The 52,595-nt window shown below is 73.0% G+C and carries 61 protein-coding genes and 2 pseudogenes (1 of these 63 cut by a window edge); 23 read left to right on the plus strand and 40 right to left on the minus strand.

Features of this window, described 5'->3' with window-relative positions; translation table 11 throughout:
* The 7 genes from ACZ6CZ_RS17550 to ACZ6CZ_RS17580 form a co-directional block, all read right to left on the minus strand.
* Positions 1-682 carry the start of a DoxX family membrane protein gene (locus tag ACZ6CZ_RS17550; protein WP_469021377.1) on the minus strand. It extends 1,061 nt beyond the left edge of the window, so the window shows 682 of its 1,743 coding nt (coding positions 1-682); the start codon lies at positions 680-682; its stop codon lies beyond the left edge, outside the window.
* Between the two features lie 117 nt (positions 683-799).
* Positions 800-1,741 (minus strand): 23S rRNA (guanosine(2251)-2'-O)-methyltransferase RlmB, encoded by a 942-nt coding sequence (gene rlmB / locus ACZ6CZ_RS17555; protein ID WP_469021379.1) that lies wholly within the window; start codon positions 1,739-1,741, stop codon positions 800-802.
* An 87-nt stretch (positions 1,742-1,828) separates the two neighbouring features.
* Positions 1,829-3,244 carry a cysteine--tRNA ligase gene (cysS, locus tag ACZ6CZ_RS17560; protein WP_469021382.1) on the minus strand — a complete coding sequence of 472 codons (1,416 nt, stop codon included), beginning with the start codon at positions 3,242-3,244 and terminating at the stop codon, positions 1,829-1,831.
* Positions 3,245-3,415: 171 nt separating this feature from the next.
* Positions 3,416-3,718: a hypothetical protein gene (locus ACZ6CZ_RS17565; protein WP_469021384.1), complete on the minus strand. Its 303-nt coding sequence runs from the start codon at positions 3,716-3,718 to the stop codon at positions 3,416-3,418.
* A gap of 47 nt (positions 3,719-3,765) precedes the next feature.
* A complete protein-coding gene (ispF, locus tag ACZ6CZ_RS17570; protein WP_469021387.1) occupies positions 3,766-4,278 on the minus strand; it encodes a 2-C-methyl-D-erythritol 2,4-cyclodiphosphate synthase in 513 nt (170 codons plus the stop codon).
* Entirely contained in the window at positions 4,268-5,032 is a 765-nt protein-coding gene (ispD, locus tag ACZ6CZ_RS17575; protein ID WP_469021389.1) for a 2-C-methyl-D-erythritol 4-phosphate cytidylyltransferase, read from the minus strand. Before ispD ends, ispF begins: the two co-directional genes overlap by 11 nt.
* Positions 5,033-5,422: 390 nt before the next feature.
* On the minus strand, positions 5,423-5,905 hold the full coding sequence (locus tag ACZ6CZ_RS17580) for a CarD family transcriptional regulator (RefSeq protein WP_003953493.1): 483 nt from the start codon (positions 5,903-5,905) through the stop codon (positions 5,423-5,425).
* Positions 5,906-6,530: 625 nt separating this feature from the next.
* On the opposite strand from ACZ6CZ_RS17580, the gene ACZ6CZ_RS17585 reads away from it, so the two are divergent.
* Entirely contained in the window at positions 6,531-7,199 is a 669-nt protein-coding gene (locus ACZ6CZ_RS17585; RefSeq protein ID WP_469021392.1) for a copper chaperone PCu(A)C domain-containing protein, read from the plus strand.
* A 171-nt stretch (positions 7,200-7,370) separates the two neighbouring features.
* Here ACZ6CZ_RS17585 and phoP read toward each other — a convergent pair whose 3' ends face one another.
* Both phoP and phoR read right to left on the minus strand, forming a co-directional pair.
* Positions 7,371-8,042, minus strand: a complete 672-nt coding sequence (gene phoP, locus ACZ6CZ_RS17590) for a two-component system response regulator PhoP (protein ID WP_466134857.1) — start codon at positions 8,040-8,042, stop codon at positions 7,371-7,373.
* A gap of 5 nt (positions 8,043-8,047) precedes the next feature.
* The gene (gene phoR / locus ACZ6CZ_RS17595) at positions 8,048-9,409 is read right to left on the minus strand and encodes a two-component system sensor histidine kinase PhoR (protein WP_469021394.1); all 1,362 of its coding nucleotides are present in this window, start codon (positions 9,407-9,409) and stop codon (positions 8,048-8,050) included.
* Between the two features lie 224 nt (positions 9,410-9,633).
* Here phoR and phoU point away from each other — a divergent pair, with 224 nt between their 5' ends.
* The 3 genes from phoU (at position 9,634) to ACZ6CZ_RS17610 (ending at position 11,113) form a co-directional block, all read left to right on the plus strand.
* Positions 9,634-10,323, plus strand: a complete 690-nt coding sequence (gene phoU, locus ACZ6CZ_RS17600) for a phosphate signaling complex protein PhoU (RefSeq protein WP_469021397.1) — start codon at positions 9,634-9,636, stop codon at positions 10,321-10,323.
* A 222-nt stretch (positions 10,324-10,545) separates the two neighbouring features.
* Entirely contained in the window at positions 10,546-10,701 is a 156-nt protein-coding gene (locus tag ACZ6CZ_RS17605; protein WP_469021400.1) for a hypothetical protein, read from the plus strand.
* Between the two features lie 163 nt (positions 10,702-10,864).
* Positions 10,865-11,113 (plus strand): SCO4226 family nickel-binding protein, encoded by a 249-nt coding sequence (locus ACZ6CZ_RS17610; protein ID WP_469021402.1) that lies wholly within the window; start codon positions 10,865-10,867, stop codon positions 11,111-11,113.
* A 319-nt stretch (positions 11,114-11,432) separates the two neighbouring features.
* On the opposite strand, the gene ACZ6CZ_RS17615 is transcribed toward ACZ6CZ_RS17610, so the two are convergent.
* Positions 11,433-11,690 (minus strand): mycoredoxin, encoded by a 258-nt coding sequence (locus tag ACZ6CZ_RS17615; RefSeq protein ID WP_469021666.1) that lies wholly within the window; start codon positions 11,688-11,690, stop codon positions 11,433-11,435.
* Between the two features lie 131 nt (positions 11,691-11,821).
* Here ACZ6CZ_RS17615 and ACZ6CZ_RS17620 point away from each other — a divergent pair, with 131 nt between their 5' ends.
* From ACZ6CZ_RS17620 to ACZ6CZ_RS17640, 5 genes and pseudogenes are all read left to right on the plus strand, one after another.
* A complete protein-coding gene (locus ACZ6CZ_RS17620; protein WP_469021405.1) occupies positions 11,822-12,301 on the plus strand; it encodes an HAD family hydrolase in 480 nt (159 codons plus the stop codon).
* A 139-nt stretch (positions 12,302-12,440) separates the two neighbouring features.
* Positions 12,441-12,923, plus strand: coding sequence for a hypothetical protein (locus tag ACZ6CZ_RS17625; RefSeq protein WP_469021408.1), 483 nt, complete (start codon positions 12,441-12,443; stop codon positions 12,921-12,923).
* 367 nt (positions 12,924-13,290) lie between these two features.
* A complete protein-coding gene (locus tag ACZ6CZ_RS17630; protein WP_469021410.1) occupies positions 13,291-13,824 on the plus strand; it encodes a hypothetical protein in 534 nt (177 codons plus the stop codon).
* A gap of 179 nt (positions 13,825-14,003) precedes the next feature.
* A pseudogene (locus tag ACZ6CZ_RS17635) lies at positions 14,004-14,213 on the plus strand (tyrosine-type recombinase/integrase); the annotation flags it as partial.
* Positions 14,214-14,227: 14 nt separating this feature from the next.
* On the plus strand, positions 14,228-14,521 hold the full coding sequence (locus tag ACZ6CZ_RS17640; protein WP_469021413.1) for a ribosomal protein L7/L12: 294 nt from the start codon (positions 14,228-14,230) through the stop codon (positions 14,519-14,521).
* 79 nt (positions 14,522-14,600) lie between these two features.
* Here the strand turns inward: ACZ6CZ_RS17640 and ACZ6CZ_RS17645 are convergent, their stop codons facing one another.
* Complete coding sequence (locus ACZ6CZ_RS17645) at positions 14,601-15,362, minus strand: phosphoglyceromutase (protein WP_469021414.1); 762 nt, start codon at positions 15,360-15,362, stop codon at positions 14,601-14,603.
* Between the two features lie 156 nt (positions 15,363-15,518).
* Here ACZ6CZ_RS17645 and ACZ6CZ_RS17650 point away from each other — a divergent pair, with 156 nt between their 5' ends.
* Positions 15,519-16,892, plus strand: coding sequence for an MDR family MFS transporter (locus tag ACZ6CZ_RS17650; protein WP_469021416.1), 1,374 nt, complete (start codon positions 15,519-15,521; stop codon positions 16,890-16,892).
* On the opposite strand, the pseudogene ACZ6CZ_RS17655 reads toward ACZ6CZ_RS17650, so the two are convergent.
* Positions 16,853-18,115 (minus strand): annotated as a pseudogene (locus tag ACZ6CZ_RS17655) (MFS transporter); the annotation flags it as partial. The gene ACZ6CZ_RS17650 and the pseudogene ACZ6CZ_RS17655 sit on opposite strands and share 40 nt — an antisense overlap.
* Positions 18,116-18,236: 121 nt before the next feature.
* Between ACZ6CZ_RS17655 and ACZ6CZ_RS17660 the strand changes: the two are divergent.
* Positions 18,237-19,205, plus strand: a complete 969-nt coding sequence (locus ACZ6CZ_RS17660; RefSeq protein ID WP_469021419.1) for a LysR family transcriptional regulator — start codon at positions 18,237-18,239, stop codon at positions 19,203-19,205.
* Between the two features lie 12 nt (positions 19,206-19,217).
* Here ACZ6CZ_RS17660 and ACZ6CZ_RS17665 read toward each other — a convergent pair whose 3' ends face one another.
* Entirely contained in the window at positions 19,218-19,748 is a 531-nt protein-coding gene (locus ACZ6CZ_RS17665) for a DUF2000 family protein (RefSeq protein WP_469021422.1), read from the minus strand.
* Positions 19,749-19,797: 49 nt separating this feature from the next.
* Between ACZ6CZ_RS17665 and ACZ6CZ_RS17670 the strand changes: the two genes are divergently transcribed.
* Positions 19,798-20,595: a helix-turn-helix transcriptional regulator gene (locus ACZ6CZ_RS17670; RefSeq protein WP_469021425.1), complete on the plus strand. Its 798-nt coding sequence runs from the start codon at positions 19,798-19,800 to the stop codon at positions 20,593-20,595.
* Positions 20,596-20,627: 32 nt separating this feature from the next.
* Here ACZ6CZ_RS17670 and ACZ6CZ_RS17675 read toward each other — a convergent pair whose 3' ends face one another.
* The gene (locus ACZ6CZ_RS17675; protein ID WP_469021428.1) at positions 20,628-21,131 is read right to left on the minus strand and encodes a type III secretion system chaperone family protein; all 504 of its coding nucleotides are present in this window, start codon (positions 21,129-21,131) and stop codon (positions 20,628-20,630) included.
* Positions 21,124-22,461, minus strand: coding sequence for a D-inositol-3-phosphate glycosyltransferase (gene mshA, locus ACZ6CZ_RS17680; RefSeq protein ID WP_469021432.1), 1,338 nt, complete (start codon positions 22,459-22,461; stop codon positions 21,124-21,126). The genes ACZ6CZ_RS17675 and mshA overlap by 8 nt, the downstream gene beginning before the upstream one ends.
* Before the next feature lie 232 nt (positions 22,462-22,693).
* Between mshA and ACZ6CZ_RS17685 the strand changes: the two genes are divergently transcribed.
* The 3 genes from ACZ6CZ_RS17685 to ACZ6CZ_RS17695 all read left to right on the plus strand — a co-directional run bounded on the left by ACZ6CZ_RS17685 (position 22,694) and on the right by ACZ6CZ_RS17695 (position 26,462).
* A complete protein-coding gene (locus ACZ6CZ_RS17685) occupies positions 22,694-23,503 on the plus strand; it encodes a class I SAM-dependent methyltransferase (RefSeq protein ID WP_469021434.1) in 810 nt (269 codons plus the stop codon).
* A gap of 251 nt (positions 23,504-23,754) precedes the next feature.
* Positions 23,755-24,870 (plus strand): C40 family peptidase, encoded by a 1,116-nt coding sequence (locus ACZ6CZ_RS17690; RefSeq protein ID WP_469021437.1) that lies wholly within the window; start codon positions 23,755-23,757, stop codon positions 24,868-24,870.
* 251 nt (positions 24,871-25,121) lie between these two features.
* Positions 25,122-26,462, plus strand: coding sequence for a PP2C family protein-serine/threonine phosphatase (locus ACZ6CZ_RS17695; protein WP_469021439.1), 1,341 nt, complete (start codon positions 25,122-25,124; stop codon positions 26,460-26,462).
* Positions 26,463-26,523: 61 nt separating this feature from the next.
* Here ACZ6CZ_RS17695 and ACZ6CZ_RS17700 read toward each other — a convergent pair whose 3' ends face one another.
* The 9 genes from ACZ6CZ_RS17700 to ACZ6CZ_RS17740 all read right to left on the minus strand — a co-directional run bounded on the left by ACZ6CZ_RS17700 (position 26,524) and on the right by ACZ6CZ_RS17740 (position 35,834).
* Positions 26,524-26,868, minus strand: a complete 345-nt coding sequence (locus tag ACZ6CZ_RS17700; RefSeq protein WP_469021441.1) for a DUF2516 family protein — start codon at positions 26,866-26,868, stop codon at positions 26,524-26,526.
* Positions 26,869-26,979: 111 nt separating this feature from the next.
* A complete protein-coding gene (locus ACZ6CZ_RS17705; protein ID WP_469021444.1) occupies positions 26,980-27,588 on the minus strand; it encodes a hypothetical protein in 609 nt (202 codons plus the stop codon).
* A 78-nt stretch (positions 27,589-27,666) separates the two neighbouring features.
* Complete coding sequence (locus ACZ6CZ_RS17710; protein WP_469021446.1) at positions 27,667-28,206, minus strand: helix-turn-helix domain-containing protein; 540 nt, start codon at positions 28,204-28,206, stop codon at positions 27,667-27,669.
* Between the two features lie 84 nt (positions 28,207-28,290).
* Positions 28,291-30,546, minus strand: a complete 2,256-nt coding sequence (locus ACZ6CZ_RS17715; protein ID WP_469021448.1) for a phosphotransferase family protein — start codon at positions 30,544-30,546, stop codon at positions 28,291-28,293.
* A gap of 335 nt (positions 30,547-30,881) precedes the next feature.
* Positions 30,882-31,577 carry an HAD family hydrolase gene (locus tag ACZ6CZ_RS17720; protein ID WP_469021451.1) on the minus strand — a complete coding sequence of 232 codons (696 nt, stop codon included), beginning with the start codon at positions 31,575-31,577 and terminating at the stop codon, positions 30,882-30,884.
* Positions 31,577-32,455: a winged helix-turn-helix domain-containing protein gene (locus tag ACZ6CZ_RS17725; RefSeq protein WP_469021453.1), complete on the minus strand. Its 879-nt coding sequence runs from the start codon at positions 32,453-32,455 to the stop codon at positions 31,577-31,579. The genes ACZ6CZ_RS17720 and ACZ6CZ_RS17725 overlap by 1 nt, the downstream gene beginning before the upstream one ends.
* A gap of 153 nt (positions 32,456-32,608) precedes the next feature.
* Complete coding sequence (locus ACZ6CZ_RS17730; protein WP_469021455.1) at positions 32,609-33,517, minus strand: GntR family transcriptional regulator; 909 nt, start codon at positions 33,515-33,517, stop codon at positions 32,609-32,611.
* 339 nt (positions 33,518-33,856) lie between these two features.
* Positions 33,857-35,095: a GNAT family N-acetyltransferase gene (locus ACZ6CZ_RS17735; RefSeq protein WP_469021457.1), complete on the minus strand. Its 1,239-nt coding sequence runs from the start codon at positions 35,093-35,095 to the stop codon at positions 33,857-33,859.
* Positions 35,096-35,183: 88 nt separating this feature from the next.
* Positions 35,184-35,834 carry an RsiG family protein gene (locus ACZ6CZ_RS17740; protein ID WP_469021460.1) on the minus strand — a complete coding sequence of 217 codons (651 nt, stop codon included), beginning with the start codon at positions 35,832-35,834 and terminating at the stop codon, positions 35,184-35,186.
* A gap of 156 nt (positions 35,835-35,990) precedes the next feature.
* Here ACZ6CZ_RS17740 and dtd point away from each other — a divergent pair, with 156 nt between their 5' ends.
* A complete protein-coding gene (gene dtd / locus ACZ6CZ_RS17745) occupies positions 35,991-36,416 on the plus strand; it encodes a D-aminoacyl-tRNA deacylase (RefSeq protein ID WP_469021669.1) in 426 nt (141 codons plus the stop codon).
* Positions 36,417-36,464: 48 nt separating this feature from the next.
* Here dtd and ygfZ read toward each other — a convergent pair whose 3' ends face one another.
* The 6 genes from ygfZ to ACZ6CZ_RS17775 form a co-directional block, all read right to left on the minus strand.
* Entirely contained in the window at positions 36,465-37,430 is a 966-nt protein-coding gene (gene ygfZ, locus ACZ6CZ_RS17750; RefSeq protein WP_469021464.1) for a CAF17-like 4Fe-4S cluster assembly/insertion protein YgfZ, read from the minus strand.
* 10 nt (positions 37,431-37,440) lie between these two features.
* Positions 37,441-37,878: a Fur family transcriptional regulator gene (locus ACZ6CZ_RS17755; RefSeq protein WP_469021467.1), complete on the minus strand. Its 438-nt coding sequence runs from the start codon at positions 37,876-37,878 to the stop codon at positions 37,441-37,443.
* A 126-nt stretch (positions 37,879-38,004) separates the two neighbouring features.
* Positions 38,005-38,580, minus strand: coding sequence for a heme-binding beta-barrel domain-containing protein (locus ACZ6CZ_RS17760; RefSeq protein WP_469021469.1), 576 nt, complete (start codon positions 38,578-38,580; stop codon positions 38,005-38,007).
* 228 nt (positions 38,581-38,808) lie between these two features.
* On the minus strand, positions 38,809-39,645 hold the full coding sequence (locus ACZ6CZ_RS17765) for a hypothetical protein (protein WP_469021471.1): 837 nt from the start codon (positions 39,643-39,645) through the stop codon (positions 38,809-38,811).
* A complete protein-coding gene (locus ACZ6CZ_RS17770) occupies positions 39,642-40,403 on the minus strand; it encodes a hypothetical protein (RefSeq protein WP_469021473.1) in 762 nt (253 codons plus the stop codon). The genes ACZ6CZ_RS17765 and ACZ6CZ_RS17770 overlap by 4 nt, the downstream gene beginning before the upstream one ends.
* Complete coding sequence (locus ACZ6CZ_RS17775) at positions 40,400-41,173, minus strand: hypothetical protein (protein ID WP_469021476.1); 774 nt, start codon at positions 41,171-41,173, stop codon at positions 40,400-40,402. The genes ACZ6CZ_RS17770 and ACZ6CZ_RS17775 overlap by 4 nt, the downstream gene beginning before the upstream one ends.
* A gap of 175 nt (positions 41,174-41,348) precedes the next feature.
* Here ACZ6CZ_RS17775 and ACZ6CZ_RS17780 point away from each other — a divergent pair, with 175 nt between their 5' ends.
* Positions 41,349-41,711, plus strand: a complete 363-nt coding sequence (locus ACZ6CZ_RS17780) for a DsrE family protein (protein WP_469021478.1) — start codon at positions 41,349-41,351, stop codon at positions 41,709-41,711.
* Between the two features lie 27 nt (positions 41,712-41,738).
* Here ACZ6CZ_RS17780 and ACZ6CZ_RS17785 read toward each other — a convergent pair whose 3' ends face one another.
* The 7 genes from ACZ6CZ_RS17785 to ACZ6CZ_RS17815 all read right to left on the minus strand — a co-directional run bounded on the left by ACZ6CZ_RS17785 (position 41,739) and on the right by ACZ6CZ_RS17815 (position 45,281).
* A complete protein-coding gene (locus tag ACZ6CZ_RS17785) occupies positions 41,739-41,996 on the minus strand; it encodes a DUF3099 domain-containing protein (RefSeq protein ID WP_469021481.1) in 258 nt (85 codons plus the stop codon).
* Between the two features lie 123 nt (positions 41,997-42,119).
* Positions 42,120-42,407 (minus strand): DUF1416 domain-containing protein, encoded by a 288-nt coding sequence (locus ACZ6CZ_RS17790; protein WP_469021483.1) that lies wholly within the window; start codon positions 42,405-42,407, stop codon positions 42,120-42,122.
* Positions 42,408-42,450: 43 nt separating this feature from the next.
* Positions 42,451-43,296, minus strand: coding sequence for a sulfurtransferase (locus ACZ6CZ_RS17795; RefSeq protein ID WP_469021486.1), 846 nt, complete (start codon positions 43,294-43,296; stop codon positions 42,451-42,453).
* A 119-nt stretch (positions 43,297-43,415) separates the two neighbouring features.
* The gene (locus ACZ6CZ_RS17800) at positions 43,416-43,496 is read right to left on the minus strand and encodes a putative leader peptide (protein ID WP_350310325.1); all 81 of its coding nucleotides are present in this window, start codon (positions 43,494-43,496) and stop codon (positions 43,416-43,418) included.
* Between the two features lie 243 nt (positions 43,497-43,739).
* The gene (locus ACZ6CZ_RS17805) at positions 43,740-44,477 is read right to left on the minus strand and encodes an LmeA family phospholipid-binding protein (protein WP_469021491.1); all 738 of its coding nucleotides are present in this window, start codon (positions 44,475-44,477) and stop codon (positions 43,740-43,742) included.
* Positions 44,478-44,604: 127 nt separating this feature from the next.
* On the minus strand, positions 44,605-44,892 hold the full coding sequence (locus ACZ6CZ_RS17810) for a hypothetical protein (RefSeq protein WP_469021495.1): 288 nt from the start codon (positions 44,890-44,892) through the stop codon (positions 44,605-44,607).
* Positions 44,889-45,281, minus strand: coding sequence for a hypothetical protein (locus ACZ6CZ_RS17815; protein ID WP_469021498.1), 393 nt, complete (start codon positions 45,279-45,281; stop codon positions 44,889-44,891). Before ACZ6CZ_RS17815 ends, ACZ6CZ_RS17810 begins: the two co-directional genes overlap by 4 nt.
* A 170-nt stretch (positions 45,282-45,451) precedes the next feature.
* Between ACZ6CZ_RS17815 and ACZ6CZ_RS17820 the strand changes: the two genes are divergently transcribed.
* Positions 45,452-46,294 (plus strand): helix-turn-helix domain-containing protein, encoded by an 843-nt coding sequence (locus tag ACZ6CZ_RS17820; RefSeq protein WP_469021501.1) that lies wholly within the window; start codon positions 45,452-45,454, stop codon positions 46,292-46,294.
* Positions 46,276-46,560 carry a DUF397 domain-containing protein gene (locus ACZ6CZ_RS17825; protein WP_469021504.1) on the plus strand — a complete coding sequence of 95 codons (285 nt, stop codon included), beginning with the start codon at positions 46,276-46,278 and terminating at the stop codon, positions 46,558-46,560. Before ACZ6CZ_RS17820 ends, ACZ6CZ_RS17825 begins: the two co-directional genes overlap by 19 nt.
* On the opposite strand, the gene ACZ6CZ_RS17830 is transcribed toward ACZ6CZ_RS17825, so the two are convergent.
* Genes ACZ6CZ_RS17830 through ACZ6CZ_RS17840 form a run of 3 tightly spaced genes read right to left on the minus strand, consistent with a single transcriptional unit; the run spans position 46,557 to position 48,895 of the window.
* Positions 46,557-47,759, minus strand: coding sequence for a hypothetical protein (locus ACZ6CZ_RS17830; RefSeq protein ID WP_469021507.1), 1,203 nt, complete (start codon positions 47,757-47,759; stop codon positions 46,557-46,559). The two genes, ACZ6CZ_RS17825 and ACZ6CZ_RS17830, sit on opposite strands and share 4 nt — an antisense overlap.
* Before the next feature lie 3 nt (positions 47,760-47,762).
* Positions 47,763-48,017: a MoaD/ThiS family protein gene (locus tag ACZ6CZ_RS17835; protein WP_469021511.1), complete on the minus strand. Its 255-nt coding sequence runs from the start codon at positions 48,015-48,017 to the stop codon at positions 47,763-47,765.
* 38 nt (positions 48,018-48,055) lie between these two features.
* Complete coding sequence (locus tag ACZ6CZ_RS17840; protein ID WP_469021514.1) at positions 48,056-48,895, minus strand: alpha/beta hydrolase; 840 nt, start codon at positions 48,893-48,895, stop codon at positions 48,056-48,058.
* A 170-nt stretch (positions 48,896-49,065) separates the two neighbouring features.
* On the opposite strand from ACZ6CZ_RS17840, the gene ACZ6CZ_RS17845 reads away from it, so the two are divergent.
* From ACZ6CZ_RS17845 to ACZ6CZ_RS17860, 4 genes are all read left to right on the plus strand, one after another.
* Positions 49,066-49,848 (plus strand): winged helix-turn-helix transcriptional regulator, encoded by a 783-nt coding sequence (locus ACZ6CZ_RS17845; RefSeq protein ID WP_469021517.1) that lies wholly within the window; start codon positions 49,066-49,068, stop codon positions 49,846-49,848.
* Between the two features lie 120 nt (positions 49,849-49,968).
* Entirely contained in the window at positions 49,969-50,991 is a 1,023-nt protein-coding gene (locus tag ACZ6CZ_RS17850) for a LacI family DNA-binding transcriptional regulator (protein WP_469021520.1), read from the plus strand.
* 302 nt (positions 50,992-51,293) lie between these two features.
* Positions 51,294-52,313, plus strand: a complete 1,020-nt coding sequence (locus ACZ6CZ_RS17855; protein ID WP_469021523.1) for a S1C family serine protease — start codon at positions 51,294-51,296, stop codon at positions 52,311-52,313.
* 42 nt (positions 52,314-52,355) lie between these two features.
* Positions 52,356-52,577, plus strand: coding sequence for a hypothetical protein (locus tag ACZ6CZ_RS17860; protein ID WP_469021525.1), 222 nt, complete (start codon positions 52,356-52,358; stop codon positions 52,575-52,577).
* The last annotated feature ends 18 nt before the right edge of the window (positions 52,578-52,595 follow it).

A 52,595-nucleotide genomic window follows, 5' to 3' on the forward strand; every position in this document is an offset into this window, starting at 1 on the left:
CGGTGCCGGTGTCGTCGGCCTCGTCGAAGTCCTCGTAGCCGTCGGCGTCGTGGGTGCCGTCGTACGCGTCGTCGTACGCGTCGTACGTCCCCGGGGCCTCGCCGTGTCCGGGGCCGCCGTAGCCGGGTTGCGCGTAGCCGGGTTCGTCGTAGGCGCTCCCGACGGTGCGCATGTGGGGCAGCAGCCGGGTCTCGCCGGCGCCGGGGCTGCGCTGGTGGCCGACGACGGGGGTCTCGACGGTCTGGCCGAGGCCGTCGTACACGGAGTCGTAGTCGGCGTCGTAGCCGCGGCCGGAGCCGCCGCCGACGCGCGGGATGACCTGGGTGGCCCCGGCCGGGGCGGCGCGCTCGTCGGTGTGGCCGACGCTGCCGCCCCGCACCGCCTGGAGCAGCCGGTGGGCGCCGGTGTCGTCCGGGGCGGACCGGCCGCTCCACACGACGGGGCGGCGGCGGCCGGCGGCCGGGACCCGGGCGGTGTCCTCGCCGACGGCCAGGTGCCGTGCCACGCGCGGGGATTGGGTGCGTCGTGTCGAGGCGCCCAGCTGCACGCGGAAACTCGCGTGATTGACGATGACCTGGGCCGGATCGCTCGGCACCTTCACCATGCTCAGCGCGGGAGCGTCGTCGAAACCCGACGAGCGGTCCCCCGTGGGTGTGCGGGGTGTTCTGGTGTCCACACTCATCTAACCGAGTGACGTGGAGTTAGGACACTGCCTTGACCGCCCGGATGTGTCCGGACCGCGTCAAACCCGCACCGAACGCCGGAATCGACCCGTGCGGGGGAGGTTCCGGACAGGTGTTCAGACCCTGCGCCGCGCCGCCTCGTACAGCACGATGCCCGCCGCCACACCGGCGTTGAGCGACTCCGCGCCACCCGGCATCGGAATCCGCGCCCGGATGTCGCAGGTCTCGCCGACCAGCCGGGACAAACCCTTGCCCTCGCTGCCGACGACGATGACGACCGGACCCGACAGGGCCTGCACGTCGCCGAGTTCGGCCTCCCCGTCGGCGGCCAGACCGACGACGGTCAGGCCCGCCTTCTTGTACGCCTCCAGCGCGCGCGTCAGGTTGGTGGCGCGGGCGACGGGCGTCCGGGCGGCCGTACCGGCGGAGGTCTTCCAGGCGCCGGCGGTCATGCCGGCCGCGCGCCGCTCGGGCACCAGCACGCCGTGGCCGCCGAAGGCGGAGACGGAGCGGACGACGGCGCCGAGGTTGCGCGGGTCGGTCACCCCGTCGAGGGCGACGATCAGCGGGTCCTCGCCGTCGTCGTAGGCGGCACTCGTCAGGTCCTCGGCGTGCGCGTACTCGTACGGCGGGACCTGGAGGACCAGACCCTGGTGGTTGAGGTTGTTGGTCATGCGGTCCAGCTCGGGGCGCGGCGCCTCCATGAGGTTGATGCCGCCGCGCTCGGCCGCGAGCTGGAGCGCCTCGCGGACCCGCTCGTCGTTGTCGATGAACTGCTGCACGTACAGCGTCGAGGCGGGCACGCCCCCGCGCAGCGCCTCGACGACCGGGTTGCGGCCGACGACCAGCTCCGAGGCGGACCTGCCGCCGCGGCCCCGGGCGACGGGGCGGCGCGCGGCCTGCTTCGCGCGGGCGCCGGCGATGCGGTTCTTCTTGTGTCCCTTGCGCATCTCCGCGGGCGGGGTCGGACCCTTGCCCTCGAGACCCTTGCGCCGCTGGCCGCCACTGCCGACCTGCGCGCCCTTCTTGCCGGACATGCGGCGGTTGTGAGCGGCCATGACCTACCTGTCTGTGTGAAGCGTGCGGATGTACGTCTATGCAGTGTGCCGCCCGGACGGCCGGGCGGCACAATCGATCAAGGAGGGTCAGCGCGGACCGAGGGTCCAGCGCGGGCCCTGCGGGCTGTCCTCGATGACCAGACCGGACTGGTTGAGCTGGTCGCGGATGGCGTCGGCGGTGGCCCAGTCCTTGCGCCCGCGGGCCGACTCCCGCTGCTCGAGCACGAGCCGTACCAGGCTGTCGACGACGCCGTGCACGCTCTTGTTGAGCACCATCTCACCGCGGTCGGCGGCCTCGGCGGCCCACTTCGCGTCGAGCGGATCGAGGCCGAGGACGCCGAGCATGGCGCGCACCTCGGCGAGGCGGGCCACGGCGGCTTCCTTGTCGTCGGCGGCCAGCGCGGAGTTGCCCTGCCGGACGGTGGTGTGCACGACGGCGAGGGCCTGCGGCACGCCCAGGTCGTCGTCCATCGCCTCGGCGAAGGCGGGCGGCACCTCGGCGGACGGCTCCACCGGGCCGGTCTTCTCCACCACGCGCTGCACGAAGCCCTCGATGCGCGCGAACGCCGACTCCGCCTCGCGCAGGGACTCCTCGCTGTACTCGATCATCGAGCGGTAGTGCGGGGTGCCGAGGTAGTAGCGCAGCACGATGGGGCGCCACTGCTTGACCATCTCGGAGACGAGGACGCTGTTGCCCAGCGACTTCGACATCTTCTCGCCGGCCATGGTGACCCAGGCGTTGTGCACCCAGTACTGGGCGAAGTCGTCGCCGAAGGCCTTGGCCTGGGCGATCTCGTTCTCGTGGTGCGGGAAGATGAGGTCGATGCCGCCGCCGTGGATGTCGAAGGCGGTGCCCAGGTACTTGTGCGCCATGGCGCTGCACTCCAGGTGCCACCCCGGACGGCCGCGTCCCCACGGCGTCTCCCAGCTCGGCTCGCCGGGCCTGGCCGCCTTCCACATGGCGAAGTCCCGGGGGTCGCGCTTGCCGGTCTCGCCGTCGCCGGAGGGCTGGCGCAGGTCGTCGAGGTCCTGCTTGGACAGGGAGAGGTAGCCGGGCAGCGAGCGCACGTCGAAGTAGACGTCGCCCTCCGCCTCGTAGGCGTGCCCGCGCTCGATGAGCCCGCGCATCATCTCGATCATCTCGGGCACGTGCCCGGTGGCCCGGGGCTCGTACGACGGCGGCAGGCAGCCGAGCGCGTCGTACGCGGCGTTGAACGCCCGCTCGTTGTCGTAGCCGATGGACCACCAGGGGCGGTCCTGCTCGGCGGACTTCCGGATGATCTTGTCGTCGATGTCGGTGACGTTCCGTACGAACGTCACCGTGTAGCCCCGGTACTCCAGCCAGCGGCGCATGATGTCGAAGTTGAGGCCCGAGCGGATGTGACCGATGTGGGGCGGGGCCTGCACGGTGGCGCCACAGAGGTAGATCGAGACACAACCCGGCGTGAGCGGGGCGAAGTCACGGATCTGCCGGGCGCTGGTGTCGTACAGGCGAATGGTCACCACTCCAGGGTAGTGGGCCGGGGGCAGTGCCTCGCACCGGTCCGGCAACAACGCGCGGACGGCGCGAATACGCCCCCGCGTGGCCGATGGACGGGCCTCGCGCGGGCGGCCGGAACGGGTGCGCGGGTGCGGCCGGCGTGTCCGGTCGGGCGGCGCCGCCAGCCGGTGCCGTCAGGCGGTGCCGTCGGCGGGTGCGATCAGGCGGTGCCGTCGGCGGGTGCCGCCAGGCGGGGCGATCGGCGGGTGCCGCCAGGCGGGGCCGTCGCCGGGTGGCGTCGGCGGGTGCCGCCAGGCGGTGCCGCCAACCGGTGCGATCAGCCGGTGCGGTCGGCGGGTGCCGCCAGGCGGTGCCGTCGGCGGGTGCCGCCAGGCGGTGCCGCCAACCGGTGCGATCAGCCGGTGCGGTCGGCCGACGCGGTCGGCGGGTGCCGCCAGCCGGTGCCGCCAGCCGCCGCGGTCAGGGGGTGCCGCCATACGGCGCCGCCGCGGGTGCGATCAGCCGGTGCGGTCGGCGGGTGCCGTCAGGCGGTGTGGGCCACCAGGGCGGTGGCCACCGCCATCAGTCCCTCGCCGCGGCCGGGGAAGCCGAGGCCGTCGGTGGTGGCGCCGGAGACCGACACCGGGGCGCCGGCCGCCTCGGACAGTGTCTTCTCGGCCTCGTCGCGGCGCTTGCCGACCTTCGGCCGGTCGCCGACGACCTGCACGGCGACGTTGCCGATGACGAACCCGGCCGCGCGCACGATCCGCGCCGCCTCCGTCAGCAGCGTGACCCCGGAGGCGCCGGACCACTCGGGGCGGCCGGTGCCGAAGTGCTGCCCGAGGTCACCGAGGCCCGCGGCGGAGAACAGCGCGTTGCAGGCGGCGTGCGCGACGACGTCGGCGTCGGAGTGGCCGGCCAGGCCCGGGCCCTGGCCCTCCCACTTCAGGCCGGCGCACCACAGGTCGCGGCCCTCCTCGAAGGCGTGGATGTCGGTGCCGATGCCGACGCGCGGCAGCAGCGGGGGCTGCGCGGGCCGCTGCGGTTCAGAAGCCATCGTTGAGCCTCCGGCGGGCCAAGACCGCCTCCGCCAGCACCAGGTCCAGCGGGCGGGTCACCTTGAAGGCCTCCTCGTGTCCGGGCACCACCACGACCCGCGGGCCCAGCCGCTCGACCATGCTCGCGTCGTCGGTGACCTCGCCGTTCACCGTCTCGTGGGCGCGCACCAGCGTGGCCCGGTCGAAGCCCTGCGGTGTCTGCACGGCACGCAGCCGCGACCGGTCCGGGGTGGCCACCACCGGCTCCGGGCCGCCCTCGGCACCGGCCGGCTCGACCTCCTTGACGGTGTCGGCCAGGGGCAGCGCGGGCACCACGGCCGGGGCGCCCTCCCGTACGGCCTCGATCACCGCGTCGACCGTGTCGACCGGCACCAGCGGCCGGGCGGCGTCGTGCACGAGCACGATGTCGTGGCCGGGCGGCAGCGCGTCGAGTCCGAGGCGCACCGACTCCTGGCGGGAGTCGCCGCCCGGGACGACGAGGAAGTCGGTGCGCTCGGGCAGCGCGTACGCGTCGAGCAGCGACTTGACCTCGGCGGCGCCGTCCGGCGGGGCCACGACGACGACCAGGGCGACCGCGCGGGAGGCGGCCATCGCCCGCACCGCGTGGATGAGCATGGGAGTGCCGCCCAGCGCCCGGAGCGCCTTGGGGGCGCCCGGACCGAGGCGTACGCCCCGGCCGGCGGCCGGAATCACGGCGGCGACCCGGGTCTCGGCGCGGGCCTGCGCGGACGAAGGGCGCGAATCCTCAGACATCGGTTCCTGTCAGGTGGTGTGGTCGGGGCCTGCCGGACGCCGCCCGGCGGACGCCGGTTTGACGTCGGGGGCCAGGTGGGTATGGCCTGGGAAGTGCCGGGCGCGACGCCCTTGACCGGACCCTTCCGTGACCCTGGTCGGGGTGGCAGCCCGGGCCCGGCACGCCAAGTATCGCCACGTGGGGGCGAGTGGACGAGCGGTACGGGGCATCTCGGGGGAATTTCCGGGGACGAACATGCCGCAGCGCCCGGCGACACATCCGTGTCATCGGGCACCGCGGCATTTCACTGTGCATGACCCCGCACCGCGCACAGTGCCGACCGTGCACCGTGCCGGGCACACACCGTGCCGAGCGTGCTGAGAGCAGGGGGCGTTACCTGCTGCCGAGCGTCAGGACGCGAGGACCTCGTCAAGCAGGGCCTCGGCCTTGTCCTCGTTCGTGTTCTCCGCGAGGGCCAGCTCGCTCACCAGGATCTGGCGAGCCTTGGCGAGCATGCGCTTCTCACCGGCGGACAGTCCGCGCTCGCGCTCACGACGCCACAGGTCACGCACGACTTCCGCGACCTTGATGACATCGCCGGAGGCGAGCTTCTCCAGGTTTGCCTTGTAGCGACGCGACCAGTTCGTGGGCTCCTCGGCGTACGGCGCGCGCAGCACCTCGAAGACCCGGTCCAGCCCGTCCTGACCGACCACATCACGCACGCCGACGAACTCCGCATTGTCCGCTGGCACACGTACCGTCAGGTCACCCTGGGCGACCTTCAGCACCAAGTAGGTCTTGTCCACGCCTTTGATCTGGCGAGTTTCGATGGCCTCGATCAGCGCGGCCCCGTGATGGGGATAGACCACGGTGTCGCCAACCTTGAACGTCATGTGACAGGTACCCCTTCCGTGGCTATCCAGGGTAACACGGATACGGCGTCTTCTGAATGGCGTTTTCGCAGGTCAGGGCATATCTCGGGGCTTGACAACAGCGACACGAACGTGCTTCGCGGGCCTCCCGGAAGCAGGTATTCGCAGGTCGGAGCGGCTCTCCGGGCGGAGTGAAACGCGGCCGTCACACCCGGGCGGAGTCGCCCACGAGTGGCCGAACGTCCCGATATGTCTGGTCCCAAGCGTACGACTTCCGCTACTCCGTTCGGTGACCGGAGCGGACTGCGACACGTTTCCTTAATTGATCACCGGTGGGCAGGCGGGCGGCCCGTGATCGATATTCGAGGCCGCCGCGCATTCTCGTGCGGAAAATGTGCGGACCGCCGCGGGCGGTGTTCACCGGGGCTTGGGGGTGCCTTATGTGAATGGCGGACGAAGGCCGGGCCGAAGTGGTCCGGGAGGCTCTTGTCGGCATCCGGGTGCCCCCTGCATGAGGGAAGCCCGGCGCTCGGGGGAGGGTCGGGTGCGGTGCCGCGGGAACGGCTCGGTAACCTGAGGCCGCTGACAGACACTTAGGGCGGCTTTATAAGGAGGTCGCCCGCGCGTTCAAGGAGTTGCCGCCGCCGTGAGCAGCAGCCTTCGACGCGGCGCCCTCGCCGCCTCGGTTATCGCCTTCTCGATCGCCTCGCTCGCCGCGTGCGGCGCCGGAAACCACGCCCAGACCCTCCAGGTCAAGCCGGACAACGCCGCCGCCAGCGTCGGTGACATCAAGGTCCAGAACGCGATCGTGGTGACCCAGCCCGACCTCCAGTCCACGGGTCCGGCGGTGATCTCCGCGACCATCTTCAACGGCGGCACCACCGACCAGACGCTGCGGTCGATCAGCGTCGCCGGCACCGGCAAGACCGCCAAGCTGCACCCGGTCAAGGGCCAGTCCATGACCGTCCCGGCCGGCGGCTCGCTGATCCTCGGCGGCAAGGACAACGCCTCCGCCGTGCTGGAGAGCAGCCGCGAGGCGGTCCAGGACGGCAACGCCCAGAAGATCACCTTCAGCTTCAGCAAGACCGGTGACGTGAGCCTGCGCGCCTTCGTCGTCCCGGCCGAGAGCTACTTCGCCAGCTGGGGCCCCAGCGACGTCCCGTCCGCCTCGGCCTCCGCCTCCACGGGCGCTGCGCCGGGTGCCACCGCGTCGGCCGGTGCCAAGCCGTCCCGCAGCGGCGGCGCGTCGGCGACCTCCAGCCCCGCCGGCTCGACGCCGAGCGACTCCGCCTCGCAGTCGGCGGCCGATCACTGACCGGCGGCCACTGAGCAGCGGCCGCTGAACGGCGGCCGCTAGCGGCGGTCGCTGAGCTGCCGTACCCCATGCGCGTACGCCGGAGGGCGGCACCCCGCACGGGGTGCCGCCCTCCGGCGTGACCCGCCGGCCCGTCGGGCGGACTCGCCCGGCCCCGGCCCGCCGGCCGGCCTACGGCTCGAACTTGTAGCCGAGCCCGCGGACCGTCACCAGGTAGCGCGGAGCGCCCGGGTCCGGCTCGATCTTGGCGCGCAGCCGCTTGACGTGCACGTCCAGGGTCTTGGTGTCCCCGACGTAGTCGGCGCCCCACACCCGGTCGATCAGCTGCATCCGGGTCAGCACCCGGCCGGCGTTGCGCAGCAGCATCTCCAGCAGGTCGAACTCCTTCAGGGGGAGGTCGACCTTCGCGCCGGACACCGTCACCACGTGGCGGTCGACGTCCATGCGGACCGGGCCCGCCTCCAGGGCGGCCGGGGTGACCTCCTCGGGCTCCCCGCGGCGGCGCAGGACGGCCCGGATGCGGGCCACCAGCTCGCGCGAGGAGAACGGCTTGGTGACGTAGTCGTCGGCACCTATCTCCAGACCGACGACCTTGTCGATCTCGCTGTCCTTCGCGGTCACCATGATCACGGGGACGTTGGAGCGGCCGCGCAGCTGACGGCACACCTCCGTACCGGGCAGACCCGGCAGCATCAGGTCGAGGAGGACGAGGTCGGCGCCGTTGCGCTCGAACTCGTCGAGTCCGTCGGGGCCGGTCGCCGCCACGGCGACCTCGAAGCCCTCCTTGCGGAGCATGTACGACAGGGCGTCGGAGAAGGACTCCTCGTCCTCGACGACGAGCACTCGGGTCACGGAAGGACCTCCGGGGCGGGAAGCGGTTCGTACGGGGATGACTCGGTGGAGCGCCCGGCCTCGTCATCGAGGTCGGGATGCTGCTGAGCGCGGTCGCGGGCCGCCCCCGCCTCCGGCAGCCGGACGGTGAACGTGGAGCCCTGGCCTTCGGCGCTCCACACCGTGACCTCCCCGCCGTGCGAGGCGATCACGTGCTTGACGATGGCGAGCCCCAGACCGGTGCCGCCGGTGGCCCGGGAGCGGGCCGGGTCGACGCGGTAGAAGCGCTCGAAGATGCGCTCCTTGTCCTTGTCGGAGATGCCGATGCCCTGGTCGGTGACGGCCAGCTCGATCATCTCACCGCCGGGCGCGCCCACCCGGCGGGCCGCTATGCCGACGCGGGTGCGGGCCGGGGAGTAGTTCACCGCGTTCTCGACCAGGTTGCCGATGGCGGCGGCCAGCTGGCCGCGGTTGCCCCAGACGTGCAGGTCGGCCAGGTCGGCCCGGTGGCCGCCGACGCCCTCCGACGCCAGTTCCTCGGCGGACGGGTCGCCGGCGGACAGTCCGTCGAAGGACAGCTGGGCGGACCGTCCCCCGGGGTCCTGGATCGAGGCGGCCATGGTGATCTGCTTGGTGCCGGCCTGGTGGCGGCAGCGGTCGATGGCCTCCGCGACGAGTTCGTCCACCCGGACCGGTTCGGCGTCCTCCAGGGGGTCGTCGTTCTGCACCCGGGAGAGGTCGATGAGCTCCTGCACCAGGTTGGTCAGGCGGGTGGCCTCGATCTGCATCCGGCCGGCGAAGCGCTGGACCGCCTCCGGGTCGTCGGAGGCGTCCATGACGGCCTCGGACAGCAGGGAGAGGGCACCGACCGGGGTCTTCAGCTCATGGCTGACGTTCGCGACGAAGTCGCGGCGCACCGCCTCGATCCGGCGGGCCTCGGTGAGGTCCTCCACCAGCAGCAGCACCAGCCGCGAGCCGAGCGGCGCGACCCGCGCGGAGACGGCGAGCGCCTCCCCGCGTCCGGTGCCGCGCCGGGGCAGGTCCAGCTCGACCTGGCGTATCTCCCCGTCCCGCCGGGTGTCCCGGGCCATCTGGAGCATCGGCTCCACGGCGAGCCTGCCGCCGCGCACCAGCCCGAGGGCGTAGGCGGCGGAGCTGGCCTTGACGACCGCGTCGGCCTCGTCCAGGACGACGGCCGACGACCGGAGCACGGAGAGCACGATGTCCACCCCGGGCGGCAGCACGGTGTCGAGGTGCAGGGAGCTGCGCGTCGGGCGTTTCTGCTCCCGCTCGCTCCAGCGGAACGCCAGGACGGCGATCACGCCGGTGAGCACCCCGGCGACCGCCGCCGCTGCGGCGACCGCCGCGTTCACATCCATGCCTCCAGGTTAGGCATGGGCCAGGAGCTGACCACAGCCACCGGAGTGCGACCTCGAACACTCGTCGCCCAGAGTTCACCTGGGAGCCAGTGACGGTTCATTTGCGGTGGCAGAAACGGACGCGTGCGGGGCCGAACGTGGGAGCGTGGGGTGCACGCCGCTGGTCTCGCCACGGGCCCCGGCCCCCCGGAAGCCCCCGAGCACACGTACGAGAGGGAACCCTGATGCGGGACGCGTACCACGAGGAACTGGACTCGATCGGCGACGGTCTGGTGGAGATGGCCCGGCTGGTCGGCTCGGCCATCGGACGCGCCACGACGGCCATCCTCGACACCGACCTGAAGCTGGCCGAGAGCGTGATCGAGGCGGACAAGAAGGTCGACCAGCTCCAGCACGACCTCGAGGCCCGGGCGATCGCCCTGCTGGCCCGCCAGCAGCCGGTCGCCACGGACCTGCGCATCGTCGTCACCTCGCTGCGCATGTCGGCCGACCTGGAGCGCTCCGGCGACCTCGCCCAGCACGTGGCCAAGCTCGCCCGGCTGCGCTTCCCCGAGCGCGCGGTGCCGTACGACCTGCACGCCACCATCCTGGAGATGGGCCAGCTCGCGCAGCGCCTGATGGCGAAGGCCGCGGAGGTCATCGTCACCAAGGACGTCGACCTGGCGCTCCAGCTGGAGCAGGACGACGACGAGATGGACCTGCTGCACCGCACCCTCTTCCAGCACCTGATCGACGACCGCTGGAAGCACGGCATCGAGACCGCCGTCGACGTCACCCTGCTCGGCCGCTACTACGAGCGCTACGCCGACCACGCCGTCGCCGTCGCCAAGCGCGTCGTCTACCTGGTCACCGGGGAGCACGCGGACGTCCTCCAGGCGGACATCCAGCCGGTGACGGGGGGCGAGGGCGCGTAGCCCTGCCGGGGGGGGTGCGGGGGCGGCGGCCGCCCACGGCGTCCCGGGGTGGCGTGGGCGGTAGTGGCCCGCGGTGCCGGTGTGCCGTGGGCGGTGGTGGCGTGCGGCGGGCGGCAGCGCACTCGCCCCTGTGCGCCGCCGATGCGCCGTTGCCGCGCCCGGTGGAGCGGGCATGGAATAGGCACGCAAAGGGCACAGGCCCTACGCCTCGAGGAGGGACCCATGGCCGAATCCCCCGCCGACACGCCCGACCCCACCCAGCACCGCGACTCCGAGCAGCCCACCGAGATCAGGCACCTGCCGCTCGTCGCCGCCTGCGGCTGCGGCTCCGGCTGCGGCTGCGGGTGCCAGTCGGGCGCTCCTTGCCAGTGCGGCTGACCACCCGACGTACCGACCGCGAAGGGCCCCGGCCCACACCGGGGCCCTTCGCCTCGTCCGGCGCCGGTGCGGGTGCCCGTACAGGCACCGGTTGGTGGCCGTCGTCCGGGGGGCGCAGCATGGAAGGGACGGACGGACGGACCAGCCGAGGAGATGCGTGGCCATGGCCAAGTTCATGGATGTCCACCACGGGATGAAGGGCATCACCGCCGACCAGCTGATGCAGGCGCACCAGGCCGACCTCGCCATCGAGGGCGAGGAGAACGTCCACTTCGAGCAGGCCTGGGCGGACCCGGAGTCCGGCACGGTCTACTGCCTGTCGGAGGCACCCTCCGCCGACGCGGTCCAGCGCATCCACGAGCGCGCCGGGCACCGCGCGGACGAGGTGCATCCGGTACCCCTGAAGGCGTGACGGCCACCGCCGCACCGCACGACACCGACACCCGCACCCGGCGTACGCGTCGGGTGTGCGTGGCGTACTCCTGACGGAGACCTCCGTCCGCTGCGCAGCAACCCCGGGACGTTCCCGTTGGTCCGGGATACGCCATCGGCGCCCCGAAGCCGCGTCCAGGACCGACTGCCACCGTTCGACACGGCAGGTGCGGCGGAAGCGGGCCCCGTGGCGCTCCCAACGACCCGGGACACCGCAGGGTGCTCCCCCGAGTTCGGCGGCACCATGGCGGACTGACCCACCCGCCCCGGTCACGCCCCGCCCCGACCAGGCCTCCTGCTCAGTCCGGCTTGCTCAACAGGTGCGGGGCGTGGGCGCGTACCGCCTCCAGCACCTGCCTGCGCGAGGGGTTCACCATCGCGCGGCCGGCGACGGTCACGGTGGGCACGGTCTCGTTCCCGTCGGCGACCGACCGGACGAACGCCGCGGCGTCCGGGTCCCGCCAGATGTTCACCTTGGTGTACTCCAGCCCCGTGAGGCGGAGTTGGGTGAGCAGCTTCACGCAGTAGGGGCACAGGGGCCGCCAGTACACGACCATCCCCCCGGCGTCCCCCGCCGTCTCCGTCCCCTCGGTCACCGCTGCCCCCTCGCCCACGCCGCCGTACCCGCCAGGGGCAGGCTAGACGTAGCCGGGCCGAGCGCGGGTACCTGGTACGGATGATTCGCGCTGTGATCCTCGACGTGGGCGAGTGCCTCGCGGACGACACCCCCGGGCACGGCACGGAGCCCGGCCTCTACCCGGACGTCCGCGACGCGCTGGCCGCCCTGCGCGCGGACGGACTCTGGCTCGGCATCACGGGCACCCGGACCGCCCGCGCCCGACGCGCGTTGCGCGAAACCCTGACGAACGACGTCGACCTCATCGACACCACCGACGACGGCACCCCCGCGAAGCCCGACCCCGCGTTCTTCCACCGCATCGCGTCCGTGGTCCCCGCCGAGACCACCGAGATGCTCTACGTCGGCCCCCGCATCGACGACGACATCCACCCGGCCGCGGCAGCAGGCATGCACACAGCCCTGATCCGCCGCCCCCCAACTCCCCTCCCCCACCCCGACCCGCCCCACGTCACCAACCCCCCGACCCTGCACGCCGAAAGCCTGCTGGAACTGTCGGGCCTGATAGCCCAGCTGAACGGGTCGGTCTGACAACGGTTCGGGGTTTCTCCAGGTCTCGCCTGAACGGCCGTGAACGTAGCTGAATGAGACGGAAACTGAGACGGGCCCGAGGGGGCTGGCTGATGTCTCTGGGTGCTCATGCGGAAGGGCAGCTATGGAGAGCGCAACCATGTCGGCTGTGATCGCGGCTGTCGCAGCGGTGGTCGGGGGCCTCTTGACCGCGTTCGCTACACGGTCCGTGGAGCGGCTACGGCTGCGGGCAAGTCTGCTGGAGAAAGCTCAGGAGCGGCGTCTGGCCGGCGTCGAGGGCTTCATGTTGGCCACGAGCCTGTGGATGGACTGGCTCACGTACATCCAGGAGACAGGCTGGACAGACAAGCAGGAGGAACTGAACCGCCGCGTTCGGGCCCGCGACGAAGCGTATCGGCGGTTGTTGCTGTTGGCTTCGGATGAGCTGTATCGGTGGTTGAAGGACGTCTACCTGCCCGCGGAGCACCTGGTGCGGCAGACCTACGTGAGTCAACTGCGCAGTGGCATGGAGATCGACGAGCAGGCGCTGACCGCTCGACGGGCGTTCAACGCCATGCTGAGAGATGACCTCGTAGATAAGGTGCGCCCGGAGATCCACAAGCTGCGTGAGCCTCTTGTGTGAGCCTTAGGCCTAGCTCAACGGGCCTTGGCTCTGAGCTTTGGGAAAGTTGGGTTCTACGGGGCCAATGGGCTTGCTGGCCTGCTGCGGAGCGGACTCATGACCTGAGGGCGTGCTGGATGGCTGACCGCCTCTCCCTGTGGTTCCCCGCACTTCTGGCACGGGCTTGGCACCAGGGCATGTTCGGGGGGTGAGTCAGCAGTGCCGCAGATCCGACCGCCGGAGCCGAGGCCGGTGGAGGTGGTCAGCGAGTGGGTCTAGGGGTTCCTGGACGGCTTGGGCACTGGCCCGGCTGTGCCCACTGGCCGACCGCAGCGAGCTGGGTTGAGCCGCTACTCAAGCCACCGCATCGTCGCCCAGACTGGCTTCTATGACGTCGTTGCTGGCCTTATTAGCGGCTCCGGTCGGGGCCGTGCTGACCACTCTGATCGGCGTTCTCGTTGGGAGCCTCGTCAGCAGAAGAGCGCAAGATCGCCATTGGATCAGGGAACAGCAGGCGGCAGCGTGCGTCCGCGTACTGCGGGAATCATCCTCAGTGCTTGTAGACCTCAGCGACATGGACCGCAATCGGCCTGACGACATCCCGCAAGGCGTGTTGGCCCCGACGACAGTCGACTGGCGCCCCTGGGGCGAGGCCCTCGGCAGCGTCAATCTCGTTACCAAGAGGGACATTGCAGCAGCCGCGCACGCCATTGACGAGCAGATCTGGCGGTTTCACATTGCCATTCGGCGGGGTCTGACTCCCGATGAGAACTGGATGGAGCTCAGAGGAAGAGTCGTTGCCGCACAGGGGCACTTCATAGCCGTCGCTCGTCGGCATCTCTCGCTCACCGGAGAACCCCTCCAGCGCCTCGACGGCCGCCCCGCACCGGACGACCCGATCTGGCAGACGGGGCGACTCTAGAGCCTGGCCTGAGCTATGTGGCCGTGCGTGCGCCTCGATGCGAACTGCTTGCAGCAAGGTCGCTGAGGTCTGACGCACTGATCGGCTTGTCTGTCAGAGCGACCGGCGATTGGTGCCAGTCGCCACGGTCGCTGTACCGGGTACGGCGCCGGAGGCGGACGCCTGAACGGGTCTTCGCCGGCGAGAACGGCATGCACGCCCTCCGCCACTTCTACGCCTTGGTGCTCCTGGACGCCGGAGAGAACATCAAGGCCCTCGCCGAGTACCTCGGCCACTCGGACCCGGGTCTGACCCTCCGGGTGTACGCACACCCCATGCCGTCCAGCCAGGAGCGCACCCGAAAAGCTGTGGCTGCCGTCTTCGAGGCTGCATACGCTCCCGTTCGCTGAGGCAGGAGGGCGAGATGTCCGACGAAGAGTCCGAGTACTACACGCTGCTCTGCGACGACCCGTCCCATGAGGTGGTCCTCGTCGACTGTGGACCCCGCGAGATGGATGTGATCCTCGCAGTGCGCAAGGTGACCGGGCAGAGCTTGTGGCACAGCCGGGTTCTGGCGCGCCAAGCACCCGTCACCCTTCGCAAAGGGCCGTCTGCCTACAGGGCCCAGTCCGCTGTCGCTGTGCTCCAGAGCGCCGGCGCCAGAGCGGAGTGGAGACAGGAGCCGGAACCCGGAGAGCGCGCGGCCCCATCGCCCTGACGGTCCAAAGACGGCCCAGAGGCAGCGAAAAGCCCCCTCCCAGCGGAGAACCGCAGGTAGGGGGCCTTCACGTGGGCGCTTACTTCTTCTTGCCCTGGTTCTTGACCGCCTCGATCGCGGCCGCTGCCGCTGCCGGGTCGAGGTAGGTGCCGCCGGGGGTCACCGGGGTGAAGTCGGCGTTGAGGTCGTAGTGGAGGGGGATGCCGGTGGGGATGTTGAGGCCGGCGATGTCGGCGTCGGAGATGCCGTCGAGGTGCTTGACGAGGGCGCGCAGGCTGTTGCCGTGGGCGGCGACGAGGACCGTGCGGCCGGTCAGGAGGTCGGGGACGATCGCGTCGTACCAGTACGGCAGCATGCGCGCGACGACGTCCTTCAGGCACTCCGTGCGCGGGCGCAGCTCCGGCGGGATCGACGCGTAGCGCGGGTCGTCCGACTGGGAGAACTCCGAGCCGTCCTCGAGGGGCGGCGGCGGGGTGTCGTACGAGCGGCGCCAGAGCATGAACTGCTCCTCGCCGAACTCGGCCAGCGTCTGCGCCTTGTCCTTGCCCTGGAGGGCGCCGTAGTGGCGCTCGTTCAGGCGCCACGAGCGGTGCACCGGGATCCAGTGGCGGTCGGCGGCCTCGAGGGCCAGCTGTGCCGTGCGGATCGCGCGCTTCTGGAGGGACGTGTGGACCACGTCGGGGAGGAGGTCGGCGTCCTTCAGGAGTTCGCCACCGCGGACCGCCTCCTTCTCGCCCTTCTCGTTGAGGTTGACGTCCACCCAGCCGGTGAACAGGTTCTTCGCGTTCCACTCGCTCTCGCCGTGGCGGAGGAGGATCAGCTTGTACGGTGCGTCGGCCATGGGACAGAGCGTAATCCACGCTTTCGGCAGCTCGCCCGACCTGCCCGGACCTCGGACAACCGCCCGCATCTGTTAATCGGGTGGCTCCGTTGAGCGGCCTTCAGGTAAGTTGCGCAGGCAGCAAGAGCCGCTTACATCACCGGGGGTCCGCACCGCATGTCCGTCGCCAGTCTCAGAGGTGCCGCCCGCGACAGCGTCTCCGGCCTTCCCCGTGCGTTCTGGTGGCTGTGGACCAGCACCCTGATCAACCGGCTCGGCGCCTTCGTCGCCACCTTCATGGCGCTCTACCTGACCCTCGACCGCGGCTACTCCGCGTCGTACGCCGGTCTCGTCGCCTCTCTGCACGGGCTCGGCGGGGTGGTCGCCTCCCTCGGCGCCGGGGTGGCGGCCGACCGGTTCGGGCGGCGGCCCACGCTGCTCGTCGCGCAGGTCTCCACCGCCCTGGCCGTGGCCCTGCTCGGCTTCGTGCGCGGCCCGGTCGCCATCGCCGCCGTCGCATTCCTCGTCGGCCTCGCCTCCAACGCCTCCCGGCCGGCCGTGCAGGCGATGATGGCCGACATCGTGCGGCCCGAGGACCGGGTGCGGGCCTTCTCCCTCAACTACTGGGCCATCAACCTCGGGTTCGCCGTCTCCTCAGCGGCCGCCGGATTCATCGCCGGGATCAGCTACCGCGCCGGCTTCCTCGTCGAGGCCGGCATGACGCTGGCCTGCGCGGTCGTCGTCTTCGCCCGGCTGCCCGAGTCCCGGCCGGTGCGGACCGCCGCCGACCCGGTGGGCGGCGTGGGACTCGGGAGCGTCCTGCGCGACCGGCGGTACATGGCCGTCGTCGGCCTGTCCTTCCTCGTCGCCCTCGTCTTCCAGCAGGGTTCGGCCGGCCTCCCGCTGGCCATGGGCTCGTCCGGCTTCTCCCCCGCCGACTACGGCCTCGTCATCGCCCTCAACGGCGTGCTCGTCGTCGTCCTTCAGCTTCCCGTCACCCGGTACATCGAGCACCGCGATCCGCGCACGCTCCTGATCGCCTCGTCCCTGCTCGCCGGGTACGGCCTGGGGCTGACCGCGTTCGCCGGGTCGGTCGGCCTCATCGCGCTCACCGTGTGCGTCTGGACGCTCGCCGAGATCGTCAACGCGCCCACCCAGACCGGGCTCGTCGTCGGCCTCTCCCCCGTGCACGGGCGCGGCCGCTACCAGGGCGTGTACACCCTGTCCTGGTCGGTCGCCGCCCTGGTCGCCCCGCTGATGTCCGGCCTGCTCATCGACCGGTTCGGGGCGCGCTGGCTGTGGGGGACGTGTGCCCTGCTGGGCACGGTGGCCGCCCTCGGTTACGGCGCCCTCATGCGGCGGCGCCCGCCCGGCAGGGAAGCGCCCGGCAGGGAAGCGCCCGGCAGGGAGGCACCCGGCGGGGAGGCATCCGGCAGGGAGGCCGGGGCCGTCGAAGCCGGGGCCGACGCTCCCCCGTCCTCGCCATCGCCCTCCCCCTCGCCATCGCCCTCTGCCTCGGCCTCCGCTCCCGACGCGCGCGCCGGTGTGTGAAGGGCGTCCCGCGCCGGGGCCGACAGGTCGTCGCGGCCGGGGAGCAGCAGCGGGGTGGCGAGCAGCAGGACGCCGGAGACGGTGATCGCGGTGAGCGGGCCGGTGAGGGTGGCGAGGACGCCCCAGAGCGCGACCAGAGCCGCCTGGACCACTCTGCTCCCGGCGCTCCAGGTGCTGAGGACGCGGGCGGCCCGGTCCGCGGGAGTGCGTTGCAGGCGTTCCGTGGCGTGGAGCGGGTTGAAGACGCCCATGCAGGTGATCAGCAGTGCTTCGACGGCGATCACCGTGAGGAGGCCGGGGACGCCGGGGCGGACGAGGGCGAGGCCGAGCGGGAAGACCGAGCGCAGCCGTCCGGAGACGGCCATGACCCGGTACCGGCCGTACCGACGCGCGAGGGGAGCGGAGAGGCGGGCGCCCAGGAGGCCGCCGAGGGCCGGGATGCCGAAGGCGAGTCCGTACTGCCAGGCGGGGAAGCCGTACTCGCCGAGCAGGAGCACGGCCAGAAGCGGGACGGTCGCCGTGATCAGGCCGCTGACCAGGACCGAGTTGAGGAACAGCCGCCGCAGGACGCGGTCGTGGCGGATGAACCGCGCGCCGGTGAGCAGACCGGCCGCGCGCGAGGTGGTGGCCGGGTCGCGTGGTGCGGCGATGTCGCCGCCGCGGATGCGGAGGACCGTGAGCGCGGACAGCAGGTAGCTCACCGCGTCGGCCAGGACGGTGACGACCGGGCCGCACAGCCCGACGAGCGCGCCGCCGAGCGGTGGGCCGGCCGCGGTCGCCACCCAGCTCGTCCCCTCGAACCGCCCGTTCGCGGCGAGGAGGTGCTCGCGTGGCACCAGGTGTTTCACATAGGCGCCGGACGCGGCGGTGAAGGCGATGCCCGCGGTCGCGGAGGTGACCTGGACGACCAGCAACTGGCCGTACGACAGCACGCCGAGGACGTACGCCACCGGGACGCTCGCCATCGCGAGGAACCGCGCCAGGTCCATCGCGACCATCACCGGACGCTTGGCCCGGTGCTCGACCCACGGACCGAGCGGGAAGGCGGCGACCGCCGCGACGGCGAGCCCGGCCGCGTCCAGGAGCGACACCGCGAAGGCCGGCGAGTGCAGCACGCGGACCGCGAGGAGCGGCAACGCCCCGAAGGCGATCCACGTGCCGTACGTACTGACGGCGTAGGCCGACCACAGGCGGCCGAAACCGGGCACTCCTCGCACGCGCACCTGCCTCCGCGGGACAACGATCGTTTGGGTGACCGCATCACATCGCCTCACCGCCTGCGGGGGCAAACAACGGTCCGGGCGCTCCCCACAACCATCGGTTGTGTACCCGTATGCTGCACCGGTGGACACCGAGGCAGTGCGTACGTTCGTCCGGGCGGCGGAGCTGGGGCAGTTGCGGCACGCGGCCGACGAGCTGGGCGTGACCCAGCAGGCGGTCTCCAAGCGGATCGCCGCGCTGGAGCGGGAGCTGGCGGCGCGCCTGTTCACCCGTACCGCCCGCGGGGTGGAGCTGACGCTCGACGGGCAGGCCTTCCTGCCGCACGCCCGCACCATCGTCGCGGGTGCCGACCGGGCCGTCAGCGCGGTCAGGCCGGGCTCGCGGGCGCTGCGGATCGACGTCCTGGGGCTGCGCAGCGCGCAGGCGGTCCTGCTGCACGAGTACTGGCGTTCGCGTCCCGGGACCGACCTCGACGTGGTGACGCTCAGGGTCGACGACCCGCGGGTGACGGCCGCCGCCGTGCGCGCGGGCGACGTCGACGCCGCGTTCCGCACGGTCACCGACCCGGCCGCGCTGCCGCCCGAGGTGCGGATGGTCCACGCCTTCGACTCCGCGCTGGAACTCCTCGTCGGCCCCCGCCACCCGCTCGCCTCCGCGCGCACGGTCACACCGGCGCAGCTGCGCGGGCTGCGGATCTGGGTGCCGGGCATCGCGCCCCGCAGCGAGTGGGCGGAGTTCTACGACCAGCTCACCACCGCCTTCGACCTCCGCGTCGACGCGGCGGGCCCGAACTTCGGCAACGAGGTGCTGCTGGACACCCTCGCGGACTCCGGCGACGTGGCCACGCTGGTCGGCGCGCGCGACCGGTACCTCTGGCCGGCCGGCCACGACCTGCGCCGCATCCCGATCGCGGGCCCGGTGCTCGCCTATCCGCTGTCGCTGATGTTCCGCCGGACGAATCCGCACCCGGGACTGCGGGCGGTCGTCGACCACTTCGCGAGCCTGGCCCCGCTGCCCGGACCCGTCTGGCGCCCCTCCTGGGCACTGCCGCGGAGCCGCGACACCGGCGACACCGCGCCCGCCCCGCACTGACACCCCCCGGCCTCACGGATGCATCCGCGCCCCCTTCACCACCCTGTCCACCCCGTTGCGCGGCCCGTACACCGCGAGCCCCACCAGGTCCAGGTCGGCCGTGGGCACCGCCCGCACCGCGGCCCGGTTGTCGCGGTCGTTGCCGGTGGCGAAGAGGCCGGCGGTGAACAGGGCGACGGGCAGGGAGCGGGACAGGGCCCGGGTGTGGGCGGCCGCGAGGACCTCCTTGGTGGCCTCGAAGACCAGCACGGGCTGGCGGAACATCGGCAGGTAGGCCACGCCGTCCGCGTCCTCGTACGGCTCCCCGATCACCTCGGGGAGCCGGGTGCCCAGGCCGCTGACCAGAAAGGACGTGACGTTGAGCCGCTGCCAGGGCTCCAGGTCCGCGCGCAGCAGGACAGCGATCTTGGTGTCGAAGCGGACCGGCTCGGCGGACGGCTCGACGGACGACTCGGTGGACGGTTCCCTCGACGGCTCCCTGGACGGCTCGGTGGGTGGCGCGACGGGGCGCTTGACGGATGACTCGACGGCCGGAGTGCTCATGGGATGAGACTGCCGACCGGCGCCCCGCGGCGTCTTGTACGTTCTTTGCATGGCCGCACAGCGGGAGGTCTCCGCCTGGCGCCCGCGCATCCCGGGCGTCGTGGAGGTCTTCCACGCCCGCTTCACCGAGTACGCCTACCCGATGCACGTCCACGACGCCTGGACGGTGCTCATCGTGGACGACGGGGCGGTCCGCTACGACCTGGAGCGGCACGCGCACGGCACCCCGCACGACACCGTCTCCCTGCTGCCGCCGCACGTCCCGCACAACGGCTCGCCGGCCACCCCGCACGGCTTCCGCAAGCGGGTGCTGTACCTGGACGCCACCCACCTCGGCGAGGACCTGATCGGCCCCGCGGTGGACGGGCCGGATCTGCGGGACCCGGTGCTGCGGCGGCGGGTCGGGCAGTTGCACGGCGCGCTCGGGCGGGCCGGCGACGAGTTGGAGGCCGCGGGCAGGCTGGCGCTCCTCGCGGAGCGGCTGCGGGCGCACCTGGCGCCCCGGGCCGCTGCCGCGCCGCCCCGGCGTGATCCCGCGCTCGCCCGCGGCCTGCGCGAGCTGCTGGACGCGCGGGTCGTGGAGGGCGTGTCGCTGGAGGAGGCCGCGCGGCTGCTGCACGCCCATCCGGCGCACCTGGTCCGGGCGTTCGGCGCGGCCTACGGCATCGCACCGCACCAGTACCTGATGTCGCGCCGTGTCGGCCGCGCCCGCCGGCTGCTGCTGGCGGGGCGGGCGCCGGGCGAGGTGGCCGCGGCGACCGGGTTCTACGACCAGGCCCATCTCACCCGGCACTTCCGCAGGCTGGTGGGCGTGCCGCCGGGCCGCTACCGCGGCGGCGCGCGCTGAGCGCCGTACGGCCGCGTCGACGGTGTTCCGGGTCAGTCGGAGGGGCGCTGGGTGAGGTGGGCGAAGGCGTCCAGGTTGCGGGTGGACTCGCCGCGGGACACCCGCCAGGCGTACTCCTTGCGGATCGCGGCGGCGAAGCCCAGCTCCAGCAGGGTGTTGAAGCTGCCGTCCGCCGCTTCCAGGACCTGGCCGAGGATGCGGTCGACCTCGTCGGGGGTGACGGCGGGCAGCGGCAGCCGGGCGGTGACGTAGACGTCGCCGAGGTGGTCGACGGCGTAACTGACGCCGTACAGCTTGAGGTTGCGCTCCAGCAGCCAGCGGTGGACGGCCGGCTCGTTCTCGTCCGGGTGGCGGATGACGAAGGCGTTGAGGGAGAGGGAGTGCCGGCCCACCCGGAAGGAGACGGTGGTGGACAGCTTCCGGGTGCCGGGGAGCTTGACGACGTAGGTGCCCGGCTCGGGGCTCTCCCACTCCAGCTCGGCGTCCGTGAAGACGTCCTCCAGGACCTGTGCGGCACCCTTCTGCGCGTCAGCCATGGTGGGAGCGTACGCGACGGCGGTGGGACTGGGTCGCGGCGGTGTAGACGTCGGCGGTGGCGGCGGCCGCGGTGTCCCAGCCGAAGCACCCGGCGTGCCGGGCGGCGGCGGCGCCCATGCGGTCCGCGAGCGACGGTTCGTCGGCGAACCGGCGCAGCACACGCGCGTAGTCGGCCGGGTCGTGGCCCTGGACGAGGAATCCGGTGGCGCCGTCCCGTACGGCGACGGGGAGTCCGCCGACCGCGGCGGCGAGCACCGGTGTGCCGGCCGCCTGCGCCTCTATGGCGACCAGCCCGAAGGACTCGCTGTAGGACGGCATGACGAGCACGGAGGCGGCCCGGAACCAGTCGGCGAGCTGCTCCTGGCCGACCGGCGGGCGGAAGCGGACCACGTCGGCTATGCCGAGCCGGGCGGCCAGCTTCTGAAGGCCCTCCGGTCTGGCGAGGCCGCTGCCGCTGGGGCCGCCGACGACGGGTACGACGATGCGGGAGCGCAGCTCGGGACGCTGGTCCAGCAGGACGGCGACGGCGCGCAGCAGGATGTCCGGGGCCTTCAGGGGCTGGATGCGGCCCGCGAACAGCGGGATCAGGGCGTCCGGCGGCAGGCCGAGGCGGGCGCGGGCGGCGGCGCGGCCGTCGGCGGGGCGGAAGCGTTCGAGGTTCACGCCGGGGTGGACGACGGCGACCTTGCCGGGGGCGGCGGCGTAGTGCCGCATCAGTTCCTCGCGTTCCTCGGCGGTGTTGGCGACGAGCCGGTCGGCGGCGGTGACGATCTGGGTCTCGCCGATGACGCGGGCGGCGGGCTCGGGGGTGTCGCCGGCGGCCAGGCTGGCGTTCTTGACCTTGGCCATGGTGTGCATGGCGTGCACCAGGGGCACGCCCCAGCGCTGGGCGGCGAGCCAGCCGACGTGGCCGGAGAGCCAGTAGTGGGAGTGCACGAGGTCGTAGTAGCCGGGGCGGTGGCCGGCCCAGGCCTGCATCACGCCGTGCGTGAAGGCGCAGAGCTGGGCGGGCAGGTCCTCCTTGGCGAGGCCTTCGTAGGGGCCGGCGTCGACGTGCCGGACGAGCACGCCGGGCGCCAGGTCGACGGCGGGCGGCAGGCCGCCGGCGGTGGCCCGGGTGAAGATCTCGACCTCGATGTCGAGGGCGGCGAGGCGCTGCGCCAGCTCGACGATGTAGACGTTCATACCGCCGGCGTCGCCGGTGCCGGGCTGGTGCAGCGGTGAGGTGTGCACGGAGAGCATGGCGACCCGGCGGGGCCTGCGGTGCAGTCGCAGCCGGGCGGCGGCGGCCGGGGAGCGGCGCCCGAGCCTGCCGGCGTACTGGCTCACGGGGCGGTCCTCCTTGCTGCGGCGGGACGGGCTGCGGGACGTGCTGCGGGCAGGCCGGCCGGAGGACGTGCCCGCGCCCTCCTGGGGATGCAACAGCGGGCGGGGCGTCTCCATTTCCCGATCAGGGGGCTTTGCCGAATCATTACTCACGGTCGCTCAACCGTTCGACAGTGGGCCGCGTGGCCGTGGGCGGTTCCCGGGCCGTGGCGGGTACCCGCTTACCCTCGTAGGCATGACAGCCCGCGCCACCCGCCCCGTGGGAACGGTGACCCGCGGGACGACCAACCCCAACCGCCTGCGCCGCATGGACCGCTGGATCGCGGCCGTGCACGGCGCGGAGCTGCGCCGCTCGCCGGACCCGCTCGCGGTCGACCTCGGCTACGGCGCCGCCCCCTGGACCGCGGTCGAACTGCTCGGCCGGCTGCGCGCCGCGGCCCCCCGCACCCGCGTCATGGGCGTCGAGATCGATCCGGCGCGGGTCGCCGCGGCCCGGCCGTACGAGCGGGACGGGCTGGTCTTCCGGCACGGCGGCTTCGAGATCCCCGGCCCCGGGCGCCCGCTGCTGATCCGGGCCGCGAACGTGCTGCGGCAGTACGACGAGGCCGAGGTCGCCGGGGTGTGGCAGCGGCTGTGCGCGCGGCTCGCGCCGGCCGGGGGCACCTCGCGCGGCGGGCTGCTGGTCGAGGGGACCTGCGACGAGATCGGGCGGCGGCACGTGTGGGTGGCACTGGGCCCCGAGGGGCCGCGCACGGTCACCTTCGCCACCCGGCTGGGCTCGCTGGAGCGGCCGTCGGACCTCGCCGAGCGGCTGCCCAAGGCGCTCATCCACCGCAACGTCCCCGGCGAGCCGGTGCACGCCTTCCTGCGCGACTTCGACCGCGCCTGGTCCGCCGCCGCGCCCTACGCCTCCTACGGCGCCCGCCAGCGCTTCGTCCGCGCGGTGCGGGACCTGACGGCCGACTGGCCGGTGACGGACTCGGCGGCGCGCTGGCGGCAGGGCGAAGTGACGCTGGCCTGGCAGGCGTTGGCGCCCCGCGACTGACCGGCCGGCCCCCGCCCTCCGCACGGGCGTGACCTGCGGGGAACTCTCCGGACGAGTCGTACGTCACACAGGCGGGGAGATCGGCATGACCGGGGCGGGAGGGCGGGAAGGCATCGCCAGGGCGGCGGGCGCGGGCAGTTGACGCACCGGGCGGCAGGGGCCGCGCACCGCCTCTGTCACTTTGCGGCGCGGCATGGCACGATCCCCTCACGAACCTAAGTTACTGACGGTAAATCAGGTGGGGGGACCGTATGGGAACGGGCAAGCGCGGCCTGCTGACGGCGGCCGTGACCGTGGTCTGCGCGGTGACCGTGCTGGCCGTACCCGGCACGGCGTTCGCGGCGGCGCCGGCTCCGACACCGGCTCCGGCCTCCTCCGGTGCCCCGGCCACCGCGTCCCCCGCCCCCACCGCGGCCCCGGTTCCCGCGCCCGACAAGGAGCTGGAGGCGGTCCGCGAGAGGCTCGACGCGCTCTACCACGACGCGGCCGTGGCCACGGAGTCCTACAACGCGGCCGAGGAGAAGGCGCGCGAGCAGAACGCCGAGATCGTCGCGCTGGCCAGGAAGATCGTCCGGGGCCAGCGGAAGCTGGACCGGCTGACGGACCGGGCGGGCGCGGCGGCCCGCGCCCAGTACCGCAGCGGCGGCCTGCCGCCCACCGCGCGGCTGATGCTGAGCGACGACCCCGCGCAGTTCCTCGACGGGGCCGGGCGGGTGCTGGAGAGCCAGCACGCCGCCAAGGGCCTGATGGGTGAAATGACCCGCACCCAGGCCGACTTGAAGCAGTACGCCGCCGACGCCTCGGCCCAGTGGGCGAAGCTGGAGGCGAACCGCAAGGCCAAGGCCGCGGCCAGGAAGCGGATCAAGCGGCGGATCGCGGCGGCCGAGCTGCTCGAGGGCCGGCTGGAGAAGAAGGAGAAGGAGCGCCTCGCCGCGCTGGAACGGCAGGCCGCGCAGCGCGCGCAGACCGCCTGGCTGGGCACCGGCATCCTCGACGGGACCGGCGGCAAGGCCTCCGCGCAGGGCAGGAAGGCGGTCGAGTTCGCCACCCGGCAGCTGGGCAAGCCGTACGTGTGGGGCGCGGAGGGCCCGGACGCCTACGACTGCTCGGGCCTGACCTCCGAGGCCTGGGCCGACGCGGGCCACCCCGTGCCGCGCACCTCGCAGGAGCAGTGGAAGCGGCTGCCGCACGTCGCCGTCACGGACATGCGCCCCGGTGACCTGGTCATCTACTTCGCCGACGCCAGTCATGTCGCGATGTACGTCGGGGGCGGCAAAATCATCCACGCCCCCCGTCCCGGCCGGACGGTGACGGTGGCGGGGGCGGGCACGATGCCGATCCTCGGAGTGGTCCGGCCGGACGCGTGAGCTGCCTCATGTGACCCAGTCCACGCCCAACCGGCCGGTAAACGGGGGGTGGACGTGAGCTTCGTCATCCCCGCAGGCCGGGCGCGGTGTCCAACTGCGGTACGGAACGCGGCATATGACGGTGGTCTGCGGCGGAGCGACGGGGCTCACACCATTCCGCTGCGGTGGCCGGTACCGCTAGGGTCCCCAGTCGGGTGGGTCGAGATCCCTCGCCCCGCCATGCCCTCGGGGGGAGGGAAGGAACCCACACGATGCCCGTACCCGTACCGCGGCAGAGAGCGATCCCGGCCGCGGAGAGTGGTCAGGCGCAGGCCGCGTCCGCAGTCGGCGGCCCCCTCAAGGAAGAGGCCCACCGCACCGAGGCCGTCGCGCTCCAGCACACCGGCGGCGCGACCGGCACCACGCTCACCCTGCTGCTGATCGAGAACGACCCGGCGGGCTCGCCGATCGTGCCCGAGCTGCTGGACTCCACCGGCAAGCCGGTCCGCGTCCGTACCGCCCGCAACCTCACCGAGGCCGAGCGGCTGCTCACCGACGACGTCCACTGCATCCTGCTGGACCTGGCGCTGCCGGCGCCGGGCCGGGCCGCCGCGAGCGCGGACGGCGGCGCCGTGGACGCCGACGAGCTGGCCGTGCTCAGGCACGTGCTGGAGCTGGCGCCCCGGCACGCCGTCCTGGCGCTGACCGCGTCCGGGGACGCCGAGCGCGGCGCCGAGGCCGTGCGCGTGGGCGCCCAGGACTACCTCTTCCGCGACGAGCTGGACAGCCGGCTGCTCAGCCGCGCCATCCGCTACGCCGTCGAGCGCAAGCGCTCCGAGACCGCCGAGCGCAAGCTCGCCGAGGGCCGGCTGCGCGCGCAGGAGAACCGGCGCCTCGAGCGGGGCCTGCTGCCCACGCCGCTGCTGGAGGGCTCCTCGCTGCGGTTCGCCGCCCGCTACCGACCGGGCCGCTCGCGCGCCCTGCTCGGCGGCGACTTCTACGACACCGTGCGCACGCCCGACGGCACCGTGCACGCCATGATCGGCGACGTCTGCGGCCACGGTCCGGACGAGGCCGCGCTCGGCGTGGAGCTGCGCATCGCCTGGCGGGCGCTGACGCTGGCCGGGCTGTGCGGCGACGAGCTGCTCAGCACGCTCCAGGAGGTGCTGGAGCACGAGCGCGGCGACGAGGAGATCTTCGCGACGCTGTGCACGGTCGACATCGCCCCCGACGGCCGCCGCGCCGGTCTGTGCCTGGCCGGTCACCCGGCCCCGCTGATCGCCCGCCCGGGCCGCCCCGCGAGCCTGCTGCCGTACGACAACAACGGCCCCGCCCTCGGTCTGCTGCCCGGCGCCCGCTGGCCGCGGATGCAGGTGGAGCTGGGTGCCGAGTGGAGCCTGATGCTCTACACCGACGGCCTGATCGAGGGCCGGGTCGGCTCGGGCGGGGAGCGCCTGGGCCAGGACGGCATGGTGGAGATGGTCCGCCGCCAGCTCGCGCAGGGACTGCGCGGCGAGGATCTGCTGCGGTCCGCGGTCAACGAGGTCCGCGACCTCAACGGCGGCGAGCTGACGGACGACGTGGCGGTGGTCCTGCTGGACCGGGTGCCGTAGGGCTGCCTGGACCGGGTGCCTCAGGGCCGTAGGGCCTGCTGCGGTCCCGGGCCGCCCGGGGTCAGCGGCCGCCGTTGTACGGCCCGTACGGGCCGTCGCTGCTGCTGCCGCGGCGGCGGCCCCAGCCGCTGCCGCCGGAGACCTGCTTCAGGGCGGGGCGCACGTCCACCAGGTAGACGATGCTCGCGACCACGCCGGCGATCGGCAGGACGGACAGCAGCGAGAACAGGTAGCTCACGACGAGCGCGATGCCGAGGATGATCAGCCAGAACACCTTGTTCTGCTTGTCGGCCGCGCGGAAGGCGTCCTCGCGCCGGAACGCCGCGTCGAACAGCCCGAACGCGGCGAGTGCCATGAGGATGATCTTCAAGATCCCCAGGAACCCCGCGAAGCCCAACATCAGCATGCTGCCCACCGCCCGTTGTCACCCGATTCCTACGCGGCCACCGTACCCGCAGAACGGGCCGGGCACCCCAGAGGTGCCCGGCCCGGCTCCGCGCCGAGCGCGGCGGCCGCCCTACTTGGTGGTGGGGGTGGTCGGCGTGCTCTTCCTGGGGGTGGTCTTGCGGGCCACCGGCGGCTTCTTGTCCGCGGACTGCGGAGTGGCGGCCTCGGCGGGCGTCACGACGGGCTTCGGACCGTCGCCCGGCTGGGGCGAATCGGCCTTGCCCTCGACGGCGATCGCCAGTTCCTCGATCTCCTCGGCGGCCTCGCCGCGCCAGGTCTTCACGGCCTGCTCGCCGTGCTCGGCGACCTTCTCGTAGGTCTCCCGGGCCTTGACCGCGTACTCGGCGGCGACGCCGACGCCGCGCAGGGCGAGGTCCTGGGCGGACTCGCCGAGCTTCTTCAGGTCGCCGTCGAGGCTGCCCAGGAACCCGGTGACCTTGGTGACCTGGGACTGGACGGTCTCCTGCGCCTCCTTGGCGCGGGCGGCGGCCCGCTCCTGGACGACCTTGGGGTCGGTGTTGCGCACCGCCTCGATACGGGCCGGGGCCTCGGCGCGCAGCTGCTCGACCAGGCCGGGCACCTTCTTGGCCTGCTGGAGGGCGAGGTCGGCGGTGCCGGCGGCGAAGTAGAGCGGGGTCGGGTCGCTGAGGGTCTTGCGCAGATCGTCGGTGATGGCCATGGTGACGGTCCTTCCGGAATTCACGTTCGGCTGAGGGTTTTGGGTGATCCGCGGCGCTGCGGCGTGCGTCCGGTACGGCTAGCCGGCCGTCCGCCGCGGACCGGCGTCGCTGTCGTCCCCGGGGTCGGTGGCACCGGTGCCGCCCCGGCTGTCTCTCGCGCCGTCCAGGTCGACGGGCAGGTCACCGGCCGCCGCGGTGTCGGCGGTGACGATGGTGTCCGTGGTGTCCGCGGTGCCGGAGCCGTCCCCGGCGCCCGCGAATCCGTTCTCTTTCCTGAACGACTCGTAGATCTGGAGCAGCACCTGCTTCTGCCGCTCGTCGAGCGTGGGGTCGCCGAGGATGACCGCGCGGGTCGCACCGTCCCGCGAACGCTCGTCCCCGCCCCGCTCGGCGTCGAGGATGCCGGCGCGCACGTACAGCGTCTCGGCGGAGATCCGCAGCGCCTTGGCGACCTGCTGGAGCACCTCCGCGCTCGGCTTGCGCAGCCCGCGCTCGATCTGGCTCAGGTACGGATTGGACACCCCGGCGGCGTCGGCGAGCTGCCTGAGCGACAGCTGCGCGGTGCGCCGCTGCTCACGCAGGTACTCGCCGAGGTTGCCGACGTTGAGCGATGCCATGCCTCCAGCGTGCCCCACCCCCGCTAACAATTGCAAGCACCTGCTTGCAAAAGTGCGCCACACCACGCTTTCGGCGCAGCGGGCTCACTCCCCGGCGCCCGGCCGGGCCGCCGCGGTCAGGGTGTGGGGCAGGAGCGGGGGCGTGGGGTGGCGGGCGGGGAGGCCCAGGAAGGCGGTGGCGGCCGCCAGGGTCATCGCGTACGAGTCCACCGCGCGGCGGACGTTGGGGGCGTCCAGGCTCGCCCCGGTGACCAGGCGGTCGAGGTCGACGTAGGCGGAGCGCACGATCTCGGTGCCCCGGTACACGCGCCAGTCCCGGCGCCAGTGCCGGGTGTGCTCGGCGGGCAGCCGGCGCTCCCAGCGGCGGAACATGCGGTCGCGGATCTCCGGGCGGGTCGGGGTCAGGTGCATGTGCCGGACCAGGTCGTACAGCGGGTCGCCGACCAGGGCCATCTCCCAGTCGATGAGGGTCAGGGCGAGCCGGTCGTCGCGGCGGACCAGGTTCCAGGGGTTGAGGTCGCCGTGCAGCAGGGCGGGCGCCCGCGCGCTCACCTCGTGCCGGGCGAGGATCTCGCGCAGCCGGGGGGCGTCGGGCAGGCCGAGGAAGCGGGCCAGCCGCTGCGACCCCCGGGGCAGACCGGCGACCAGGGCCACCAGCTGGGCGCTGAGCCAGCCGTGGAAGCCGAGTTCGCCGGCGACCGGGTCGACCTGGATGTGGTCGACCTCGGTCAGCGCGGCCAGCTGGTCGACGAGCCCGTCCGCCTCGTGCGGCCGCAGCCCGTCGACCGGGTGCTCGGGCCGGCGCCCGGTGTCGCGCGGCCCCTCGTAGGTGTGGATGGCGAAGCGGTCCCCGGAGTAGGTCCCGATGCCGGTTGGGTCCTTGGAGTGGCTCTCGCCCAGCACCAGGACCCGGGGCGCGGCCACCGCCGCCCGGGACCGCTCGATCGCCCGGAGCACGGCGTGCTCGCTGAGGAAGCTGGGTTCGCGCCGGCAGAAGCCCGCCACCTGGCGGCGGATCACCACGGGGAAGCCGGTGCGCGGCACCCAGATCACCGAGTTGAGGTGCGCGGTGCCCCTGAAGACCCGGCCGGCCGGGGCGGCGCCCTCCAGGAACAGCGCGTCGCACACGGCCGAGTGGGGGAAGCCGGGATGCTCGGGCAGGCGCCGGTCCGGCTTCCAGCCGATGGCCCGGGGCACCGGTCCGCGCCGCCGGTCCGCGCCGCCCGCCCGCGCGGAGGCCCGCCAGCGGAACAGCACCCGCTGCACCTCCCCGGCCCGCGGCACCTGCCCGAGGCCCAGCGGCCGGGCGGCCGACTCCAGCGCGCCGTGCACGGCCGCGGTCGCCTCGTCCAGGCCCTGCTGGTCGAAGGAGTCCTCCAGCGCCTGGGCGGCCCGCATCACCTCGGGGAACACGGACTGCGCCCGCTCGAAGGCCAGGTAGTGCTCCAGGTCCTTGCCGACGCCGCTGACGGCCGCCGGACGCAGCCGTCCCACGGCCTCCGTCCAGGCCCGTACGACCGCGTCGCGCTGGTGGTCGGGGTAGCGCATCCGCAGCAGGTGGACGGCGAGGTCGTGCAGCGGGTCGCCGTAGCCGGCCAGTTCCCAGCCGGCGCAGTGCGGTGGCGCCCCGGGGTCGTACGTGATGACCAGGTTGTCGCGGCGCAGGTCGCCGTGGAGGAGCCCGTAGGGGCGCCGGGCCATGGCCGGTACGCGGTCGGCGAAGCGCAGCAGGGCGTCCTCGGGCACGCCGAGCGCCGTGAACAGGCCGCCGTAGTGCGCCCAGTTGGCGCGGCGGACCTGGCTGTCGGCGAGCCGGGCCAGGGTGCGCAGGAAGCCCTGGGAGTCGGTGTGGTTGCGGGGCCAGACGGGCGGCAGCGGCGGCAGCGCGCCGGCCCGGACCTGGGCGATGCGGGCGAGCAGGTCCGTGAGCGCCGTCAGCAGCCCCTCGTCGACCGGGGCGCCGTCCGGGCGGAGGCCGGAGAGCGGGACGCCGTCCGCCCGGGTGTGGACGGCGAAGCCGTCGCCCTCGGCGAGGCACTCGGGCACGTCCGGCAGGACGGCCCCGACGGCGCGCAGGACGTCCGCCTCGCGCGGCCAGGTCCGTACCGTCACCGGCGGCACGTCGGCGCGCCGCATCCGGACGGTGACCACGGTGCCCGGCTCCCGGCCGGTCAGCCGGGCCATGGGCTCGGTCAGCGGCAGCACGTAGGCGCGGTCGTGAGCAGGGCCGCTCGGCTGCCCGGTCCGCACGGCGCGGGCGAGGAAGGCGGCGAGGACGGCCGGCTGCCGGGCCGCGGCGGGTGCCCGGGGCGTGGCACGGGGGACGGACGGTGCGCCCACTGGCCGCTCCGGGGATCGATCGCGCGGACGTCGGAAGGAAACGGTAGGGCCGCGTGATGGCCGGCACGACCTGGGGCGCGGTCGAGTAGCCCGACGGGTGGTCCGCCACTGCGCCGCACGAGGCCGGGAAGGGCCTGCCGGGGCGGGCGCGTTCGCCGGTGCCCCGGGCTCGGACCCGAGCGGTCGCTCGGACGATTCGCGGCATGCTAGCGCACGGCGGCCCCTCGCCGGGCCCGGTCACCGGCGCGGCGCGCCCAGGGCCTGTCGTTCGGATCAGGTCGGCTGAGCGGAACTGCGCCTTTCGCGCGACGCCGACATGATCCGAACGAAAGACCCTAGGCCCGCAGCGTCAGCAGCAGGGGCTCCAGGCTCTGTACGACGTGCCGGGCGCCCAGCTCGCGCAGCTGCCGCTCCCGGTCGTCGCCGCGGGCGTAGCCCAGGAAAGGGACGCCGGCCCGCCGGGCCGCGGCCAGGTCCGTGCCGGCGTCGCCGATCATCAGGGCCGAGCCGGGGTCGGTGCCGAGGGCGTTCAGGGCGCGGGTCAGGCAGTGCGGGTCGGGCTTGAGGCGGCGCAGGTCCTGGGTGCGGCCGTAGACGTGGGGGTCGAAGCAGCCGGTGAGGCCGCGGCCGCCGAGGTAGGCGCGGACCACCTTGGCCGAGTTGTTGGTGGTGACGGCCAGGCGGGCGCCTACCGCGCTCCAGGTGCGGATCAGCGGGTCGGCCCAGGCGGTGGGCAGCGCGGAGGCGGCGGCCCGCAGTTCCTCGTGGGTGAGACGTTCCTCCAGCTCGGCGACGAGGTCGCTGCCGGGGCGCCGGCGGTCCACGGCGCGCAGGACGACCTGTGGGTCCGGGGAGTCCCGTTCGGTGTCGGTGAGCAGGCCGTGCAGCCCCTGGTCGGCCAGCCACTCCACCAGCTCGAGGGCCACCTTCTCCGCCCGGTGCCGGGCGAACAGCCGGCAGATCGGCCCGTCGAAGTCCCACAGCACGACCCGGGCCCGTGCGATCAGTTCCCCTAGCGTCTCTGAAGTCACTAGGAGAGTGTCAGGTCCGTCGTGATGGTTTCCCAGAGGGCGTCGAACCACTTCTGCGACTGCTCCACGAACGCGGCCTCGCGCTGACCGGCCCGTTTCTCGAAGGAGAACAGCAGCGACTCGGAGCCGACGGTGTCGTACATCTCCAGGGTGCCGGTCTCCGTGGGCTCCTCGCGGCGGGAGATCATGTAGTACGCGAACAGCGCCTCGGCCCCGTTGAGCAGGTAGAGCTTGGCCGGCGGGGTGAAGGGCAGGGCGCGGAAGGTGACGTGGACGTCGATGTCGTGGGTGGCGCGCAGCGCCTGGAGGTTGTAGCGCAGGACCTGGCCCTGGGCGTTGCGCATCTCCAGCCAGCGCTGGTGCACGGGGTCGTCGTCGCCCCGGGCGTCCACCGAGACCGGGAAGGCGAGGTTGATGTCCCGGGACGGCAGCAGGATGCGGACGTCGACGCGGTCGGGGCGGACGCGCCCCTCGTGGATGAGGCGCAGCGGCTCGCCGAGGGCGGGGATCAGGCTCTGCGCGGTCAGGCAGGCGGCGTCGATGCGCACGTGCGGGGCGGTGAAGGCGTCGGTCAGGCGGGGGGCGAGGCCGACCATGGTGGGCTGGGGTTCGTCGTGGGCGGCCGGCGGGCCGGCGATGCGCGGGGGGCTGCCCTTGCTGACGTGGCTGAGCAGGCCGTCGTCGGCGAGTGCCCGCAGGGCCTGGCGCACGGTGCCGCGCTCGACGCCGAAGCGTTCCGCCAGCTCGGCCTGGGTGGGCAGGCGCTCTCCCGCCTTCAGGTCGCCGGCGCGGATGCGCTCGCGCAGGGTGCCGGCGATCTCCTGGGCCGTGAGCTTTCTGCCGCCGTTCACTGCCACCTTCTCCTGGGTCACGGCCAAACGCTACAACTCTGTTCCATCTGGCGGCAGTTGTGGGGAAGTTGTTTGTAAGCAGGCACCAACTGTGCGCAACTCGCGGACAGCTGGTCGCCAACTCCGCCGAGTCGTGAGCGGTTTCGGTTCCCTGCCGGGCGCGGGCCGCGAGTCCGGGGCCTACGGGCCGAGCACCAGTTCCGAACTGATCGTCTCCCACAGCGCGTCGAACCACAGGCGCGACTGCTCCACGAACACGGTGTCGCGCAGCCCGGCACCGCGCTCGAAGGCGAACAGCATCGACCGCGTGCCCTCGGCGTCGTAGAGGGCGAGGTGCTCGTGGTCGAAGTCCCGTTCCCGGCGGCTGAGCGTGTAGTAGGCGAACAGCGCCTCCGCCCGGTTGAGCAGGTAGAGCTTGACCGGCGGGGTGAAGGGCAGGGCGCGGAAGGTGACGTGCACGTCGATGCCGTGGGTGGCGCGCAGGGCGAGCAGGTTGTGCCGCAGCACCTGGCCCTGGGCGTTGCGCTGGGCCAGCCAGCGGCGTTGCAGCAGGCCCCCGTCGTCGGTGCCGGCCGGCGCCGGGAAGGCGAGGTCGATGTCCCGGGACGGCAGCAGCACCCGGACGTCGATCTTGGCCGGTTCCAGCCGCCCGGCGTGGATCTGGCGCAGCGGCTCCCCGATGGCCAGCGTGAGCGAGACGGAGGTCAGGCAGAGGGCGTCGATCTCGACGTGCGGGGCGGCGAAGGCGGCCGCGATGCGCGGGGCGAGGGCCACCGTGGTGGGCTGCGGCGGGGCCGCCGGCCCGGTCGCCGTGCGCGGCGGGCCCTGGTCCGGGGCCACTGTGGCGGGGCTGCCCCGCGATACGCCGGTGAGCAGCCGCTCGGCGTGCAGGATGCGCAGCGCCTCCCGTACGGCGGCGCGTTCGACGCCGAACTCGTCGGCGAGCTTGGCCTGGGTGGGCATGCGCTGACCCGGTCGCAGCGCGCCCGACCTGATGCGGGCGCGCAATGCGTCGGCCACCTCGTGGTGTGACGCGGGTGGCCGCTGCGGCCTCTTCCGCCCACTGGCGGAGGCGTGTTCCGGGTCCACGGTCGCACCGTACAACTTCTCGCCAAGTTGCGGCAGTTCACCGAAAGGTGGTTATGAGCCGCTTCCGGGCGGAGATAAGGACAGTGAAGTTGGTAGCCAACTTCACGGAACATGGTCGAACTTCCCAGTGGTTGGCCGACCGGGCCCCCTTCCGGAGGGGAGCCGGGTGCCCGGAGCGGGGACGGCCACCGGAGCGCACAGCCACAACAGAACACCGACAACTGAACACGGACACCGCACAGTCACAACTGAACACGCTCGACACAGCGCAACGGCGCGACACAACTGAACAGCTCGCTACGGATGACGAGCAGCACGGCCGCCGGCAGGAAGGAGCCGTCAGAAGATGTCCGGGCACCACGGTCGCCCGGACGTGCGCAGCAGGGCGTCGGCCAGCCGGGCGGCGCCCGCTCGTTCTTCCCGGACCAGGCCGGCGGCCACCAGCCGGGCCACGCTCTCGTCACCGAGCCACAGCCTGGACAGCTCACCCGCCCCGAGGACCAGCCCGGCGCTCTCGGTGGTCGGCGTGCAGGACGCGCCGGCCGGGGACGCCTCCAGCCGGAACCGCCCGCCGGTGAGCCCCTCCGGGTCCACGACCTCCAGCACCACCGATCCCGTCCCCTCGTACGTCCGCGCCTCCAGCGCCCGTACGACGTCCAGGACGCGCACCCACAGCCAGTCGGACTGGGTGGTGACGCGGGCCGCCCGCGGGTCCGGCAGGAAGAAGGGCAGCAGGTCGTCCGGTCCGCGCCGGCCGGTGCGGACCTTGGTGATCCAGTCGATCGAGCACAGGTACTGCCACAGGGCGCGCTCGGCGGCCGGGGTGGCGGCGATCAGCCCCTTCACGGTGGCGGTCTGCTCCGGCTGCATGCCCTGCCAGGTGTCGTCGGACACGTACGACGCCAGGCCCTCGACCTCACCGGACGGCGAGCGGTAGACGGCGTAGAAGGGCTCGGTCCACTCGTCGTACAGGCGCACGGCGCCGGTGTGGCTGTCCCACCACGACTCGCCGCGGCTGAGCAGGCCGGGCCGGGTCGGGCGCACCCGCTCGTAGAGTTCGGGGCCGAGCTTGCGGACGTCCGCGCCCTCCACCAGGTCGATCCGGCCGCCGTCGCGCGGCCCGGACCAGCGCGGGTCCAGTCCGGCGCGGGGCACCTCGACGGTCCACTCGGTCGCCGAGGTGGCCGGGCCGAAGCCGTAGCGGCCGTAGATCGGGTACTCGGCGGCGATGAGCGTGGCCACGACGTCGCCGCGCTCCCGGGCTGCCGCGAGGTCCTGGCGCATCATGCGGCTGAGCAGGCCCCGGCGGCGGTGGGTCGGGGTGACGGTGACGCTGGTGACGGCGTTCGCGGGGACGGCGGCGCCGCCGACCGCGGTGACCTCCTGGGCGAAGGAGCGGTAGGTCGCCACACAGCGGTCGCCGTCGTAGGCCCCGAGGCAGCGGTCCGGGTCGTGGAACAGCCGGCGGCGCACCTCCAGCCGCTCGGGGCTCATCACCGGCTCGTGCAGGAATCCGGTGTTGAGGGCGCGCTGCCAGTCTTCGAAGCCGGCTTCGGTCACGGGTCGTACGTCGGTCATGGGGTCACGGTAGGCGGGCGGCGCGGGGGGTGTCGCGCCTATTTCGCCCGGCCCGCCCGGGCCCCGAAAGCCGGGACCCGGCGGTCCGTCACGTCAGCAGGTCGTCCACCTGCGCCTCGCCGTCCCGGTAGCGGCGGGCGATCTCCCCGCCGCACTCGTCGGCGATGTGCTGGAGCCGCTGGCGGCGCCCGGAGACCTCCTGCTCGTAGCCGGTCAGCCGGCCCATCGCGGTGCCGAGTTCGGCGTCGGTGCGGGCCTGGAGGTCGGACAGCTCCACCTGGGCGAGCATGTCGGCGGCCAGTCGCCGGTTCTCCTCGCTGTGCGGGGTGCCCAGGGTGACGTGGCGGGCGGAGGAGCGGTGCCGGGCGGGTGCGTCGGTGAGGATCTCCGGGAGCCGGTCGACCACGGAGGCGAGCCCGTGGGTGTGCCCGGTGGCGCCCTCGGGGGTGGGCACGGACGGCGCCGGGCCGCGCCGGGCCAGTTCCGCGCGCAGGATGTCGATGCGGCCCTGGAGCAGCCGGCGCACATAGCTGAGGTCCGCCTCGTCGCGCTGGGCGTCGCGGCGCAGGGTGCGCAGCTCGGGCAGGCTCAGCCGCCCCAGGTCGGGCTCGGGCGCGGGCGGCCCCAGCCGGGCCGGTGCGGGTCCGGGCGGGTCGTCGGCGGGCGGTGACGGGCTGTCGCTGCGCTGGGTGGGCGGCCGGCGTGTGCCCAGCCGCCCCTCGGTACTCGGTGTGCTCATGTGCCTCAACCGTCCCTCGACCGGCGTGTGGTTGCATCGTGCCACCCAGCGTGGCCGCTATGTGACCGAGTGCCCCTGAACGGCCCCGGATGGCCGCTTAGGCGTACGAATGAGCCGCCTATGAGGGCGGCCGGGCCGTTCGGCATGATGGTCCGCATGCGTGCGGTGGTGCAGAGGGTGGACGGCGCGAGCGTCGTCGTGGACGGCGAGACGGTGGGCGCGATCGAGGGCGAGGGCCTGTGCGTCCTGGTCGGCGTGACCCACGAGGACACCAAGGAGAAGGCGGCCCAGCTGGCCCGCAAGCTCTGGACGGTGCGGATGCTGCACGACGAGACGTCGTGCAGCGACAACGGCGCCCCGCTGCTCGTGATCAGCCAGTTCACGCTGTACGGCGACGCCCGCAAGGGCCGCCGCCCCACCTGGAACGCGGCCGCGCCCGGCGACGTGGCCGAACCGCTCGTCGACGAGGTGGTCGCCCAGCTGCGCGCGCTGGGCGCGACGGTGGCGACGGGCCGCTTCGGCGCGCAGATGCGCGTCTCGCTGACGAACGACGGCCCGTTCACCGTCCTGCTGGAGATCTGAGCGGCCGCCGGGCCCGGGCCTACGGCCTACGGCTCGGGGGCCTGCGGCCTACGGCTCGACGATGCTCTCCTGGGCCGCCGCCGTGTCGCCCGCGATCAGCCGCGCGTCGACCGGCACGGTGCGCTTGACCAGGGCCAGCGCGACCGGGCCCAGCTCGTGGTGGCGTGCGGAGGTCGTGATGAAGCCGATCTTGCGCCCGTCCGGGTCCTCGTCCGCCAGCCGGATCTCCGTGCCGTGCGGCGGCAGGAAGACGTCGCTGCCGTCGAGGTGGAGGAAGACCAGGCGGCGCGGCGGCTTGCCCAGGTTCTGCACCCGGGCGACGGTCTCCTGCCCCCGGTAGCAGCCCTTCTGGAGGTGCACGGCCGTGCCGATCCAGCCCAGCTCGTGCGGGATGGTGCGGTGGTCGGTCTCGAAGCCGAGGCGGGGGCGGTGCCGCTCGACCCGCAGCGCCTCGTGGGCGAGGAGCCCGGCGGCCGGCCCTGCCTGCGCGGCGTAGGCCTCGAGGCCGGCCCGGGGCAGGAACAGGTCGCGGCCGTAGGGGGTCTCGCGGACGACGGCGCCCTCGGGGGCCTCGGCGATCGAACCGGCCGGCAGGTGCACCACCGCGATGTCGGCGGTGCGGTCGGCGACCTCGACGCGGTAGAAGAACTTCATCGACTCCAGGTAGCCGAGCAGCGCCTCCTGGGTGCCGGGCTCGACGTGGGCCCAGACGGTCGTCCCGTCGTCGACGAGGTACAGCGCGTGCTCGATGTGGCCGTTCGCGGAGAGGATCAGCGCCTCGGTGGCCTCGCCGGCGGGCAGTTCGCTGACGTGCTGGGTGAGCAGCAGGTGCAGCCAGCTCAGCCGGTCCTCGCCGGTGACGGTGAGGACGCCGCGGTGGGAGAGGTCGACGAAGCCGGTGCCGTCGGCGAGGGCACGCTGCTCGCGGAACAGGTCGCCGTAGTGGGCGGCGACGCCTTCGTCCACGCCCTCGGCGGGAACGGCGCCGGGCAGGGACAGCAGAGGGCTCTTCATACCGGTAAGCCTACGACGTGGTACTTGAACCCTTGAGCGAGCAGTCCGCGCAGCGGCCGAAGATCGCGAAGTGCTTCATGTCGGTGTCGAACCCGAACGTCTCGCGCAGCTTGGCCGTGAAGTCGGCGGCCACCGAGACGTCCGCCTCGATGACGTTCTGGCAGTCGCGGCACACCAGGTGCAGATGGTGGTGGCGGTCGGCGAGGTGGTAGGTCGGCGCGCCGTGCCCGAGGTGGGCGTGGCTGACCAGGTCCAGCTCCTCCAGCAGCTCCAGCGTCCGGTAGACGGTGGAGATGTTCACCCCGGACGCCGTCTTGCGCACCTCGGCGAGGATCGCGTCGGGGGTCGCGTGCTCCAGGGTGTCCACGGCTTCGAGCACGAGCTGCCGCTGCGGCGTCAGCCGGTAGCCGCGCTGCCTGAGGTCACTCTTCCAGTCGGTGCTCACCACACGGGAAGTCTAGGGCCTCCCGTCCGGATCACGCCGGGCTCGCGGACCCGGCCCGGCCCGGACGGGAGGAACCGCGCCTCCCGGCCGGCCGGGGCCCGTGCCACGCGGCCTGCCGCGCGAGGCGGCCTACTTGAAGAAGGCGATGCCGTCGTCCGGCAGGTCGTCCGGGAGGGCCTTGGCCCAGCGCTCGACCTCCTCGGGGGTGACGACCTTCTTCAGGTGGGCCGACATGTAGGGGCGCAGCTCGACCTCGGGGGTCTGCTTCTCGCCGACCCACATCAGGTCGCTCTTGACGTAGCCGTACAGACGCTTGCCGCCGGTGTAGGGGTGGGCGTCCGCGGTGCGGGCCACGGCGTCGGTGACCAGGTCGATCTGGGGCTTCTTGTCGGCCATCTCGCCGTACCAGACCTCGACGGTGCCGTCGTCGCGGGTCATCGTGACGGTGACCTTGCGGGCGCCGTCGATCCGCCAGTAGCCGGACTCGGACTCCAGCGGCCGCACCTTGTTGCCGTCGTTGTCCAGCACCCAGGTGTGGGAGCGGTACTCCAGGAAGTCCCGGCCGTCGTGGGTGAAGCTGACCTCCTGGCCGAAGTTGCACTTCTGCGAGCCGGGGAAGTCGTGCACGCCCGCGCCGGCCCAGTCGCCGAGCAGGAAGGCGAGTGGAACCAGGTCCTTGTGCAGGTCGGACGGGATCTCGATCATGAGGTGGACGTTCCTTGGTGAGGGATCAGCGCTGGCCCTGGTACAGCTTCTTCACGGTCAGCCCGGCGAAGGCGAGGACGCCGACGCAGACCAGGACCAGCAGGGTTTCGAAGAAGATCTCCACGGGGTGCTCCTCGGATGAGCGTGCTGCGGTTACGTACACAGGACCGGGCCCCAGCTTACGCGGCCGGGGCCCGGCTCTCCCTGTGAGGTGGGCCCTCGCGGGCGTCAGCCCAGCAGCTGGTGCTGGAGCACCACCGTCTGCTGGAACGGCACCGCCCGCGCACCGCCCTTGCGGGACTGCACGACGAGGCCGATCACGTCACCGGAGATCAGGTAGGCCTGCCGGACCTGCTCGGCGCCGTACGGCCGGGGTTCGGCGTACGGGAAGGCCATGGTGTGCCCGGACTGGGCCTTCTCGGGGAACGCCTCGTCCAGGTGGGACACGGGGGCGCCGCGCAGGACGTACGGGGGCTCGTCGTAGCCGGAGAAGTACCGCTGCTGGACGTCGCCGGCGGTCAGGCCGGTGTCGAACTGGAGCAGGTAGATCCGGGTCCGGGTGCCGTCCGGCATGGTCCAGCCGCGTGCGGCGATGTGCCGCAGGCCGCTGTCGCGGAACACTCCGGCGAGTGTGCCGCGGTCCTGCCCGGAGGCGTACTGGGCGAGGAAGGCGGCGGTCTTCACCCATCCGTGGTCCCCGGCGAGCGCCTTGTCGGCCGTGGCGCCCGCGGGGGCCGGGAGCACCAGCTTGCGCAGGTCGGCGTAGTGGGCATTGGCCACGTTGGCGTCGGCGAAGGGGCCGGGGCGGCCGGCGGGCAGCGGCGGCTGCTCGATGCGCGGGTAGTCCCAGCGCCCGTCCGTGCGGGTGGCGAGGCCGGGGACGTCGGTGCGCTCCATCCCCGTGATGCCGTAGGCCGTGGCCGCGCCGACCGCCGCGAACACCACGGCGGCCGTCGTCCAGCGCAGGACGGCGCGCAGCACCCGGCGGTCCTTGGGGGCGGGAGGGGGCTCGGCAACCGTCACCTCCGCGGGCGGCACCAGGGTGGGTGTCTGCTGCTCGGTCATACGGCCTTCCCCGGGTCCTTGATGCGGTCGAGCTGCTGGCCGATGAACGTGGCCACGGCGTTGGTGTTGAGCGGGTGCGTGCCGGAGACGTCGGCGTTGAACAGCACCTCGCCCTCGCTCGCGGCGCAGAACATGCGGTCGAGCTTCTCCCCGTCGGCCTTGGGCGTCAGGAAGCACGCGGCGCTCTTGTGGCCCTTGAACTTCGGGCCCGCGCGGAAGACCTTCAGGCCGGCGAAGAAGCCGTTCTGCGTGGCCGCGAGGGTGCGGACGGAGTCGCGGTCCGCCATGCGCACCAGCTCGAAGGCGACGGTGGTGGCCTTGTCGCCGTCGTAACCGTGCATGTCGATGGTGGAGTAACTGCGCATCGCTAGGCCGGTGATGTGCTGCTTGTCGATCACCTTCTCCAGCCGGCGCCGGGTGGCGGGCGGGAAGCCGAAGCCGTCGACCGACTGCTTGCGCAGGGCGGTGGCCTGGCGGCCGCTCAGCTGGGCGTCGGCACCGAACTCGCCGATGTCCGGCCCGCGTTCGAACCCGCGGTCGGCGTACGGCATCAGCAGCCCGGCCAGTCCGGTGGCCTCGGGTGCCGGCGCGGTCGCCGCCTCGTTCTTGGCGAACTTCCAGTGCGGCGCGCCCGGGTCGCGGTCGGCGCCCTCGACGCTCACCACGGTGAAGCCGACCCCGGCGACCACGGCGGCGGCCAGCAGGCCCGAACCGGCGATCGCGGCCGTCCGGCCTGCGCTCCTGCGGGTCCCGGTCACAGGCGGGCCGCCTGTCGCTTCGCCAGGTCCATGATCTTCTCCTTGGGGATCGGCCGGGTGTCGGTGATCCAGACCTCCATGACGAGGTCGCCGCGCGACGCTGTGGCCTCGGCCTTGTACTGCGGCAGGTAGCCGGGCTCGGTGTCGGGCCTGCTGTGCACGTATGCCTTGCCGTTGCCGGTGCCGGGCACCGTCCAGCCGGCGCTGCCGGTGTTCTTCTCCGCCCAGTACTCCTGGTTCTCCACCCGGTCGGCGGCGGCCAGCGTGGTCTCCTGGCGGTACTGCACGAGCCGGATCTCGACCCGGTACGTGCTTCCGACGTGCCAGGTCGTGACGGCGGCGCGGCGGAACTCGTCGTCGATCTCGTCACCGAAGGCGTCGTCCGCGCGGTCGAACGTCTCCGCGTAGTCGGCGAGGTCCATCCAGCCGTCGGGGCCGGCGCTGGACTCGGCCCCCCGGGCCCCCTTCGGCCGCTTCAGCAGCAGCTTGCGCAGGTCGCCGTCGGTCTTCACCCGGCGGTCCCGCGCGGCCGTCAGGGGTGCGACGTACCCCTTGGCCTGCGGCACGACGGGCTGCGACAGCGGGGGCAGCGCGGCGGGCTCGCGGTCAGCCTGCACGAGGTACCCGGCGCAGGTGCCGGCGACCAGGCCGAGCACGGCAGCACCGGCGACGAGCAGCGGGGTGCGCAGCCGGGAGCGCGGCCGCACGGCGGGCCGATCCCCCGCCCCGGGCGTGTCCCCCGCTTCGGGTGTGTCCCCGGCCTCGGGCATGTCCCGCTGCTCGGGTATGTCCGGGTCTTCGGGTCTCTCCGGTACTTCCACGTCTTCCAAGTCGGGCCTCACAGAACGGGAATCGCGGCTTCCGTCGGCCGCGCCGCAAAGGAGACTCATGGCCTGGGCACACAGTTGTGGCGGAGATGGTCACGGTTCGGACTACGCTGCGGGCATGGCGAAGAAGCTCGTGATCAAGGTGACGGCGGGGGCCGACGCCCCCGAACGCTGCTCGCAGGCGTTCACGGTCGCGGCGGTGGCCGTGGCGAGCGGGGTCGAGGTCTCCCTGTGGCTGACCGGCGAGTCCGCGTGGTTCGCGCTGCCGGGCCGGGCCGCCGAGTTCGAGCTGCCGCACGCCGCCCCGCTGCCGGACCTGCTGGAGTCGGTCCTCGCGGGCGGCGGCGTCACCCTGTGCACCCAGTGCGCGGCCCGCCGGGACATCACGGAGCGGGACGTCATCGAGGGCGTACGGATCGCCGGGGCGCAGGTCTTCGTCCAGGAGGCACTGGCGGACGGGGCACAGGCACTCGTCTACTGAGCCGCGGCGGCTTCCGGGGCCCGCGCGTCACCTGCGTCTGCGGCCGTCCAGCTCGTCCCACCACTCGTCGGACTTCGGATCGCCGGAGGGGTCGTCCCACCAGCGGTCCTCGGGGCCGCGCCGGTTGGCGATCATCGCGGCGACCGGCGGGATGACCATGGCCACCACACACATCCCGACCGCCGCCGGGACCGACCAGATGCGGACGACTCCCCACGCCAGGACGAAGAGCGTGAGGCACGTCCCCATCATGGCGAAGTACACGTGGCGCCGGCGTGCGTACATGCCTCCAGGGTAGGACGGGCCGCGCCCGTCGGACCCGGTGCGGCGGCGGGGACCGGGTACGGCGAAGGGCCGCACCCCAGGCGTCCAACCCGGGGGGTGCGGCCCTCGCTGCGGTGCCGGACCTCAGACCGCGATCGCGACCTCGGCGAGGCCGCCCTGCTGGGCGACGACCGTGCGGTCGGCGGTGGCGCCGGGGATCAGCGCCCGGACGGTCCAGGTGCCCTCGGCCGCGTAGAACCGGAACTGTCCGGTGGCGGAGGTGGGGACCTCCGCGGTGAACTCGCCGGTCGAGTCCAGCAGGCGGACGTATCCGACCACCGGCTCGCCGTCGCGGGTCACCTGGCCCTGGATCGTGGTCTCACCGGGCTTGATCGCCGAGGCGTCCGGGCCGCCGGCCTTCGCTCCGCACATGTCGTTCTCCTGAGGGGTCGTCGTCTGACCGGAACCGGTCGGGTTACTTGTTGGCGCCCAGCTCGATCGGCACGCCGACCAGGGAGCCGTACTCGGTCCAGGAACCGTCGTAGTTCTTGACGTTCTCGACGCCGAGCAGCTCGTGCAGGACGAACCAGGTCAGGGCCGAGCGCTCACCGATGCGGCAGTAGGCGATGGTGTCCTTGGCGAGGTCCACGCTCTCCGCGGTGTACAGCTCCTTCAGCTCCTCGTCGGACTTGAAGGTGCCGTCGTCGTTGGCGTTCTTCGACCACGGGATGTTGCGCGCGCTCGGCACGTGGCCGGGGCGCTGCGACTGCTCCTGCGGCAGGTGGGCCGGGGCGAGCAGCTTGCCGGAGAACTCGTCGGGCGAGCGCACGTCGACCAGGTTCTGCGCGCCGATGGCGGCGACCACGTCGTCGCGGAAGGCGCGGATCGAGGTGTCCTGCGGCTTGGCCTTGTACTCCGTGCGGGCGCGCTCGGGGACGTCGGTGCCGTCGACCAGCTCGCGGGCGTCCAGCTCCCACTTCTTGCGGCCGCCGTCGAGGAGCTTGACGTTGTCGTGGCCGTAGAGCTTGAAGTACCAGTAGGCGTAGGACGCGAACCAGTTGTTGTTGCCGCCGTAGAGGACCACGGTGTGGTCGTTGGAGATGCCCTTCTCCGACAGGAGCTTCTCGAAGCCCTCCTGGTCGACGAAGTCGCGGCGGACCGGGTCCTGGAGGTCCTTGGTCCAGTCGATGCGGATCGCGTTCTTGATGTGGTTCTTCTCGTAGGCGGACGTGTCCTCGTCCACCTCGACGATGGCGATGGTCGGGTCGTCCAGGTGCTCCTGGAGCCAGTCGGCGTCGACCAGGACGTCGCTGCGGCTCATGCTCTTTCCTCCGGGGCAGATACGGCGGGGCGTGCGAAGTGAGAGGGTGCGCGGCCGGGTGCGGACGGCGCACGGAAGCCCTGGGAAGGGCGGCGGGAATACGGAAGGCAGACTTCCGCTCAGAAGGTGCGACAGAGCATGGCGGCGACGCGGCACAGGTCTACTGCCCGCCGCTTCGTGAGATCCGCCTGTCGCTTCATACCGCTGATCGTAGGGACGCACGGCGGCCCATGTCACCGGCGTGTCGGATGCTGAGATGCGATCGTCCGCGATGCGAGATGAATTCACTCGAACGAGTGACGACCGGGGGTCTGGACGGCCGAGCCGGACGGTGCGGCTCGGCTGCGGACACCGCCGTCTCGCCCCTCGGACGGCAGCCTGCCCGTCCGGCGCGGCGGGTCGCCCGCCCGCCGCGCCGCCCGGCCCCGGCCGTCCTTCCCGCCCTACCCGGCGAGCTTGACGTGCGAACCCTTCACGGTGAACTCGACGCCGTCGTGCCCGGCCTGCACCTTGTCCAGCTCGATGTCCCCGGGCAGCCGGTCGATGATCTGCTGGAAGTCGGTGATCTCGCGGACCCGGTTCTCGGCGAGGTCGAGACCGCCGAACACGGGCAGCGTGTCCGCGCGCACGGCGACCTTGTCGCCCCGCACGGCGACCGTGCACAGGACGGGCACGGTCCTGTCGAAGCCGAGGGCGGGGATCTTCGCCTCCACCGCCATCTTGATCTTGCCGTTGCCGCCGTCCGAGAGACCGGTGACGCGGGCGGTGACGCCCAGGCCGATGTCCGTCGGCTCCGACTTCACGGTCTTCATCAGCTCGGCGTAGGGGATCGTGCCGGTGCCGGTGGCGGTGGCCGCGGTGGCGGAGCTGTAGTCGCCGGAGAAGTCGACGTCCCGCAGGTCGGCGCGCAGGTCGTCGATGCGGATCGTGCCGTTCTCGGTGCCCGTGGCCGCCTGGTAGCTGTCCATGCCGACCACCACCTCGTCCAGCGAGCCGCCCGCGACCTGGGTGAGGAACGGGAAGCCCTTGATGTCCACGTCCGGGGTGGCCGACAGGTTCTGCGTCGTGCGCAGCCGGTCCGCGGCCTCGCTCTCGGCGAAGTGGACGGCGACCCGGTCCGCGACGACGAAGAGCACGCCGAAGATCACGACGAGGATCAGCAGTATTCGCAGGGCGCGCATGGTGGGGGTCCCCCGGGTCGGCGGTCGGCGGCGGTCGGTCACTCGGTCCGGCTACGCCACGGTAACCCCGCGCTCACCCCGCCCAGGGGATCTGTCGATCACTTGTGACAACGCTGGGTGACCGGCTTCACCCCCATGACCCGGCCGCCGCCACGACGATCGCCAGCACCAGCCCGGCTACGCAGACGGCGGTGAGCACGCCGCTCGCCACCGCCCCGTCGGCCGGCCCGGGCCTGCGTCGGCGCCGGGCGCGCGGGGCGTCGCCGCCACCGGACGGGCGCGGCGGGTCGGGCCGCAGGCCCGGGTGGAACGGCGGGAGGGCGTAGGCCGGAGGGTCCTGCGCCGCCCGCCGCCCCTCCCCCGTCCGCCGCTGCCGCCGCGCGCACTCCTCGTACGGCAGGCCCGGGCCGCTCACGCGCGGTGCTCCTGCCGCTGGTGCTGGCGCAGCAGCACGTTCGCGTCGGTCTCCGCGCTGCGGTCGCTCCCGGCGCGGGCGGCCTCCCGGCGTCCGGCCAGCTCCGCGCAGGCCGCGCAGCCCGGCACCGGGCGCGGCGGGCGGCTCATGTCGTCCGGGTCCGGCGGCACGGAACGCGTCCGCTCGTTGGCCGCGCGCACCTCGGCGGCCAGGCGCTCCCGGTCGGTCGCGGGCCGCACGGCGGCGGGGTCGGCCTGCCACTCCCGGCCGCCGCCGACCGGCCGCAGCATCGCGTACGGCCCCGAGCGGTCCCGGTACTCGCCGACCCGGTGGACGGCCGGGTCGTAGAGCAGCGTCCCGGGCTCGTGGGTGGCCGGTTCCGTTCCCATGAATGTGGCTCCTTTTGTGAACTTACGCACGGAATGCGCCAGTTGCAATACTCTGCGTATCCCTGGGTGATACGAGCATGACCCAGCGCGGGAGCGGATACGCCCCGAACGGCCGCTAGTTCCACAGCGGGCGGTCCAAATTCCACAAATTCCACAGCCGGGAGGGCGCGGTGCCGCAGAGGAGGGCGATCACGGGGCGCAGCCAGGAGCCGCGGTTGCGGTTCGCGGAGGAGTTGCGCGAGCTGCGGGCCGAGCGGGGGGTGAGCCTGCGGGCGCTGGCGGAGGTGGTCGGCTGGGACCCGTCCCAGTTCGGCAAGATGGAGAACGGGCAGACACTGGGCGGCCCGGAGGTGGTCCAGGCCCTCGACCAGTACTACGGCACACCGGGGCTGCTGCTCACGCTGTGGGAGCTGGCGGTGGCCGACCCCACGCAGTTCCGTGAGCGGTACCGGCGGTACATGCTGCTGGAGGCGGAGGCGGTGAGTATGTGGCAGTACTCGCCGAGCATCGTGCCCGGGCTGTTGCAGACGCCTGGATACGCCAGCGAGCTGCTCAAGCAGGGCGGCCTGACGGGTGCCGAGTTGGACGCGCAGGTGACGGCCCGAATGGGTCGTCGTGAGGTGCTGCTGACGGACGACGGGCCCCAGTTCCGCGCGATTCTCTCCGAGACGGTGCTGCACAGCCCGCTCCGCGATCCGGCCGAGTGGCAGGGGCAGTTGCGCCATCTCGTGGCAATGGGGCAGCGTCCCAACGTCACCGTCCAGGTTCTGCCGTGTTCGGCGGGCCTGCACGGCCTCACCAACACCCACACCATGTTCCTGCGCGGCCTCGGCGGCCAGACCGTCGCCTGGGTGGAGACCGGCTACTCGGGCGAACTGGTCCAGGAAACACCCGCCGTTGAGCGGCTACAGTCCCGATACGATCGGCTACGCGATTTGGCCCTGCCGCCGGACGAGTCGCGGGTGTTCATCGGCCGGACGTTGGAGGAAGCGCCATGCGAGCCATTGATCTGACCACCGTCACCTGGCGCAAGAGCAGCTACAGCAACCAGGACGGCGGCGAGTGCCTCGAAGTCTCCGACGACCTCCTCCGCACCGCCGACTGGCGCAAGAGCAGCTACAGCAATCAGGACGGCGGAGCCTGCCTGGAGTTCGCCCCCAACATCCCCTCCCTCGTCCCCGTCCGCGACAGCAAGGCACCGGCCCGTGGCGCCCTCCTCTTCGAGGCGGGCGCCTGGGCGGCCTTCGTGGACGGGGTGAAGCGGGAGCGCCTGGGTTAGCCCAGGGTGCGGCCCAGGGCCCACACCACCGGCGCCGCCGCCGCGAGCGGCAGGGCCACGCCGGCCGTGAAGTGGACGAACCGCGACGGATAGTCGTACGCGGCGACCCGGTGGCCGACCAGCGCGCAGACCGCCGCCGCCGCGCCGAGCACCGCGCCCTTCGCGCCGAGGCCGGTCATGCCGCCCACCGCGATGCCGGCTCCGGCGGCGGCCGCCACGGCCACCACCACCGAGGCCACCGTCGGCAGCGGCAGCGCGCGGGCCAGCACGGCCACCGCGACCGCTGCCGCGCCCACCGACACCGCGTCCGGGTCGGCGCCGAGGTAGCCGGTGGCGAGGATCGCCAGCGCGGAGGAGGCGACCGTGGCCATCAGGCCGTACATCCGCTCGTCCGGGGAGGCGTGCGAGCGCAGCTGGAGGACCAGGGAGAGCAGGACCCACAGGCCCAGGGGGCCGAGGATCGCCGCGGGCGCCTGGTCGCGGCCGGCCACGAGGACCGCCGCGTCGGCCGCGAGGCCGCCGAGGAAGGCCAGCGCGATGCCCTGCCGGGCGGGCCACATGCCGTTCAGCCGGAACCAGCCCGCCGCCGTCACCGCCTGGAGCAGCACCAGCGGCACCACCAGGGCGTACGTCCCGACGGCCGCGGTGACCGCGAGCAGCAGGCCGAGCAGCGCGGTGAGCGCCGCGGGCTGCATGCCGGGGTCGATGATCGGCGAGCGGCCCTCCAGCCGGGCCCGCTGGGCGTCGGTGACGCGGGCGTTGCCGCCGATGGTGGCGGGGCCGTAGCCCGGGCCGGACCCGGTCTCCCCGGCGGGCTGCGCGGCGGGCGGCTGCGCGGCGACGGGCTGCGCGGCCGGGGCGGGGCGGGCGTGCGCGGGCGGCTCGTGGTCCTGCGGCGGCAGGTACGCCGGGATCGGGGTGTGGGTCTGCGTCTCCCAGGTCTGGCCCTGCCACTGCTGCGTGGCCTGCGGGTCGTACCCGGCCTGCGCGTACACGTCGTACCCCTGCCCGTCCCACGCCTGCTGCCCCTGCTGCGGCTGCTGGTACGGCTGCTGCTGGTAGGGCTGCTGCCCGTACTGCTGCTGCGGCGGCTGCTGGTAGGCCTGGTGCCCGTACGCGTCGTACGCCCCGGGGGCGCCGTCGTAGGGGCCGTCGTGGGACCTCTCGTGGGTCCCGCCGTCATACGGCTGGTCACTCATCCGTCATCCTCCTGCGAACGGCGGGAGCACCTCGACCGTGCCGCCCTCGGCCAGCCGTACCGTCTCATGCGCGCGGGTGCCCACGGGGTCGCCGTCGACGAGGTAGGAACAGCGCAGCAGGACGCGCGCGAGTTCACCGGGGTGGCTCTCGCGGACCGCGGCGAGCGCCTCGGCGAGCGTGGCCGCCTCGTACGGCTCCTCGGCGACACCGGCCGCGGCCTTCGCGGCGGCCCAGTAGCGCACCGTGACCTTGGGCATCTGGTTCCTCAATCGACGACGGGGACAGTGCTGCCAGGCTAGCCGCACCGGGCGGCGGCCCAGTCGGCGATCCGCTCCACCAGGGCGTCGTCCGCCGCGTGCTCGGCGTGGCCCATGCCGGGCTCGATCCACAGTTCCCCGTGCTCACTGGCGGCCGCCGCGAGCATCCGGGGGTGGTCGAGGGGGAAATAGGCGTCCCGGTCGCCGTGCACCACGAGCAGCGGGGCCGGGGCGACGCGCGAGGCCGCCTCGACCGGGGAGAGCGGGACGGGGTCCCAGTCCCGGTGGTGGATGCGGGTGCGCAGGCCGTAGCGGCCGACCAGCCGGCCCGCGGGGCGGGTGACCACCCAGTGCAGGCGGCGCATGGGCGCGGTGCCCCGGTAGTACCAGCGGGCCGGGGCGCTGACGGCGACCACCGCGTCGGCCGCGCCCGGGTGCAGCGCCGCGTGCCGCAGCACCACCGAGCCGCCCATGGAGAAGCCGACGGTCACCACGCGCGTGTGCCCGAGGCCGCGCGCCCAGCGCACCGCGGCGTCCAGGTCCAGGACCTCCTTGTCGCCGACCGTGGAGCGGCCGCCCGAGGCCCCGTGGCCCCGGAAGGAGAAGGTCACCACCGCCCCGTACCGGGCGAGCACCGCCGCCACCCGTCGAACGTGCGGCCGGTCCGCGTCGCCGGTGAAGCCGTGCGCGACCACGAACACCGGGTGGGCGGCGGGTGGCCGTGAGGTGTCGTATACGACCGCACCCGGGTCGTATACGGAATCGACCGGGACGCCGTCGGTGGTGTGCAGGAACGTCCGCATAGGTACGTTTCTGCTCGTCTCGACATGCGGACGAACGGTGGAACGTGCCACACGACCTGCCGGACCGTTGCTCATGTGGGCTATTCTGCTGGGCAGAGGACTCGGGCAGCGAAGCCCCCGGGTCCTTTTGTGCTTTCGGAAGCGTTGTATACGAAGCGGGAAACCGCGGGTGTACGGGGCCCCGGGATCGCAGAGCAGTGCCGCAATGCACACGTCCTCGCAGGGACCGAGGAGGAACCAGACATATGAGTTCTCTGCTGCTCCTGACCAACGCCCTCCAGCCGTCGACGGAGGTGCTCCCCGCTCTCGGCCTGCTGCTGCACAACGTGCGGGTCGCCCCCGCGGAGGGCCCCGCCCTCGTCGACACCCCGGGCGCCGACGTCATCCTCATTGACGGCCGCCGCGACCTGCCGCAGGTGCGCAGCCTGTGTCAGCTGCTGCGCTCCACCGGGCCCGGCTGCCCGCTCGTCCTGGTCGTCACCGAGGGCGGCCTCGCCGCCGTCACCGCCGACTGGGGCATCGACGACGTCCTGCTCGACACCGCGGGCCCGGCCGAGGTGGAAGCCCGCCTGCGGCTGGCCATGGGCCGCCAGCAGATCGTCAACGACGACTCCCCGATGGAGATCCGCAACGGCGACCTCTCCGTGGACGAGGCCACCTACTCGGCCAAGCTCAAGGGCCGGGTCCTCGACCTCACCTTCAAGGAGTTCGAGCTGCTGAAGTACCTCGCCCAGCACCCGGGCCGGGTCTTCACCCGCGCCCAGCTGCTCCAGGAGGTCTGGGGCTACGACTACTTCGGCGGCACCCGGACCGTCGACGTGCACGTACGGCGGCTGCGGGCCAAGCTCGGCCCCGAGCACGAGTCGCTGATCGGCACGGTGCGCAACGTCGGCTACCGCTTCGTCACCCCGGAGAAGGGCGACCGCGGCGGCGACGAGGCCAAGGCCAAGGCGGCCGCCCGCCCGGTGACGCAGGACGCGGACACGCCGGCCGTGCTGGACACCGCGGAGCTGTCGGCGGAGGTCTAGCCCCCGTCGGCGCCCGTCCGGTGCTCGTCCCGGTGTCCGTCCGGGGCGGGCGTCGCCGCGGCGCATCCACACCTCGATACGCCCTGCCCAGCACGGGTCCATCCGCGTAGACTCCCGCGGGTGGCGAAGGTGACTCGGGATGACGTGGCGCGACTGGCGGGGACTAGCACCGCCGTGGTCAGTTACGTCATCAACAACGGACCCCGGCCGGTCGCCCCGGCCACGCGCGAGCGTGTCCTCGCCGCGATCAAGGAGCTGGGGTACCGGCCCGACCGGGTCGCCCAGGCCATGGCCTCGCGGCGCACGGACCTCATAGGCCTCATCATCCCCGACGCCCGCCAGCCCTTCTTCGGGGAGATGGCGCACGCGGTCGAGCAGGCCGCCTCCGAGCGCGGGAAAATGGTGCTGGTCGGCAACACGGACTACGTCGGCGAGCGCGAGGTGCACTACCTGCGCGCCTTCCTCGGCATGCGCGTCTCCGGGCTGATCCTCGTCTCCCACGCGCTGAACGACCTCGCGGCCGCGGAGATCGAGGCCTGGGACGCCCGGGTGGTGCTGCTGCACGAGCGGCCCGAGGCGATCGACGACGTCGCCGTCGTCACCGACGACCTCGGCGGCGCCCAGCTCGCCGTGCGGCACCTGCTGGAGCACGGGTACGAGTACGTGGCCTGCATGGGCGGCACCGCCGACACCCCGGCCGTCGGCGACCCCGTCTCCGACCACGTCGAGGGGTGGCGGCGGGCCATGGCCGAGGCGGGGCTGTCCACGGAGGGGCGGCTGTACGAGGCGCCGTACAACCGCTACGACGCGTACCGGGTGGCGCTGGAGGTGCTGGCGCGGCCCGAGCGGCCGCCGGCGTTCTTCTGTTCCACCGACGACCAGGCGATCGGGGTGCTGCGGGCGGCGCGGGAGCTGCGGCTCGACGTGCCGGGGCAGCTGGCGGTGGCCGGGTTCGACGACATCAAGGAAGCGGGGCTGGCCGATCCGGCGCTCACCACGGTCGCGTCGGACCGGTCGGCGATGGCCCGGGCCGCGGTGGATCTGGTGCTGGACGACGGGTTGCGGGTGGCGGGGTCCCGGCGGGAGCGGTTGAAGACGTTTCCGTCCCGGTTGGTGGTCCGGAAGTCCTGCGGGTGCGGTTGAGGGCTCGGTTTCGTAGTTCACGGGTGCGGGCCGGTGGGGGCTGGTCGCGCAGTTCCCCGCGCCCCTGACCCTGCGGGCGGCTGGTCGGGTGCGGGCCGGTGGGGGTTGATCGCGCAGTTCCCCGCGCCCCTGACACTGCGGGCGGCTGGTCGGGTGCGGGTCGGTGGGGGCTGGGCGCGCAGTTCCCCGCGCCCCTGACGGCTGGCGCTGCGCGCCTCGCCCCTGCGGGTCCGTGGGGGTTTTGGTGGGGTTCTCAGGGTGGGCTCAGGAAGCTCTCATGGTTGCGGGACATGCTCAGTGGCATGAGCGACAGCTTCCGCCGCAGCGGCGAGTACGAGAACCCCCAGGGGGACACCTACCAGTACGCCTCCGCTCCCGTGAACCCGGAGTGGCCGCCGCCGCCGGCGTACCGGCCGGTGACCGCCGAGCCCGTGGCCGTGCCGCGCAGGCGGCGCGGGCGGGGGCCCGTCGGTCTGCTGGCCGCGGTGGCGGTCGTGGCGGCGGCGGTCGGTGGCGGCACCGCCTACGCCTTCCAGGAGCTGGCCGGCAAGGACACCGTCGTCTCCAGCACCACCACCAACGTGGTGCCCTCCAGCAAGAAGGGCGACGTCGCCGCGATCGCCGCCGCGGTCAGCCCGAGCGTCGTCGAGGTGAACGCGACCCTCAGCAACGGCTCGTCCACCGGCTCCGGCGTGATCATCACCTCCGGCGGCGAGATCGTCACCAACAACCACGTCATCGCCGGCGCGTCTTCGGTGAAGGTCACCACCAGCAACGGCACGTCGTACACCGCGGAGGTGGTCGGCACCGACAGCTCCAAGGACCTCGCGCTGCTGAAGCTGGACGGCGCCTCCGGCCTCAAGCCCGCCACCCTCGGCAACTCCGACGGCGTGCAGGTCGGCGACACGGTCGTGGCGATCGGCTCGCCCGAGGGCCTGACCGGCACCGTCACCAGCGGCATCGTCTCCGCGCTCGACCGCGACGTCACCGTCTCCACCGACGAGGGACAGAGCCAGGGCCAGGGCCAGGGCGACGGGCAGTGGCCGTTCCAGTTCGGCGGGCAGCAGTTCAACGGCGACACCGGCTCGTCCACCACCACCTACAAGGCGATCCAGACCGACGCGTCCCTGAACCCGGGCAACTCCGGCGGCGCGCTGTTCGACGCCGCGGGCGACGTCGTCGGCATCAACTCCGCGATGTACGCGTCGAGCGCGCAGGCCTCGTCGTCCTCCGACGCGGGCAGCGTGGGCCTCGGCTTCGCCATCCCCGTCAACACCGTCAAGTCCGACCTGGCCAAGCTGCGGGCGGGCTCCACCAGCTAGCGGACCGTGCTCGGGGGAGTCACGAGGAGTAAGGAGTACGTCATGATCAACCAGGTTTCGCACTCCACGGCCGGTGACCGTCCGGCCGACCTGTCCCTGGCCATCGCCGTCGCCCGCGAGCTGCACGCCGCGGCCCCGCCGCGCCCGGCGGCCCGCGCCCCCGAGGCCGTGGCCGTCCCCGAGCTGATGGGCCTGCGCACCTCCGCCGCCCGCACGCACCGCCACAAGGTGCCGCTGAAGCGCCTGTCCACCGTCTGCGGCTGAGCGGACGTGCGACGCTGA

This window comes from Streptomyces sp. NPDC041135 (genome assembly GCF_055592085.1).

Excerpts from the sequence above, each read along its gene's own strand:
- ACZ6CZ_RS17740 (WP_469021460.1), bottom strand. The coding sequence starts at position 35,834 with ATGAGCACACCGAGTACCGAGGGGCGGCTGGGCACACGCCGGCCGCCC.
- ACZ6CZ_RS17780 (WP_469021478.1), top strand. The coding sequence starts at position 41,349 with ATGGCGAAGAAGCTCGTGATCAAGGTGACGGCGGGGGCCGACGCCCCC.
- ACZ6CZ_RS17705 (WP_469021444.1), bottom strand. The coding sequence starts at position 27,588 with ATGGCCATCACCGACGATCTGCGCAAGACCCTCAGCGACCCGACCCCG.
- ACZ6CZ_RS17845 (WP_469021517.1), top strand. The coding sequence starts at position 49,066 with ATGAGTTCTCTGCTGCTCCTGACCAACGCCCTCCAGCCGTCGACGGAG.
- ACZ6CZ_RS17640 (WP_469021413.1), top strand. The coding sequence starts at position 14,228 with ATGTCCGACGAAGAGTCCGAGTACTACACGCTGCTCTGCGACGACCCG.
- ACZ6CZ_RS17580 (WP_003953493.1), bottom strand. The coding sequence starts at position 5,905 with ATGACGTTCAAGGTTGGCGACACCGTGGTCTATCCCCATCACGGGGCC.
- ACZ6CZ_RS17800 (WP_350310325.1), bottom strand. The coding sequence starts at position 43,496 with ATGAAGCGACAGGCGGATCTCACGAAGCGGCGGGCAGTAGACCTGTGC.
- ACZ6CZ_RS17710 (WP_469021446.1), bottom strand. The coding sequence starts at position 28,206 with ATGGCATCGCTCAACGTCGGCAACCTCGGCGAGTACCTGCGTGAGCAG.
- ACZ6CZ_RS17795 (WP_469021486.1), bottom strand. The coding sequence starts at position 43,296 with ATGAGCCGCAGCGACGTCCTGGTCGACGCCGACTGGCTCCAGGAGCAC.
- ACZ6CZ_RS17605 (WP_469021400.1), top strand. The coding sequence starts at position 10,546 with ATGGCCGAATCCCCCGCCGACACGCCCGACCCCACCCAGCACCGCGAC.
- ACZ6CZ_RS17735 (WP_469021457.1), bottom strand. The coding sequence starts at position 35,095 with ATGACCGACGTACGACCCGTGACCGAAGCCGGCTTCGAAGACTGGCAG.
- ispF (WP_469021387.1), bottom strand. The coding sequence starts at position 4,278 with ATGGCTTCTGAACCGCAGCGGCCCGCGCAGCCCCCGCTGCTGCCGCGC.
- ACZ6CZ_RS17840 (WP_469021514.1), bottom strand. The coding sequence starts at position 48,895 with ATGAGCAACGGTCCGGCAGGTCGTGTGGCACGTTCCACCGTTCGTCCG.
- ACZ6CZ_RS17690 (WP_469021437.1), top strand. The coding sequence starts at position 23,755 with ATGGGAACGGGCAAGCGCGGCCTGCTGACGGCGGCCGTGACCGTGGTC.
- ACZ6CZ_RS17815 (WP_469021498.1), bottom strand. The coding sequence starts at position 45,281 with ATGGGAACGGAACCGGCCACCCACGAGCCCGGGACGCTGCTCTACGAC.
- dtd (WP_469021669.1), top strand. The coding sequence starts at position 35,991 with ATGCGTGCGGTGGTGCAGAGGGTGGACGGCGCGAGCGTCGTCGTGGAC.
- phoU (WP_469021397.1), top strand. The coding sequence starts at position 9,634 with ATGCGGGACGCGTACCACGAGGAACTGGACTCGATCGGCGACGGTCTG.
- ACZ6CZ_RS17785 (WP_469021481.1), bottom strand. The coding sequence starts at position 41,996 with ATGTACGCACGCCGGCGCCACGTGTACTTCGCCATGATGGGGACGTGC.
- ACZ6CZ_RS17775 (WP_469021476.1), bottom strand. The coding sequence starts at position 41,173 with ATGCCCGAGGCCGGGGACACACCCGAAGCGGGGGACACGCCCGGGGCG.
- ACZ6CZ_RS17855 (WP_469021523.1), top strand. The coding sequence starts at position 51,294 with ATGAGCGACAGCTTCCGCCGCAGCGGCGAGTACGAGAACCCCCAGGGG.
- ACZ6CZ_RS17695 (WP_469021439.1), top strand. The coding sequence starts at position 25,122 with ATGCCCGTACCCGTACCGCGGCAGAGAGCGATCCCGGCCGCGGAGAGT.
- ACZ6CZ_RS17765 (WP_469021471.1), bottom strand. The coding sequence starts at position 39,645 with ATGACCGAGCAGCAGACACCCACCCTGGTGCCGCCCGCGGAGGTGACG.
- ygfZ (WP_469021464.1), bottom strand. The coding sequence starts at position 37,430 with ATGAAGAGCCCTCTGCTGTCCCTGCCCGGCGCCGTTCCCGCCGAGGGC.
- ACZ6CZ_RS17615 (WP_469021666.1), bottom strand. The coding sequence starts at position 11,690 with ATGGTCGTGTACTGGCGGCCCCTGTGCCCCTACTGCGTGAAGCTGCTC.
- ACZ6CZ_RS17860 (WP_469021525.1), top strand. The coding sequence starts at position 52,356 with ATGATCAACCAGGTTTCGCACTCCACGGCCGGTGACCGTCCGGCCGAC.
- ACZ6CZ_RS17700 (WP_469021441.1), bottom strand. The coding sequence starts at position 26,868 with ATGCTGATGTTGGGCTTCGCGGGGTTCCTGGGGATCTTGAAGATCATC.
- ACZ6CZ_RS17650 (WP_469021416.1), top strand. The coding sequence starts at position 15,519 with ATGTCCGTCGCCAGTCTCAGAGGTGCCGCCCGCGACAGCGTCTCCGGC.
- ACZ6CZ_RS17565 (WP_469021384.1), bottom strand. The coding sequence starts at position 3,718 with ATGGCGGCACCCCCTGACCGCGGCGGCTGGCGGCACCGGCTGGCGGCA.
- ispD (WP_469021389.1), bottom strand. The coding sequence starts at position 5,032 with ATGTCTGAGGATTCGCGCCCTTCGTCCGCGCAGGCCCGCGCCGAGACC.
- ACZ6CZ_RS17760 (WP_469021469.1), bottom strand. The coding sequence starts at position 38,580 with ATGATCGAGATCCCGTCCGACCTGCACAAGGACCTGGTTCCACTCGCC.
- rlmB (WP_469021379.1), bottom strand. The coding sequence starts at position 1,741 with ATGGCCGCTCACAACCGCCGCATGTCCGGCAAGAAGGGCGCGCAGGTC.
- phoR (WP_469021394.1), bottom strand. The coding sequence starts at position 9,409 with ATGGATGTGAACGCGGCGGTCGCCGCAGCGGCGGCGGTCGCCGGGGTG.
- ACZ6CZ_RS17625 (WP_469021408.1), top strand. The coding sequence starts at position 12,441 with ATGTCGGCTGTGATCGCGGCTGTCGCAGCGGTGGTCGGGGGCCTCTTG.
- ACZ6CZ_RS17825 (WP_469021504.1), top strand. The coding sequence starts at position 46,276 with ATGCGAGCCATTGATCTGACCACCGTCACCTGGCGCAAGAGCAGCTAC.
- ACZ6CZ_RS17665 (WP_469021422.1), bottom strand. The coding sequence starts at position 19,748 with ATGAGCACTCCGGCCGTCGAGTCATCCGTCAAGCGCCCCGTCGCGCCA.
- ACZ6CZ_RS17790 (WP_469021483.1), bottom strand. The coding sequence starts at position 42,407 with ATGTGCGGAGCGAAGGCCGGCGGCCCGGACGCCTCGGCGATCAAGCCC.
- ACZ6CZ_RS17835 (WP_469021511.1), bottom strand. The coding sequence starts at position 48,017 with ATGCCCAAGGTCACGGTGCGCTACTGGGCCGCCGCGAAGGCCGCGGCC.
- ACZ6CZ_RS17610 (WP_469021402.1), top strand. The coding sequence starts at position 10,865 with ATGGCCAAGTTCATGGATGTCCACCACGGGATGAAGGGCATCACCGCC.
- ACZ6CZ_RS17805 (WP_469021491.1), bottom strand. The coding sequence starts at position 44,477 with ATGCGCGCCCTGCGAATACTGCTGATCCTCGTCGTGATCTTCGGCGTG.
- ACZ6CZ_RS17685 (WP_469021434.1), top strand. The coding sequence starts at position 22,694 with ATGACAGCCCGCGCCACCCGCCCCGTGGGAACGGTGACCCGCGGGACG.
- ACZ6CZ_RS17675 (WP_469021428.1), bottom strand. The coding sequence starts at position 21,131 with ATGGCTGACGCGCAGAAGGGTGCCGCACAGGTCCTGGAGGACGTCTTC.
- ACZ6CZ_RS17670 (WP_469021425.1), top strand. The coding sequence starts at position 19,798 with ATGGCCGCACAGCGGGAGGTCTCCGCCTGGCGCCCGCGCATCCCGGGC.
- ACZ6CZ_RS17830 (WP_469021507.1), bottom strand. The coding sequence starts at position 47,759 with ATGAGTGACCAGCCGTATGACGGCGGGACCCACGAGAGGTCCCACGAC.
- ACZ6CZ_RS17630 (WP_469021410.1), top strand. The coding sequence starts at position 13,291 with ATGACGTCGTTGCTGGCCTTATTAGCGGCTCCGGTCGGGGCCGTGCTG.
- ACZ6CZ_RS17645 (WP_469021414.1), bottom strand. The coding sequence starts at position 15,362 with ATGGCCGACGCACCGTACAAGCTGATCCTCCTCCGCCACGGCGAGAGC.